Origin of the sequence: Mycobacterium sp. M26, assembly GCF_001494595.1 — a bacterium.
Taxonomy (GTDB): Bacteria; Actinomycetota; Actinomycetes; order Mycobacteriales; family Mycobacteriaceae; genus Mycobacterium.
Genome location: NZ_LN929908.1, coordinates 1,437,849 through 1,495,519 on the forward strand (window position 1 = coordinate 1,437,849; position 57,671 = coordinate 1,495,519).

General features: G+C 67.6%; 47 protein-coding genes and 1 pseudogene (2 of these 48 cut by a window edge). 34 read left to right on the forward strand and 14 right to left on the reverse strand.

What is annotated here, in order from left to right; genetic code table 11:
- From BN3385_RS16115 to BN3385_RS16130, 4 genes and pseudogenes are all read left to right on the forward strand, one after another.
- Nucleotides 1-845: the 3' portion of a 2-oxoacid:ferredoxin oxidoreductase subunit beta gene (locus tag BN3385_RS16115; protein ID WP_059018046.1), read on the forward strand. 229 nt of this gene lie to the left of the window's left edge; 845 of the gene's 1,074 nt are visible here — the last part of the coding sequence; its start codon lies beyond the left edge, outside the window; it ends in the stop codon at nt 843-845.
- Nucleotides 846-856: 11 nt separating this feature from the next.
- Nucleotides 857-1,429 carry a molybdenum cofactor guanylyltransferase gene (gene mobA, locus BN3385_RS16120; RefSeq protein ID WP_082690505.1) on the forward strand — a complete coding sequence of 191 codons (573 nt, stop codon included), beginning with the start codon at nt 857-859 and terminating at the stop codon, nt 1,427-1,429.
- A gap of 1,101 nt (nt 1,430-2,530) precedes the next feature.
- Nucleotides 2,531-2,758 (forward strand): annotated as a pseudogene (locus BN3385_RS16125) (transglycosylase family protein); the annotation flags it as partial.
- A gap of 185 nt (nt 2,759-2,943) precedes the next feature.
- Nucleotides 2,944-3,435, forward strand: a complete 492-nt coding sequence (locus BN3385_RS16130; RefSeq protein ID WP_059018053.1) for a transglycosylase family protein — start codon at nt 2,944-2,946, stop codon at nt 3,433-3,435.
- A 27-nt stretch (nt 3,436-3,462) separates the two neighbouring features.
- Here BN3385_RS16130 and BN3385_RS16135 read toward each other — a convergent pair whose 3' ends face one another.
- Nucleotides 3,463-4,629, reverse strand: a complete 1,167-nt coding sequence (locus tag BN3385_RS16135) for an FAD-dependent oxidoreductase (RefSeq protein ID WP_059018055.1) — start codon at nt 4,627-4,629, stop codon at nt 3,463-3,465.
- 38 nt (nt 4,630-4,667) lie between these two features.
- Between BN3385_RS16135 and BN3385_RS16140 the strand changes: the two genes are divergently transcribed.
- The 12 genes from BN3385_RS16140 to proB all read left to right on the forward strand — a co-directional run bounded on the left by BN3385_RS16140 (nt 4,668) and on the right by proB (nt 20,116).
- Entirely contained in the window at nt 4,668-6,695 is a 2,028-nt protein-coding gene (locus BN3385_RS16140) for a S9 family peptidase (RefSeq protein WP_059018056.1), read from the forward strand.
- Nucleotides 6,696-6,719: 24 nt separating this feature from the next.
- Complete coding sequence (locus BN3385_RS16145) at nt 6,720-7,976, forward strand: saccharopine dehydrogenase family protein (protein ID WP_059018058.1); 1,257 nt, start codon at nt 6,720-6,722, stop codon at nt 7,974-7,976.
- A 95-nt stretch (nt 7,977-8,071) separates the two neighbouring features.
- Entirely contained in the window at nt 8,072-8,683 is a 612-nt protein-coding gene (locus BN3385_RS16150) for a DUF937 domain-containing protein (protein WP_059018060.1), read from the forward strand.
- A gap of 49 nt (nt 8,684-8,732) precedes the next feature.
- Nucleotides 8,733-11,399 (forward strand): valine--tRNA ligase, encoded by a 2,667-nt coding sequence (locus tag BN3385_RS16155; RefSeq protein ID WP_059018062.1) that lies wholly within the window; start codon nt 8,733-8,735, stop codon nt 11,397-11,399.
- Entirely contained in the window at nt 11,399-12,802 is a 1,404-nt protein-coding gene (gene folC, locus BN3385_RS16160; RefSeq protein ID WP_059018064.1) for a bifunctional tetrahydrofolate synthase/dihydrofolate synthase, read from the forward strand. The genes BN3385_RS16155 and folC overlap by 1 nt, the downstream gene beginning before the upstream one ends.
- Nucleotides 12,799-13,194: a DUF4233 domain-containing protein gene (locus tag BN3385_RS16165; protein WP_059018066.1), complete on the forward strand. Its 396-nt coding sequence runs from the start codon at nt 12,799-12,801 to the stop codon at nt 13,192-13,194. The genes folC and BN3385_RS16165 overlap by 4 nt, the downstream gene beginning before the upstream one ends.
- 17 nt (nt 13,195-13,211) lie before the next feature.
- Nucleotides 13,212-13,622: a nucleoside-diphosphate kinase gene (gene ndk, locus BN3385_RS16170; protein WP_059018068.1), complete on the forward strand. Its 411-nt coding sequence runs from the start codon at nt 13,212-13,214 to the stop codon at nt 13,620-13,622.
- A 297-nt stretch (nt 13,623-13,919) separates the two neighbouring features.
- Nucleotides 13,920-16,730 carry a ribonuclease E gene (rne, locus tag BN3385_RS16175; protein WP_197415223.1) on the forward strand — a complete coding sequence of 937 codons (2,811 nt, stop codon included), beginning with the start codon at nt 13,920-13,922 and terminating at the stop codon, nt 16,728-16,730.
- Nucleotides 16,731-16,887: 157 nt separating this feature from the next.
- Nucleotides 16,888-17,199 (forward strand): 50S ribosomal protein L21, encoded by a 312-nt coding sequence (gene rplU / locus BN3385_RS16180; RefSeq protein ID WP_059018069.1) that lies wholly within the window; start codon nt 16,888-16,890, stop codon nt 17,197-17,199.
- A 19-nt stretch (nt 17,200-17,218) separates the two neighbouring features.
- Nucleotides 17,219-17,482: a 50S ribosomal protein L27 gene (rpmA, locus tag BN3385_RS16185; protein WP_059018071.1), complete on the forward strand. Its 264-nt coding sequence runs from the start codon at nt 17,219-17,221 to the stop codon at nt 17,480-17,482.
- Nucleotides 17,483-17,570: 88 nt separating this feature from the next.
- Nucleotides 17,571-19,019: a GTPase ObgE gene (gene obgE, locus BN3385_RS16190; protein ID WP_059018074.1), complete on the forward strand. Its 1,449-nt coding sequence runs from the start codon at nt 17,571-17,573 to the stop codon at nt 19,017-19,019.
- Nucleotides 19,013-20,116, forward strand: coding sequence for a glutamate 5-kinase (gene proB, locus BN3385_RS16195; protein ID WP_059018076.1), 1,104 nt, complete (start codon nt 19,013-19,015; stop codon nt 20,114-20,116). Before obgE ends, proB begins: the two co-directional genes overlap by 7 nt.
- Here proB and BN3385_RS16200 read toward each other — a convergent pair.
- The 5 genes from BN3385_RS16200 to BN3385_RS16220 form a co-directional block, all read right to left on the reverse strand.
- A complete protein-coding gene (locus BN3385_RS16200) occupies nt 20,113-20,829 on the reverse strand; it encodes a hypothetical protein (RefSeq protein ID WP_059018078.1) in 717 nt (238 codons plus the stop codon). The genes proB and BN3385_RS16200 overlap by 4 nt on opposite strands.
- Nucleotides 20,826-21,659, reverse strand: a complete 834-nt coding sequence (locus BN3385_RS16205; protein ID WP_059018080.1) for an NAD-dependent protein deacetylase — start codon at nt 21,657-21,659, stop codon at nt 20,826-20,828. Before BN3385_RS16205 ends, BN3385_RS16200 begins: the two co-directional genes overlap by 4 nt.
- A gap of 17 nt (nt 21,660-21,676) precedes the next feature.
- Complete coding sequence (locus tag BN3385_RS16210; protein ID WP_082690506.1) at nt 21,677-22,294, reverse strand: YdcF family protein; 618 nt, start codon at nt 22,292-22,294, stop codon at nt 21,677-21,679.
- Nucleotides 22,295-22,322: 28 nt separating this feature from the next.
- The gene (locus BN3385_RS16215; protein WP_059018084.1) at nt 22,323-22,604 is read right to left on the reverse strand and encodes a hypothetical protein; all 282 of its coding nucleotides are present in this window, start codon (nt 22,602-22,604) and stop codon (nt 22,323-22,325) included.
- 182 nt (nt 22,605-22,786) lie between these two features.
- A complete protein-coding gene (locus tag BN3385_RS16220) occupies nt 22,787-23,326 on the reverse strand; it encodes a cysteine hydrolase family protein (RefSeq protein ID WP_059022028.1) in 540 nt (179 codons plus the stop codon).
- A gap of 53 nt (nt 23,327-23,379) precedes the next feature.
- Between BN3385_RS16220 and BN3385_RS16225 the strand changes: the two genes are divergently transcribed.
- Nucleotides 23,380-25,428 carry an NAD(+) synthase gene (locus BN3385_RS16225; RefSeq protein WP_059018086.1) on the forward strand — a complete coding sequence of 683 codons (2,049 nt, stop codon included), beginning with the start codon at nt 23,380-23,382 and terminating at the stop codon, nt 25,426-25,428.
- Here the strand turns inward: BN3385_RS16225 and BN3385_RS16230 are convergent.
- Together BN3385_RS16230 and BN3385_RS16235 are read right to left on the reverse strand one after the other, a co-directional pair.
- Nucleotides 25,425-27,602 (reverse strand): Ig-like domain-containing protein, encoded by a 2,178-nt coding sequence (locus BN3385_RS16230; RefSeq protein WP_059018088.1) that lies wholly within the window; start codon nt 27,600-27,602, stop codon nt 25,425-25,427. The genes BN3385_RS16225 and BN3385_RS16230 overlap by 4 nt on opposite strands.
- A gap of 214 nt (nt 27,603-27,816) precedes the next feature.
- On the reverse strand, nt 27,817-28,731 hold the full coding sequence (locus BN3385_RS16235) for a helix-turn-helix domain-containing protein (RefSeq protein WP_059018089.1): 915 nt from the start codon (nt 28,729-28,731) through the stop codon (nt 27,817-27,819).
- A 53-nt stretch (nt 28,732-28,784) separates the two neighbouring features.
- Between BN3385_RS16235 and BN3385_RS16240 the strand changes: the two genes are divergently transcribed.
- The 3 genes from BN3385_RS16240 to BN3385_RS16250 are packed head-to-tail and all read left to right on the forward strand — an operon-like array spanning nt 28,785 to nt 32,196.
- Complete coding sequence (locus tag BN3385_RS16240; RefSeq protein ID WP_059018091.1) at nt 28,785-30,497, forward strand: thiamine pyrophosphate-binding protein; 1,713 nt, start codon at nt 28,785-28,787, stop codon at nt 30,495-30,497.
- A complete protein-coding gene (locus BN3385_RS16245; protein WP_059018093.1) occupies nt 30,494-31,285 on the forward strand; it encodes an SDR family NAD(P)-dependent oxidoreductase in 792 nt (263 codons plus the stop codon). Before BN3385_RS16240 ends, BN3385_RS16245 begins: the two co-directional genes overlap by 4 nt.
- Nucleotides 31,286-31,305: 20 nt before the next feature.
- On the forward strand, nt 31,306-32,196 hold the full coding sequence (locus BN3385_RS16250; protein WP_059018095.1) for an alpha/beta fold hydrolase: 891 nt from the start codon (nt 31,306-31,308) through the stop codon (nt 32,194-32,196).
- A 3-nt stretch (nt 32,197-32,199) separates the two neighbouring features.
- Here the strand turns inward: BN3385_RS16250 and BN3385_RS16255 are convergent, their stop codons facing one another.
- The 3 genes from BN3385_RS16255 to BN3385_RS28250 form a co-directional block, all read right to left on the reverse strand.
- A complete protein-coding gene (locus tag BN3385_RS16255; protein WP_059018097.1) occupies nt 32,200-33,021 on the reverse strand; it encodes an enoyl-CoA hydratase/isomerase family protein in 822 nt (273 codons plus the stop codon).
- A 34-nt stretch (nt 33,022-33,055) separates the two neighbouring features.
- Nucleotides 33,056-33,907, reverse strand: coding sequence for a ribokinase (locus tag BN3385_RS16260; protein WP_059018099.1), 852 nt, complete (start codon nt 33,905-33,907; stop codon nt 33,056-33,058).
- Nucleotides 33,908-34,100: 193 nt separating this feature from the next.
- Nucleotides 34,101-34,463 carry a hypothetical protein gene (locus BN3385_RS28250; protein ID WP_059018101.1) on the reverse strand — a complete coding sequence of 121 codons (363 nt, stop codon included), beginning with the start codon at nt 34,461-34,463 and terminating at the stop codon, nt 34,101-34,103.
- Nucleotides 34,464-34,476: 13 nt separating this feature from the next.
- Between BN3385_RS28250 and BN3385_RS16270 the strand changes: the two genes are divergently transcribed.
- Genes BN3385_RS16270 through BN3385_RS16290 form a run of 5 tightly spaced genes read left to right on the forward strand, consistent with a single transcriptional unit; the run spans nt 34,477 to nt 47,581 of the window.
- Nucleotides 34,477-43,041, forward strand: coding sequence for a beta strand repeat-containing protein (locus tag BN3385_RS16270; RefSeq protein ID WP_156432776.1), 8,565 nt, complete (start codon nt 34,477-34,479; stop codon nt 43,039-43,041).
- A gap of 18 nt (nt 43,042-43,059) precedes the next feature.
- Complete coding sequence (locus BN3385_RS16275) at nt 43,060-43,935, forward strand: TIGR04255 family protein (protein ID WP_059018104.1); 876 nt, start codon at nt 43,060-43,062, stop codon at nt 43,933-43,935.
- Between the two features lie 47 nt (nt 43,936-43,982).
- A complete protein-coding gene (locus BN3385_RS16280) occupies nt 43,983-45,230 on the forward strand; it encodes a glutamate-5-semialdehyde dehydrogenase (RefSeq protein WP_059018106.1) in 1,248 nt (415 codons plus the stop codon).
- Nucleotides 45,231-45,246: 16 nt separating this feature from the next.
- Nucleotides 45,247-46,125, forward strand: a complete 879-nt coding sequence (locus tag BN3385_RS16285; protein WP_059018108.1) for an AAA family ATPase — start codon at nt 45,247-45,249, stop codon at nt 46,123-46,125.
- 10 nt (nt 46,126-46,135) lie between these two features.
- A complete protein-coding gene (locus tag BN3385_RS16290) occupies nt 46,136-47,581 on the forward strand; it encodes a vWA domain-containing protein (protein WP_059018110.1) in 1,446 nt (481 codons plus the stop codon).
- On the opposite strand, the gene BN3385_RS16295 is transcribed toward BN3385_RS16290, so the two are convergent.
- Nucleotides 47,578-48,636 carry a PE-PPE domain-containing protein gene (locus tag BN3385_RS16295; protein ID WP_059018112.1) on the reverse strand — a complete coding sequence of 353 codons (1,059 nt, stop codon included), beginning with the start codon at nt 48,634-48,636 and terminating at the stop codon, nt 47,578-47,580. The two genes, BN3385_RS16290 and BN3385_RS16295, sit on opposite strands and share 4 nt — an antisense overlap.
- A gap of 121 nt (nt 48,637-48,757) precedes the next feature.
- Between BN3385_RS16295 and nadD the strand changes: the two genes are divergently transcribed.
- From nadD to BN3385_RS16320, 5 genes are read left to right on the forward strand one after another with little or no spacing between them, the layout of a single operon-like run.
- Nucleotides 48,758-49,420 (forward strand): nicotinate-nucleotide adenylyltransferase, encoded by a 663-nt coding sequence (nadD, locus tag BN3385_RS16300; RefSeq protein ID WP_286141804.1) that lies wholly within the window; start codon nt 48,758-48,760, stop codon nt 49,418-49,420.
- Nucleotides 49,421-49,807: a ribosome silencing factor gene (gene rsfS, locus BN3385_RS16305; RefSeq protein ID WP_059018115.1), complete on the forward strand. Its 387-nt coding sequence runs from the start codon at nt 49,421-49,423 to the stop codon at nt 49,805-49,807.
- A complete protein-coding gene (gene gpgP, locus BN3385_RS16310) occupies nt 49,804-50,472 on the forward strand; it encodes a glucosyl-3-phosphoglycerate phosphatase (protein WP_059018118.1) in 669 nt (222 codons plus the stop codon). Before rsfS ends, gpgP begins: the two co-directional genes overlap by 4 nt.
- The gene (octT, locus tag BN3385_RS16315; RefSeq protein ID WP_059018120.1) at nt 50,462-51,211 is read left to right on the forward strand and encodes a diglucosylglycerate octanoyltransferase; all 750 of its coding nucleotides are present in this window, start codon (nt 50,462-50,464) and stop codon (nt 51,209-51,211) included. Before gpgP ends, octT begins: the two co-directional genes overlap by 11 nt.
- A gap of 3 nt (nt 51,212-51,214) precedes the next feature.
- The gene (locus BN3385_RS16320) at nt 51,215-52,060 is read left to right on the forward strand and encodes a DegV family protein (RefSeq protein ID WP_059018123.1); all 846 of its coding nucleotides are present in this window, start codon (nt 51,215-51,217) and stop codon (nt 52,058-52,060) included.
- Here BN3385_RS16320 and BN3385_RS16325 read toward each other — a convergent pair whose 3' ends face one another.
- Complete coding sequence (locus BN3385_RS16325) at nt 52,061-53,119, reverse strand: NAD(P)H-dependent amine dehydrogenase family protein (protein WP_059018125.1); 1,059 nt, start codon at nt 53,117-53,119, stop codon at nt 52,061-52,063.
- 154 nt (nt 53,120-53,273) lie between these two features.
- Here BN3385_RS16325 and BN3385_RS16330 point away from each other — a divergent pair, with 154 nt between their 5' ends.
- From BN3385_RS16330 to holA, 3 genes are read left to right on the forward strand one after another with little or no spacing between them, the layout of a single operon-like run.
- The gene (locus tag BN3385_RS16330) at nt 53,274-54,077 is read left to right on the forward strand and encodes a ComEA family DNA-binding protein (protein WP_059018127.1); all 804 of its coding nucleotides are present in this window, start codon (nt 53,274-53,276) and stop codon (nt 54,075-54,077) included.
- A gap of 3 nt (nt 54,078-54,080) precedes the next feature.
- On the forward strand, nt 54,081-55,526 hold the full coding sequence (locus BN3385_RS16335; RefSeq protein ID WP_059018129.1) for a ComEC/Rec2 family competence protein: 1,446 nt from the start codon (nt 54,081-54,083) through the stop codon (nt 55,524-55,526).
- A 57-nt stretch (nt 55,527-55,583) separates the two neighbouring features.
- Nucleotides 55,584-56,537 (forward strand): DNA polymerase III subunit delta, encoded by a 954-nt coding sequence (holA, locus tag BN3385_RS16340; protein WP_197415307.1) that lies wholly within the window; start codon nt 55,584-55,586, stop codon nt 56,535-56,537.
- Nucleotides 56,538-56,558: 21 nt separating this feature from the next.
- On the opposite strand, the gene rpsT is transcribed toward holA, so the two are convergent.
- Nucleotides 56,559-56,819: a 30S ribosomal protein S20 gene (gene rpsT, locus BN3385_RS16345; RefSeq protein WP_059018133.1), complete on the reverse strand. Its 261-nt coding sequence runs from the start codon at nt 56,817-56,819 to the stop codon at nt 56,559-56,561.
- A 270-nt stretch (nt 56,820-57,089) separates the two neighbouring features.
- Between rpsT and BN3385_RS16350 the strand changes: the two genes are divergently transcribed.
- On the forward strand, nt 57,090-57,671 hold the beginning of the coding sequence (locus BN3385_RS16350; RefSeq protein WP_231748861.1) for a circularly permuted type 2 ATP-grasp protein. The gene runs 984 nt beyond the window's last position; 582 of the gene's 1,566 nt are visible here — the first part of the coding sequence; its start codon is at nt 57,090-57,092; the stop codon falls past the right edge of the window.

Here is a 57,671-nt window from a genome sequence, read left to right on the forward strand (position 1 = left end):
GGTTCCCGTACTACCTGGAGAGCTACGGCTTCCACTCGATCCACGGCCGCGCCCCGACCATCGCGACCGGCTTGGCGCTGGCCCGCCCCGACCTGTCGGTCTGGGTCGTCACCGGTGATGGCGACGCCCTGTCGATCGGTGGCAACCACCTGATCCATGCGCTGCGCCGCAACGTCAACATCACGGTCCTGCTGTTCAACAACCGGATCTACGGCTTGACCAAGGGTCAGTACTCGCCGACCTCCGAGGTCGGCAAGGTCACCAAGTCCACCCCGATGGGCTCGCTGGACTACCCGTTCAACCCGGTGTCGCTGGCGCTGGGCGCCGAGGCCACCTTCGTGGGCCGGGCACTGGACTCCGACCGTGCCGGCCTGTCCGAGGTGCTGCGCGCTGCCGCCGCACACCGCGGTGCCGCACTGGTCGAGATCCTGCAGGACTGCCCGATCTTCAACGACGGCTCCTTCGACGTGCTGCGCAAGGAAGGCGCCGAGGAGCGGGTCATCAACGTCAAGCAGGGCGAGCCGGTGGTCTTCGGTGCCAGCGGTGAGTACTGCGTGGTCAGGTCCGGGTTCGGCCTGGATGTCGCGAAGACCGCCGACGTCTCGGCCGCCGACATCGTGGTGCACGACGCCCAACTCGACGACCCGGCGTACTCGTTCGCGCTGTCCCGGCTGTCCGACCAGAACCTCGAGCACACGGTGATGGGCATCTTCCGGCAGGTCAACCGGCCCGCCTACGACGATGCCGCCCGCGACCAGGTCCGCCTGGCCCGCGAGGCGACACCGCATGACCTCCACGCGCTGCAGTCGCTGCTGCGTGGCCGCGACACCTGGACCGTGGACTAACGGGTCACGCCGTGGGTGCCTCCGCTCCGCTGGCCGCTGTTGTCCTGGCCGGCGGTGCGTCGCGCCGCATGGGCCGTGACAAGGCCACCCTGCCGCATCCGAGCGGTTCGACCACCATGGTTGAGCACACGGTCGAGGTCCTCAGCCCCCGGTGCGCCCCGATCTTCGTGATCGCCGCACCTGGGCAGGCGTTGCCGACCCTGACCGCTGAGGTGCTGCGCGACGAGGTTCGTGGCGTCGGGCCACTGTTGGCCACTGGGCGTGGCCTGCGCGCCGCTGCCGCCGCGGGTCTGGAACGCGCCTTCGTCACCGCCGTGGACATGCCGAATCTGTCGGTCGAGGTCATCGACGCCCTGGTGGATTACGACGGCGTCGACATCGTGCTGCCGTGGGACGGCCGCGACCACTACCTCGCCGGGATCTACCGCACAGGACTGGCCGACCACATCGATTCACTCGTGGCTGCCGGCGAACGCAGTATGCGGGCGCTGGCCGAGACGGTGGTGACCCAGCGCGTGGTGGTGCGGTTCGAGCATGAGCTGGCAAACATCAATTCGCCGGTGGATCTGGCTCAGCAACAATAACGAACTTCCGATATTTCGCCGCTGGGACCGCTCCAATAACAAATCGGTATCGACCAGGTGTCCGAGAGGTGTCGGACGGTTGTCGCCCGCTGACGGAAACCCTTGCGCCCGTGGTCTTTTGGAGCGCTCGTCGAAGTGATGGGGCGGTCCGGTGCGGCGGCGCGGGATCGTCGCCGAGTCGGGGATCGTCGTGCGGCCGCCGCTCGGCCCGCAGGGCGGTCGACGGCGTCGCCCTACTGGCCGACGGCCGGCGGCAGCATCCGCAGTCGCCGCGAGGTGCGCTGCGGCATCGGCGAAACCCTATGGTCAAACGCCTCTTGAGGTGGTAGAGCGCCCGGGGAACGGGCCGGGTGCGTGGGTCCAGCCGACGTCGAGGGTTCGGTCAATTCAATGAAAGATTCTGCAGCGCAACAGTTTACGATGCGCAAACAGAAGAGCGATCGGCGATCCCGGACAGCTAACACTCTGCGCGTCTGATACCGCGGGTACTGGGCGTCGGGGCGGTTGATCTGCCGAAACGGCCCTTTTCATCGGCGTCGAGGCGTCCTGCGTTATCAAAACTACTGTGACGCAGGCCGCAAAAATGGCGTGATTTAGGTCACTAAATTGTCGGGCGCGTCACTTTCGGGGATCGCCGGAAATCGCCCAGCTGACCTGCACGGACTTCTCGCAGAAACGCATCGTGATCGTCTTGTTATCAAAACGAGATTGGCGTGTCGTGATGTGACTTCGCCCAAATGCCTCCGTACGGTCCTACCCGTTCCCAAAAGGAGCAAACAACTACACAGAAATAAACCCTGCGTGTGAGTGGGGCTGGGGAGGTCGAGGGGCCTCCTACGGACTGCCGGTGACCAAACCCGGCGCGACCGGCCGGCCACCACTGTCGTGCCCGACCGAGACGGTGCGACCCGAGGACACCGGTCCTGGATTTCAGGTTCCCCGCCACCCGGCGGGCGACTCCCCGGCGGACGCGCGGCGAAAGGATAGATGTTGAACCACCTCCGCAAGACGCTCGCACGGTCCTTCGGTATGGCCGCCATCGGCGGCGCCATGGTCGTCGCTCCGATGGCCCTGGGTACCGGCACCGCTTCCGCCGACAGCGGCGTGAACTGGGATGCGGTGGCCCGTTGCGAGTCCGGCGGTAACTGGGCGATCAACACCGGGAACGGCTACTACGGCGGCCTGCAGTTCACCATGGGCACCTGGCGTGCCAATGGCGGCTCCGGCTCGCCGCACATGGCCTCGCGTGAGGAGCAGATCCGCGTGGCCGAGAACGTGCTGCGCACGCAGGGCATCGGCGCGTGGCCGGTGTGCGGTCGCCGCGGCTGATCTGACGTTCGTCACGAGGGTGGCCCCGGACCATACGGTCCGGGGCCACCGTCGTCTCATTAAGAACTCCTCTATCAGAAATCTCAGAAATTTCAATTGACACGCCAGTAACACCCGCCGCTTGAGGTGCGATTCACCTCACAACAGCGCAGAAGTTGCGCCCCTTGGTCGGGAAGGGCACACAGATGAGCACCATTCGCAGGATCGTCACTCTGGCAGTCATCTCCGGAGCGCTGGCTCTGGCCGGATTCGTTCTGAGCATCGGGAACGCCTCCGCCGATAGCGGCGTCAACTGGGACGCCGTGGCGCAGTGCGAGTCGGGTGGCAACTGGGCGGCCAACACCGGGAACGGCTTCTACGGCGGCCTGCAGTTCAAGCAGGCCACCTGGGCCGCCAACGGCGGCGTCGGCACCCCGCACACCGCATCCCGCGAAGAGCAGATCCGCGTCGCCGAGAACGTCGTGCGCAAGCAGGGCATCGGCGCCTGGCCGACCTGCGGGGCAAAGGCCGGCGCTCCGACCTTCGCCGTCCCGGTCTCCACCGGCTCCGGTGCCCCGGCACAGGACCCGTGCGCCAACGTGCTGAGCGGGCCGTTCAAGTCGATCGACTTCAACAAGATGTGCCAGGCCATCAACAACCCGGGCAAGGCCATCGCCAACGCACTCGGACTGCGCTGACACCCCCGCCAACGACGCCCAGCCGGTTCACGCCGACTGGGCGTCGTTGCGTGTGGGCAGTTGAAAGGCCGACCGGGCCGCGATCGTGGCCAGGTGCCGCGTCACGAGTGCTTCGGGCATCAGGACCGTGGCCCGGCTCAGCACCCCGCTGAGGACAGCAGGCCGCAGGTTCACCATCCGGCCGATCATCCGCGATTCCCGCACCAACGCAGCTACCCGCCGGCGCCGGAAGGCGGCGTAGGAGGCGAACGCCGCCGGCAGGTCGTCGCACAGCGCCACGAACGCCCCCAGGACTGCGGCGTCCTCGAGTGCCTGGCAGCCACCCTGGCCCAGATGCGGACGCATCGGGTGCGCCGCATCGCCCACCAGGACCACGGGCCCCGACGCCCACGTCTTCGCGGTCGCCCGGTCATAGAGGTCGTTGCGCAACACCACGGCCGGGTCGGTGGCCGCCAGCATCGCCGGAATCGGTGCGGCCCAGGACGCCAGCTTCGCCCGCAGATACGCCAGCTCACCGTCCGGGGCGGTCCGGCCCTCGGCCACCCGTTCGGTGGCGAACCAGTAGGTGCGACCCGGGCCCATCGGGACGTGGCCCACTTCGGTGCCCGGCCCCATCGTCTCGCCGGCCAGCGCGGCATCCACCGCCATCGAGGCCACCCCGCGCCATGCGGTGTAGCCGGCGTAGCGGTGGGGCAGCGGACCGTTGAGGTGGCGGGCGATCACCGAACCGGTGCCGTCAGCGCCGACGACGGCGTCCACGACACGGTGCGACGCATCGTCGAGGTTGAGCCTGACCCCGCCCGGGGTGACCGCGATATCGTGCACCGCCACCCCGGACACCACCGTGTCCGGAGCCAGGGCGCCGCCGAGCACGTCGCGCAGGGTGGCCCGCTGCAGCACGACCAGCGGCTCGCCGAGCGCCGTCACGATGCGCTCACCGGACGGCTGACGCAACCAGCGACCGTCACGCCAGCGGATCGCGCCCGCGGTCACCCGGCCACCGGCGGCCCGGACCTGATCGCCGAGTCCGAGGACGTCGAGCGCCGCGAGGGCATTGGGCCAGATGCTGATGCCGGCTCCCGAACTGGTGTCGGTGCGTTCTTCGATCACCGTGACGGAATGTCCCCGCTGCTGCAGCGCGACGGCGGTGGCCAGTCCGGCGATACCCGCACCGACGACGGCGATGTCGGCCATGCCCTCGACCCTAGTGCCGGCTGTGCTACGAACGGGGAATGACCTCAGGTCCTTTCGATGACTTCAGCGATCTCGATGCCTACTTGGCCCTGCCCCGAGTGTCCGGGCTGGCGGTGTCACCCGACGGATCCCGCGTCGTGACCACTATCGCCGAACTCAGTGCCAAGAAGACCGAGTACGTCAGCGCGGTGTGGGAACTCGACCCGGCCGGAGCGCAGCCGGCGCGACGGCTGACCCGCGGCGCCAAGGGGGAGTCTGCACCGGCGTTCACTGCCAACGGAGACCTGCTGTTCACCGCGGTCCGGCCCACCGACGAGGACGACAAGCCGCCCGCCGCGCTGTGGCGTCTTGCCACGGCGGGCGGGGAGGCCGCCCGTCTCGCCGAACTGCCCGGCGGGATCAGCGCCGTGCTGGCGGCGGCCGAGGCGCCGGTGGTCGTGGCGACCGGGCCGCTGTTGCCCGCTGCGTCGTCCGTCGACGATGACCGGAGGCTGCGCTCGCTGCGCAAGGACAACAAGGTCACCGCGATCCTGCACAGCGGATATCCGGTGCGGCACTGGGACTCTGACCTCGGCCCCGATCAGACGCATCTGTTCACGGTGGCGCAGGACGGGACGCTGACCGACGTGACCGTGCAGCCCGGGGCTGCACTCGGCAGCGAGCCGCAGGTGGCCCTGAGCGCCGACGGCAGTTTCGCCATCGCGACGTGGCGGGTGCCGGCACCGCGCGCAGCCCTGCGATCGGTGCTGGTGCGCATCGACTTGAGTACCGGCGAACGCACCGTGATCGCCGATGACCCCGAGGCTGATCTGGAGAACCCGGCGATCTCGCCGGATGGCACGGCGCTGGCGTTCACCCGCGAGGCTCTGTCCACCCCGCACGAGGCCCCGCGGATTACGTTGTGTCACACGGTGTTGGGGTTGTCCGGCTGGTCTCAGCTCGCCCCGGACTGGGACCGTTGGCCGGCGTCGGTGACGTGGACGCGTGACGGCTCTTCACTACTGGTGACCGCCGATGACAACGGCCGGTGCCCGATCTTCGCCGTCGGCCTCGACGGTGCGGTGCGCCGCCTCACCGACGACGATTTCAGCTATTCCAACGTGATCGCCGCCCCCGGCGGGGTGATCTACGCGCTGCGCACCTCCTATGCCGCGCCGCCGCACCCGGTCCGCCTCGACGCGGCGGGCGTGACGGTGCTTCCGTGTGTGGAGTTGCCGCAGCTACCGGGGGAGCTCACCGAGGTGACGGCGAGCGCCGCCGATGGAACCCCGGTGCGGTCCTGGCTGGTGCTGCCGGCACCGGCGGGCAGGAGCGAAGCGACTCGGGGAGATGGTGAGCCCCATCCTGCGCCGCTGCTGCTCTGGATCCACGGCGGACCGCTGAACAGCTGGAACGTCTGGTCCTGGCGGTGGAACCCCTGGCTGATGGCCGCCCGCGGCTACGCGGTGCTGCTGCCCGACCCGGCGCTGTCCACTGGCTACGGGCAGGACTTCATCCAGCGCGGCTGGGGAGCCTGGGGAGGGGCGCCGTATGAGGACCTGATGGCCGCCGTCGACGCCGCCTGCGCCGATCCGCGGATCGACGCCGAGCGCACCGCGGCGATGGGTGGATCCTTCGGTGGCTACATGGCCAACTGGGTGGCCGGGCACACCGACCGGTTCCGGGCCATCGTCACCCACGCCAGCCTGTGGGCCCTCGACCAGTTCGGGCCCACCACCGACGGCGCCTACTACTGGGCACGTGAGATGACACCGGCCATGGCGCAAGCGAATTCACCGCACCGCTTCGTCGGCCGGATCAACACCCCGATGCTGGTGATCCACGGGGACAAGGACTACCGCGTGCCCATCGGTGAAGCGCTTCGGCTGTGGTACGAACTGCTCACCGAATCACGGCTGCCCGCCGCCGACGACGGCACCTCGCCGCACCGGTTCCTCTACTTCCCGAGCGAGAACCACTGGGTGCTCGCACCCCAGCACGCCAAGCTCTGGTACCAGGTCGTCACGGCCTTCCTGGCCGAGCACGTGCTGGGCCAGAGCGTCGCGTTCCCCGACACCGTGGGGTAACCGCGTCCCGGTAAGTTGGCGGACATGACCGCAGAGCAGCGTGAATTCGACATCGTTCTGTACGGGGCCACCGGCTTCGTCGGCAAGCTCACCGCCGAGTACCTGGCGCAGGCCGGCGGGGGTGCCCGTATCGCGCTGGCCGGCCGTTCGCCCGAACGGCTGCTGGCCATCCGCGAGACGCTCGGCGAGGCGGCGCAGTCCTGGCCGATCCTGACCGCCGACGCCTCATCGCCGTCATCGCTGAACGACATGGCTGCGCGGACCCGCGTCGTGGTGACCACCGTCGGCCCCTACAGCCGCTACGGCCTGCCGCTGGTGGCTGCCTGCGCGGCCGCCGGTACCGACTACGCCGACCTCACCGGTGAGGCCATGTTCGTGCGGCAGAGCATCGACGACTACCACAAGGAGGCCATCGACACCGGCGCGCGCATCGTGCACGCCTGCGGATTCGATTCCATCCCTTCGGATATGAGCGTGTTCGCGCTCTACCGGCGCGCCCAGCAGGACGGTACGGGTGAACTCGGCGACACCAACTTTGTGCTGCGCGGCTTCTCCGGCGGAGTGTCCGGCGGCACCGTCGCCTCAATGATCGAGGTGTTCCGGGCCTCGTCCAACGACCCCAACACCCGTCGCCTCTTCGAGGACCCGTACACGCTGAGTCAGGACCGGGCCGCCGAGCCCGAACTGGGTCCGCAGCCCGACCTGCCGTGGCGGCGTGGCCGCGACATCGCACCCGAACTGGCCGGCACCTGGACCACCGGGTTCGCCATGGCGCTCTACAACACCCGAATCGTGCGGCGCAGCAACGCATTACTGGATTACGCCTATGGCACCAGGTTCCGCTACGCCGAGAACATGAGCGTCGGCTCGTCGGTGCTGGCGCCGGTGATCTCGGCGGTCGCCACGGCGGCCAACAACGGGGTGGTGGCCTTGGGCAGCCGGTTCTTCCGGCTGCTGCCGCGCCGGCTCGTCGAGCGGGTGGCGCCCAAGCCCGGCACCGGTCCCAGCGACGAGGCCCGTGAGAAGGGCTACTACCGCGCCGAGACGTACACCACCACGACGGGTGGGGCGCGTTACGTGGCCACCATCGCCCAGCAGGGCGACCCGGGCTACAAGGCCACCTCGGTGATGCTCGGCGAATGCGGTCTGGCGCTGGCGCTCGACCGTGACAAGCTCTCGGATCTGCGTGGCGTGCTCACGCCGGCGTCGGCGATGGGCGATGCGCTGATGGCGCGTTTCCCGGCCGCGGGGATCACGCTGGAGACCGCGCGGCTGAACTGATTTTTCTGTGAGCGGAACTGGTGACCGCGAAGGTCGGCTCGACTAGTGTCGGCTCCGATCACCGCAAACATTCGTCTCGAAGGTGGAACCTCATCATGGCCGGTCTCGAAGACCTCTACAACCAGATCCCCGTGGCGGACATCGCCAGCAAGCTCGGCGCGGACCAGGGTGAGGTGAGCCAGGCGATCCAGACTCTGGTGCCCACACTGCTCGGCAGCATCCAGCACAACGTCGTCTCCGACGACATCGACTCCAGCACGCTGGAGTCCACCATCACCGAGACGGCCACCAGTGGCCTGCTCGACGGCGGCGTGAATGTCGACCAGGTCGACACCGGCCAGGGCGAGGCGATCGTCTCGCGCATCTTCGGCGGTAATGACACCAACCAGGTGGCCTCGGCGCTGGCCGGTGGCGGTGCCGGCGGCAACGACCTGATCAAGAAGCTGCTGCCCATCCTGGCCCCGATCGTGATCGCCTACATCGGCAAGCAGTTCTCCGGTGGCCAGGCCGCTGGTGGCGCGTCCACTCAGGCGGCCTCCTCGGGCGGCGGTCTCGGTGATCTGCTCGGCGGCATCCTCGGTGGTGCGACCGGCGGCGGTGGCGGTGGCAACAACGCGCTGGGCAGCATCCTGGGCAGCGTTCTCGGCGGCAAGCAGGGTGGCGCGATCGGCGACATCCTGGGTGGCCTGCTGGGCGGGAAGCGGTAGACCCCGCACCGCCCGACAAGCTGCTGGCGCCCGTTCCTAGAATTGACGGGTGACTACCACTCCTGACTCTCGTGCCGAGGCCCTGCCCAAGTCGTGGGAGCCGGGAGCGGTAGAGCAGCAGATCTATCAGCGCTGGGTGGACGCCGGCTACTTCACCGCCGACGCCACCAGCGAGAAGCCTCCTTACTCGATCGTGCTGCCGCCGCCGAACGTGACCGGCAGCCTGCACATGGGTCACGCGCTCGACCACACGTTGATGGACGCGTTGACCCGCCGTAAGCGGATGCAGGGCTTCGAGGTGCTGTGGTTGCCGGGCATGGACCACGCCGGCATCGCGACCCAGACCGTGGTGGAAAAGCAGATCGCGGTCGACGGCAAGACCAAAGAGGACTTCGGCCGCGAGCTGTTCGTGCAGAAGGTCTGGGACTGGAAGCACGAGTCGGGCGGCACCATCGGCGGGCAGATGCGCCGTCTGGGCGACGGGGTGGACTGGAGCCGCGACCGCTTCACCATGGACGAGGGCCTGTCCCGGGCGGTGCGCACGATCTTCAAGCGGCTCTACGACGCCGGGCTGATCTACCAGGCCGAGCGACTGGTCAACTGGTCGCCGGTGCTCGAGACGGCCATCTCCGACCTCGAGGTCAAGTACGAGGACGTCGAGGGCGAGCTGGTGTCCTTCCGGTACGGCTCGATGAACGATGCCGAGCCCCATATCGTCGTGGCCACCACCCGGATCGAGACGATGCTCGGTGATACCGCGATCGCGGTGCACCCCGATGACGAGCGCTACCGCCACCTGGTCGGCTCCACACTGCCGCACCCGTTCCTCGATCGCGAGATCGTGATCGTCGCCGACGGGCATGTCGATCCTGAATTCGGCACCGGCGCAGTGAAAGTCACCCCCGCCCACGACCCGAACGACTTCGAGATCGGCCTGCGGCACAACCTGCCGATGCCCTCGATCATGGACACCAAGGGCCGGATCGCTGACACCGGAACGCAGTTCGACGGGATGGACCGGTTCGAGGCGCGGGTCAAGGTGCGTGAGGCACTGGCCGCCGAAGGCCGCATCATCGCCGAGAAGCGGCCGTATCTGCACAGCGTCGGACACTCCGAGCGCAGCGGTGAGCCCATCGAGCCGCGGCTGAGCCTGCAGTGGTGGGTCAAGGTGGAGTCGATGGCCAAGGCCGCCGGCGACGCCGTGCGAAACGGCGATATCGTCATCCACCCCAAGAGCCTGGAACCGCGCTGGTTCGCCTGGGTCGACGATATGCACGACTGGTGCATCTCGCGTCAACTGTGGTGGGGCCACCGCATCCCGATCTGGCACGGGCCGGATGGTGAGACGGTGTGCGTCGGCCCCGACGAGACCCCGCCGGAGGGCTGGGAACAGGATCCCGACGTCCTGGACACGTGGTTCTCCTCGGCGCTGTGGCCGTTCTCCACGATGGGCTGGCCGGACCGCACCCCGGAGCTGGAAAAGTTCTATCCGACAAGCGTTCTGGTCACCGGTTACGACATCCTGTTCTTCTGGGTGGCCCGGATGGTGATGTTCGGGACGTTCGTCTCCGGTGACGACACGATCACCAACGGCGGCGCCCGCGGCCCGCAGGTGCCGTTCGAGAACGTCTTCCTGCACGGCCTGATCCGCGACGAGCACGGCCGCAAGATGAGCAAGTCGCGCGGCAACGGCATCGACCCGCTGGACTGGGTCGAACTCTTCGGTGCCGATGCGCTGCGGTTCACGCTGGCCCGCGGCGCCAGCCCCGGCGGCGACCTGTCGATCGGCGAAGACCACGCGCGGGCGTCGCGCAACTTCGCGACCAAACTGTTCAACGCCACCCGGTTCGCGTTGATGAACGGGGCCGCCCCGGCGCCGCTGCCCGCCGCCGGTGAGCTGACCGACGCCGACCGCTGGATTCTGGGTCGGCTGGAAGAGGTTCGCGCCGAGGTCGATTCGGCCTTCGACGGCTACGAGTTCAGCCGGGCGTGCGAATCGCTATACCACTTCGCCTGGGACGAGTTCTGTGACTGGTACCTCGAGTTGGCGAAAGTCCAGATCGCCAGCCAAGAAGGTGGGGCGCCGGTTTCGCGTACCACCGCGGTGCTGGCGGCGGTGCTCGACGCGCTGCTCAAGCTGCTGCACCCGGTGATGCCGTTCGTCACCGAGACGCTGTGGAAGGCGCTGACGGGTGAGGAATCTCTGGTGATCGCCGACTGGCCGGCGCCGTCAGGCGTCACGCTGGATCCCGCTGCCGCGCAGCGTATTGCCGATGTGCAGAAGCTGGTCACCGAGGTGCGCCGGTTCCGCAGCGACCAGGGCCTGGCCGACCGGCAGAAGGTGCCCGCGCGGCTGTCCGGTATCGAGGGAGTAGGTCTGGACGCCCATGTGCCGGCTGTGACCGCTCTGGCCTGGCTGACCAGCCCGGCCGCCGAGTTCAGCCCGACCGCTCATGTCGAGGTGCGGCTGTCCGGTGGCACCGTGAACGTCGAACTGGACACCTCCGGGACCGTCGACGTGGCCGCCGAGCGTCGGCGCCTGGAGAAAGACTTGGCTGCCGCGCAGAAGGAATTGGCAGGCACCACAGCCAAACTCGACAACGAGGCGTTCCTGGCCAAGGCACCCGACGACGTCGTCGCCAAGATCCGCGGCCGTCAGCAGCTAGCCCGCGAGGAAGTCGACCGGATCACCGCGCGCCTGGCCGCGCTGGCGTGATGAGCGAGCCCACTCCCGACGAGATCGCCGCGCTGCTGCAGGTCGAGCATCTGCTCGACCAGCGCTGGCCGGAAACCAAACTCGAACCGTCAACGGCCCGGATCTCGGCGCTGATGGAGTTGCTCGGCTCACCACAGCGCAGCTATCCGTGCATCCACGTCGCGGGCACCAACGGCAAGACCTCGGTGGTCCGCATGATCGACGCACTGCTGACGGCGTTCCATCAGCGCACCGGCCGCACCACCAGCCCGCATCTGCAGTCGGCGGTCGAGCGCATCGCCATCGACAACGAACCGATCAGCCCGGCCCGCTACGTCGAGGTCTACCGGGAGATCGAGCCGTTCGTGCAGATGATCGACGCCCAGTCCGAAGCGGCCGGCGGCCCGGCGATGAGCAAGTTCGAGGTGCTCACCGCGATGGCCTTCGCCGCGTTCGCCGACGCACCGGTCGACATCGCCGTCGTCGAGGTCGGGATGGGCGGCCGCTGGGACGCCACCAACATCGTCGACGCCCCGGTCGCGGTGATCACCCCGATCGGTCTGGATCACACCGAGTATCTGGGGGAGACCCTCGCCGAGATCGCCGCGGAGAAGGCCGGCATCATCAGCGCCCCGCGTGGCGAGCTGGTGCAGACCGACACCGTTGCGGTGATCGGCCGCCAGGACCCGGCCGCCATGGAGGTGCTGCTGGCCGAGGCGGTTCGCGCGGATGCCGCTGTGGCGCGCGAGGATTCGGAGTTCGCGGTCCGCAGCCGTCAGGTCGCCATCGGCGGTCAGGTCCTCGAATTGCAGGGCCTCGGCGGGGTGTACTCCGATATCTTCCTGCCGCTGCATGGCGAGCATCAGGCCCACAACGCCGCCGTCGCCCTGGCCGCGGTGGAGGCGTTCTTCGGCGCCGGTGCGCAACGCCAACTCGATATCGACATCGTGCGGGCGGGGTTCGCCGCAGCCACCAGCCCGGGCCGGCTGGAGCGGATGCGCAGCGCCCCGACGGTGTTCATCGACGCCGCCCACAACCCCGCGGGCGCGGCCGTCCTGGCGAGCGCGCTGAGCACCGACTTCGATTTCCGGTTCCTCGTCGGCGTGCTCAGCGTGCTGGGGGACAAGGACGTCACGGGCATCCTGTCGGCGCTGGAGCCGGTGCTCGATCAGGTGGTCGTCACCCACAACGGTTCGTCGCGGGCACTGGAGGTCGAGGCGCTGGCCCTGCGGGCCGAGGAGATCTTCGGCCCCGAGCGGGTGGCGCGCGCCGAGACGTTGCCCGACGCCATCGAGACGGCCACCGCGCTGGTCGAAGAGTCCGCCGCCGACGGCGACGGATTCTCCGGTGCCGGCATCGTCATCACCGGCTCGGTGGTGACCGCCGGGGCGGCGCGCACCCTGTTCGGGAAGGACCCGCGATGACCGACGACACGCCAGTGGCTCCGCCGGATCCCTGGAAGAGCTTCCGCGGCGTCATGGCCGGCACCCTCATCCTGGAGGCCATCGTCGTGCTGCTCGCCCTGCCCGTGGTGGGCGCGGTGGGCGGCGGCCTGACCGCCTGGTCGACTGCCTATCTGGTCGGTTTCGCACTGTTCCTGATCCTGCTGGCCGGGGTGCAGGGCAGGCCGTGGGCGATCTGGATGAACCTCGGCGTGCAACTGATCCTGGTCGCCGGGTTCTTCGTCTACCCGGCGGTGGGCTTCATCGGCCTGCTGTTCGTGGTGGTCTGGGGCGTGATCGCCTACCTGCGTGCCGAGGTGCTGCGCAGGCAGCGCCGGGGCCTGCTGCCCGGACAGCAGCAACCCTCCGACTGACGGGTACGCTGTCGGCCGTGAGCGAGCGGACACTTGTGCTGATCAAGCCCGACGGTGTGGAACGACGGGTGGTCGGCGAGATCATCAGCCGTATTGAGCGCAAAGGCCTGACCATCGCAGCCCTGGAGCTCAAGCAGGTCAGCGACGACTTGGCCCGTGCGCACTACGCCGAACACGAGGGCAAGCCGTTCTTCGGCTCGTTGCTCGAGTTCATCACCTCTGGCCCGGTCGTGGCCGCGATCCTGGAGGGCCCGCGCGCGGTCGCGGCGTTCCGCCAGCTCGCCGGTGGCACCGACCCCGTGGAGAAGGCCACCCCGGGCACCATCCGGGGCGATTTCGGCCTGGAGACCCAGTTCAATCTGGTGCACGGATCGGACTCCCCGGAGTCCGCAGAGCGCGAGATCGCGCTCTGGTTCCCCGCCGTCTGACGACGCGGCGGCGGCCAATGCCGCGCCACTACGTCAGAACTGCCCCCGCGGTGTGGGATACTGATGACGGATGTGCCCACAAACACATCCGAATGAAGACTTAGACGAGCGCGACCATCGCAGTTTGCGGTGCGGCGCCGACCGTCCACAGCCGTCATTCAGCCAGGCACCGAGCGCGTTCGCTACGAGCCGTTCGGAGCGAGACCATGACAAGCCCGGGGGAAGTAACCCGGGTACATAGCGGAAGCCCTCGCGTGGCCGCGTCGCTGGACGCGCCCGGGGGCTCTAGGAGACTACGTGGCCGACGATGACATCTATCAGGACCAGCCCGAAACCCCGAGTGAGCAGCAGTGGGAGCCACCCACGGTCGCCGCGGGTGAGGAACTGCCGGACCGCCTGAGGGTGCACTCCCTCGCGCGGGTGCTCGGCACCACCAGCCGGCGCGTACTCGACGCGTTGAGCGAACTCGACGGCCGCACCCGCAGTGCGCACTCGACCGTCGACCGCACCGACGCGGTGCGGGTGCGTGACGTGCTGGCTCAGGAGCCCGCGCCCCTCGGGGAGGCTCCCGCCGAACCCACCCCGATCGCCGAGGTCGACGAGACCGCCGACGTGGTGGCTGACGCCGAGCCGGAGTCGCGGCTGATCCTGGAGACCACCACCGTCGAGCAGTCGGTGTACATGCCGCTGTTCGTCGCCCCGCAGCCGGTGGCGGCGATCGCCGCCGACCCCGATGACGAGGCCGACGACGACGAGGACGAGGACGACGAGTCCGGCGCCGACACCGACGACGACCAGGCCGAGCGTCCGGCCAGCCGGCGCAGGCGCCGCGGCCGCCGGGGCCGCGGCCGGGGCCGCGGTGAACAGGGCGAGGGCACCGGCGAGGACGCCGAGTCGACCGCTGACGAAGACAGCACCGAGGACGACGAGACCGACGACGCTGCCGGTGACGAGGAGTCGGGCACCGGTGAAGCGGCCACCCGCCGCCGTCGTCGCCGCAGGCGCCGCAAGACCGGCAACGGGGGAGACGACGGGGAGGCCGGGTCGGAGGACGATCCGCCCAACACCGTGGTCCACGAGCGTGCCCCGCGCGCCAAGGCCGAGCGTGACCCTGACGCCATCCAGGGCATCAGCGGCTCCACCCGGCTGGAGGCCAAGCGCCAGCGCCGCCGCGATGGCCGCGACGCCGGCCGGCGCCGTCCGCCCATCCTGACCGAGGCCGAGTTCCTGGCCCGCCGCGAAGCCGTCGACCGGGTGATGGTCGTGCGCGACAAGATCCGCACCGAGCCGCCGCACGAAGGCGCGCGCTACACCCAGATCGCGGTGCTCGAAGACGGCGTGGTCGTCGAGCACTTTGTGACGTCGGCGGCTTCTGCTTCTCTGGTCGGCAACATCTACCTCGGCATCGTGCAGAACGTGCTGCCCTCGATGGAGGCGGCGTTCGTCGACATCGGCCGCGGCCGCAACGGTGTGCTCTACGCCGGCGAGGTCAACTGGGAAGCCGCCGGCCTCGGTGGCGCGCAGCGCAAGATCGAGCAGGCCCTCAAGCCCGGCGACTACGTCGTCGTGCAGGTCAGCAAGGATCCGGTCGGCCACAAGGGCGCCCGGCTCACCACCCAGGTCTCGCTGGCCGGCCGCTACCTGGTCTACGTGCCGGGTGCGTCGTCCACCGGGATCAGCCGCAAGCTGCCCGACACCGAACGCCAGCGGCTCAAGGAGATCCTGCGCGAGGTCGTACCCGCCGACGCCGGGGTGATCATCCGCACCGCCTCCGAAGGGGTGAAGGAAGAGGACATCCGCGGCGACGTCGAGCGGCTGCAGGAACGCTGGAACGCGATCGCCGCCGAGGCCGACCGGGTCAAGGGCAACAAGGCCGGGGCCGCCGTCGCGCTCTACGAGGAGCCCGACGTTCTGGTCAAGGTGATCCGTGACCTGTTCAACGAAGACTTCTCCGGGCTGATCGTCTCCGGCGACAGCGCCTGGGACACCATCAATGAGTACGTCAATTCCGTTGCGCCCGAACTTGTTCCGAAGCTGACGAAGTACGATCCGCCCGGCGGCGAGAACGGTCCGGACGTGTTCGCGGTGCATCGCATCGACGAGCAGCTGGCCAAGGCGATGGACCGCAAGGTGTGGCTGCCCTCGGGTGGCACGCTGGTGATCGACCGCACTGAGGCGATGACGGTGGTCGACGTCAACACCGGCAAGTTCACCGGCGCCGGGGGCAACCTCGAGCAGACGGTGACCAAGAACAACCTCGAGGCCGCCGAGGAGATCGTCCGCCAGCTGCGGCTGCGCGATATCGGCGGCATCGTGGTGATCGACTTCATCGACATGGTGCTGGAGTCCAACCGGGATCTGGTGCTGCGGCGCCTGACCGAGGCGCTGGCCCGGGACCGCACCCGGCATCAGGTCTCCGAAGTCACCTCGCTGGGCCTGGTGCAGCTGACCCGCAAGAAGTTGGGCACCGGCCTGGTCGAGGCGTTCTCCACCACCTGCACCCACTGCAGCGGCCGCGGCATCATGCTGCACGCCGACCCGGTCGACACCACGCAGGCCGTTGCCCGCAAGGCAGAGTCGGGTAACCGCCGCAGCAAGCGAGGCAAGAAGGGTCGCGCCGAGGAGCCGGTGGCAGCGGCGGTGGCCCGGGTTCCGGTGCACGGGCCCGGCGAGCATCCGATGTTCAAGGCGATGGCCGCGGCCAACGGCAAGCACGAGGACGACGAGTCCGAGGAGGAGCTGGCCGACGAACTCGACCGCGAGGCGATCGCCGAGGCCGAGGCTGACGTCGAGGAGCAGGTCGCCGACGAGGTGGTCGAGGAAGACCTGGACGACGAGGACTTCGACGACGAGTCCGAGGACTCCGATGACGAGGACGACGAGGACGAGATCGACGTCGACCTGGATGAGGACGACGAGGACCTCGACGAGGACACCCTCGACGTCGATGAGGACGCCGAGGACGACTCCGAGGACGACGAGGATCTGGCGGACAGCGACGACTACGACGATGACGTCGACGAACCCGTCGTGGCCCCGCCGGTGGTGGCGGCGGGCCGGCCCCGTCGCCGTGCCGCGGCCCGGCCCGCCGGGCCACCCGCCTCCTAGCGAGGCGGTTTGACCCTCCCGGTGCTGGTCACGTAACCTTGAGCAGTTGTCGCCAGGCGTCCGACGCCGGTGGCAGCGGGCTTAAAGATCCCGCACCCCCAGACCCGCGCACGCAGCTTCGGTTAGCGCGCGCCCACAGAGCAAGGCAGAGGAACGAATGGCGACGTACGCAATCGTCAAGACCGGCGGCAAGCAGTACAAGGTCGCGGTCGGAGACATCGTCAAGGTCGAGAAGCTCGAGGTCGAGGCCGGTAGTTCTGTTTCGCTGCCCGTCGCGCTCGTCGTCGACGGCGCCACGGTGACCACCGACGCCAAGGCCCTGGAGAAGGTCGCGGTCACCGGTGAGGTGCTCGAGCACACCAAGGGCCCCAAGATCCGCATCCACAAGTTCAAGAACAAGACCGGCTACCACAAGCGGCAGGGTCACCGTCAGCCGCTGACCGTGCTCAAGGTCACCGGGATCAAGTAGCGACAGGGAGCGAACAGACATGGCACACAAGAAGGGCGCCTCCAGCTCGCGCAACGGTCGCGAGTCCGCCGCACAGCGGCTCGGCGTCAAGCGGTTCGGCGGTCAGGTCGTCAAGGCCGGCGAGATCCTCGTCCGCCAGCGCGGCACGCACTTCCACCCCGGCGTGAACGTCGGCCGTGGCGGTGACGACACCCTGTTCGCCACCGCGCCCGGCGCGGTGGAGTTCGGTGTCGAGCGCGGCCGCAAGGTCGTCAACATCGTCCGCGTCGCCCGACCGGAGTAGGTCTTAATTTCGCGAGTGTGCGTCCTTTGCGAGATTGAGACCGATATCTCGCAGTAGGTACACACTCGACGAATGAAAGGACTCTCCGATGCCTCGCTTCGTCGACCGCGTCGTCATCAAGACCCGCGCGGGCAACGGCGGTAACGGCTGCGCCTCGGTGCACCGCGAGAAGTTCAAACCTCTCGGCGGTCCCGACGGCGGCAACGGCGGCCACGGCGGCAGCGTCATCCTGGTCGTCGATCCGCAGGTGCATACCCTGCTGGACTTCCATTTCCACCCCAATGTGGTCGCCCCATCGGGCAAGCAGGGGATGGGCAGCAACCGGGACGGCGCCAACGGGGCCGACCTGGAGTTCAAGGTTCCCGACGGCACGGTGGTGCTCGACGAACAGGGCAGGCTCCTGGCCGACCTGGTCGGAACCGGCACCAGCTTCGTCGCCGCTGAGGGCGGCCGCGGTGGGCTGGGCAACGCCGCGCTGGCGTCCCGGGCCCGGAAAGCTCCCGGTTTCGCGCTGCTCGGCGAGAAGGGTCAGGAGCGCGAACTCACTCTCGAACTCAAGACTGTGGCCGACGTCGGCCTCATCGGCTTCCCGTCGGCGGGCAAGTCCTCGCTGGTGTCGACCATCTCGGCGGCCAAGCCCAAGATCGCCGACTACCCGTTCACCACGCTGGTCCCCAACCTCGGCGTCGTCTCGGCAGGGGATCACACCTTCACCGTCGCCGACGTGCCGGGCCTGATCCCAGGTGCCTCCGAAGGCCGGGGTCTCGGGCTGGACTTCCTGCGGCACATCGAACGCTGCGCGGTGCTGGTGCATGTGGTGGACTGCGCCACCCTGGAGCCGGGCCGCGACCCGGTCTCCGATATCGACGCGCTGGAAGCGGAGCTGGCCGCCTATCAGCCCACGCTGCAAGGGGATTCCACTCTGGGTGACCTGGCCAGCCGGCCGCGTGCGGTGGTGCTCAACAAGATCGACGTCCCAGAGGCCCGCGAACTCGCCGACTTCGTGCGCGCGGAGATCGCCGACCGCGGCTGGCCGGTATTCGAGGTGTCGACGGTGAGCCGGGAAGGCTTGCGCGAGTTGACCTTTGCGCTGTGGGACATGGTGGCCGCCTATCAGGCCGCGCAGCCCGAGGTGGTACCGCGCCGTCCCGTCATCCGGCCGATTCCGGTGGACCAGAGCGGTTTCACCGTCGAGGAGGACCCGCACCATCCCGGCGGTTTCATCGTGCGCGGTGTGCGGCCAGAACGGTGGATCGCCCAGACCAATTTCGACAACGACGAGGCCGTTGGCTATCTCGGGGACCGGCTGGCTCGGCTCGGTGTCGAGGATGCGCTCCTGCGCCGCGGGGCCAAGCCCGGCTGCGCGGTGACGATCGGCGACATGACCTTCGACTGGGAGCCGCAGACGCCGGCCGGTGTCGACGTGATGCCGACGGGCCGGGGCACCGATGTGCGGCTGGAACACAACGACCGGGTCGGGGCCGCTGAGCGCAAGGAAGCGCGCCGGATGCGCCGGGAGCACGAGGACGAATCGTGAGCGAGTATCGCGAGGCGATCCGCACGGCACGCAGCGTGGTCGTCAAGATCGGCACCACGGCGCTCACCACCAAAGCCGGGTTGTTCGACGCAGGCCGGCTGGCGAAACTGGCCGACGCCATCGAGGCCCGGATGCAGGCCGGTTCCGACGTCGTCATCGTGTCCTCGGGCGCGATCGCCGCGGGTATCGAGCCGCTCGGGCTGAGCCGTCGGCCCACCGACCTGGCCACCAAACAGGCGGCAGCCAGCGTCGGGCAGGTTGCGCTGGTCAACTCGTGGAGCGCGGCCTTCGCCCGCTACGACCGGACCGTCGGCCAGATCCTGCTCACCGCCCACGACATTGCGATGCGGGTGCAGCACACCAACGCCCAGCGCACCCTGGACCGGCTGCGGGCGCTGCACGCGGTGGCGATCGTCAACGAGAACGACACCGTGGCCACCAACGAGATCCGGTTCGGCGACAACGACCGGCTCTCGGCGCTGGTGGCTCACCTGGTGGGTGCTGACGCGCTCATCCTGCTGTCCGACATTGACGGCCTCTATGACTCCGATCCCCGCAAGGGCGACGCGCGGTTCATTCCGGAGGTCGCCGGCCCGGACGACCTCGACGGTGTGGTCGCCGGGCAGGGCAGCCGCCTGGGCACCGGCGGGATGCGCTCGAAATTGTCCTCGGCACTGCTGGCCGCCGACGCCGGGGTTCCGGTGCTACTGGCGGCGGCCGCCGACGCCGCCGCCGCGCTGTCGGACGCCTCGGTGGGCACGGTGTTCGCCCCACGGCCCGACCGGATGTCGGCGCGGCGGTTCTGGGTGCGCTACGCCGCCGAGGTGTCCGGTGCCCTGACGCTGGATGCCGGCGCGGTGCGTGCGGTCGTCAAACAACGCCGCTCGCTGCTACCGGCCGGGATCACCGCGGTGTCCGGCCGGTTCTTCGGCGGCGACGTGGTGGAGTTGCGCGGACCCGACGAGGCCATGGTGGCACGCGGCGTGGTGGCCTATGACGCCACCGAGCTGGCCACCATGATCGGACGCTCCACCACCGACCTGCCCGCCGAGATGCGCAGGCCGGCCGTGCACGCCGATGATCTGGTGGCTATCTAGCCGCGTCCGCGGTGCAGCAGACCCCGGATACTTTTCTCCAGCTCGGCCAGTTTGGCCTTGAGCACCTCGGCGCGGTCGCCCGCCGCGTCCATCGGGTCGTCGTCGCGTTTGCGCACGGTGACCCCGTTGGCTTTGGCGGTGGCGATCACCGACTCGCTGACCTTCGGGTCGGCCAGGATCAGCGTGGAGATCACCCCGGGGGTCAGCACCTTGTCGCGCCGGAACCAGCCGCGGTGGTGCACCTCGGCGGGGATGCGGACATCGGCATGGTTTTCGATCTGCTGGCGGGCGGTGGCCATCAGCAGCGTCAGCACGCCCGCCGACGCCAGGCCGAGCAGCCGGCCCCGGCCGGGAAACCACGGCACCGGCAGCCGGTCCACCTGCTTTTCCACCGCCCCCGACAGCAGGTATTCGACCAGGTTGCGGGTGTCGATCTCGGTGATCTTCGACCACTTGGCGTCGTCACCGTCGAACTCCAGGGTTTCCGGCGTGATGGCCAGCCCACCGAACCGGTTGAGGAACAGCACCGCTCCGCGGATCCGCTGAGGTAGGCGGGCGGTGTCGGCGACGATATCGCCGATGCCCAGCGCCCACCGCTGCGTGATCGGACCCGGGGGCGGGCGCATCCGCTTGAGCAGGGCGGCGACCCGGCCGGCTTCCTCGTCGATGTCCTCTTCGGTGTGCGTACCGGCCCTGCCCCGGGAACGTTTCATGCAGACATGCTCTCAGTGAGCTCGTCGGCCAGCAGCACCAGGATCTCCGAGCACCCGTTGTCGATCTTCACCGTGGCGAGGTCGTCACCGCGGGTGGGCCCGCGGTTGATGATCGCGACCGGGATTCCCCGGGCCGCGGCGTGCCGGACGAACCGGTACCCCGAGAACACCGTCAGCGACGACCCGGCGACCAGCAGGGCATCGGCGGAGTCGACCATCGAATATGCCTGAGCGACAACCTCTTTGCGCACACTCTCGCCGAAGTAGACGATGTCGGGCTTGAGCATGCCGCCGCAGACCGGGCAGTCGATGAAGTGGAACGAGTCGGTGTCGTCCACCACCGCGTCGGCGTCCGGTGCGACGGCGATCCCGCCCACCTGCTCGGCGCGCTCGGTGAAGCCGGGGTTGGCGGCTTCCAGTTGCTCGGCCAGCGCCGCCCGCGACATGGTGTGACCGCAGTTCAGGCACACCACCTGGGCGTAGGTGCCGTGCAGGTTGATGACGTTGCGGCTGCCCGCTTTGGTGTGCAGCAGGTCGACGTTCTGGGTGATCACGCCGGTGACGACGCCGGCGCGTTCCAGCGCGGCCAGTGCCCGGTGCCCGGCGTTGGGCATGGTCTGGGCCATGTGCCGCCAGCCCAGATGGTTACGCGCCCAGTACCGCTGCCGGAACTCCCGGCTGGAGGTGAATTGCCGGATCGTCATCGGGTTGGCCGGCGGCGAGTCCGGTCCGCGGTAGTCGGGGATGCCCGAGTCGGTGGAGATGCCCGCCCCGGTCAGGACCGCCAGACGGCGTCCCGAGAGCACCGTGACGAGCTCGGGAGCCTCCATGCTTCCAGGATAGGCGGCTAGCCGATGTTGATGAACGGGCTGATCGCGTCGCGGGCGAACTGCGCCACGTTCACGGTGGGATCGCCGTCCGGGAAGCTCACCGTGGACAGCAGGTGGCCCCCGGCGTCGACGAAATCGCCGTCGGCGCGGCCCTGATGGGTCGACGACGTCACCAGGATGATGCCGGAGGTTCCGGCCTTCTCGGCCAGCGGCACCGAGAACTGAGCGTTCTGAACGGTGCTGTTCGCCCTGTCCTCCACGATGATTCGGTTGTCCGGGAATCCGAACATCATCAGCATTCGCCGCATCTGGGCGGCTTCGGTCTGCCCGTTGCGGGGGTTGCCGCCGGTGACGATGATCGGCGACTGCGGGAAGATCTGTGCCACGGCCAGCCCGGTGAGTACCCGGCTGCGCAGTACCGGCCGCATGCTGCCGTCCGGATTGAGCCCGTAGCCCAGGATCACGATCGCGGGCTTCGAGAAATCCTTGGCCGACGCCGGCGGCGCGGCCTGCGCCACCGCCGGTACGAACCCGCCCAGAACTGCAGTGACGGCGACGGCGAGAGCAGCGGCAGCGGCCTTGAGTCGACGCACGTGGTCCTCCGCAGAACTGGTGGGAATTGTCGTATGCGTCATCGCGCCCGAGGGCGCAGGCGTTACCGCCTCACAGCCGTTCCATCGCCCGCTTCATGGCCGCGGTCTCCAGGAAGTCGTGGTGCCGGGGCACGTAGCGGGAGTGGGCGGGCCGTTCGTCGACGGTGTGGACGGTGAACGCGGCGCGGGCGGCCGACGTCCAGCGCGACCACAGCCGGGGGCGTGCCGGTGCCGTCACACCGATCGCGGCAGCGGTCAGCAGCTTCACCTCGTTCTCGGTGATCAACACCGTCGGCTTCATGGCGGCGGGGGTGGTGGTCTGCGTTTCGGCCCGGTAGGCAACAACGGTCATGGCGGTCTCCCTGGTCTTGGTGGCCGGCTCGTCCGGCCCGTAGGAGAAAGCTATGGCCGCCGCGGCGGCGAGTAACGAGTAGCGACGTACTCGAATCTCGTGAAAGGGATTGGTGTGCAGCGAGTATGGGTCACCGGCTTGTGGTCCCGATCACACTGATCGGTGCGGTGCGCAGAACTCGTTCAGTGCCAACACTTTCCGGCCGCGACGAGCTCGGCGCTCATGTTGCGTTCCATCATCGCCAGGGCGGCCCGGCCCAGTTCGGCGTCGATGTGGGCGACCGCGTCCGGCGGCACCATCACCGAGTAGTGCCGCACGTAGGCGTCCAGTGCGCTGTAGAGGATGCACTGTTCGGTGACCTGGCCGGTGAGCACGACGCGTTCGACCCCCAGCCGGCTGAGCAGGTAGTCCAGCGGGGTGGCGTAGAAGACGCTGTGGCGCACCTTGGTCATGATCCGGTTGCCTGGGTGCGGGGTGATCGGATCGACCAGTTCGGGGTGGGCGCCGTCGAGTGCGGCGCGGACGAGGTCACTGGGTTCGTCGGTAAAGTCACCGTAGTTGTCGTTGACATAGATCAGGTCGACGTCGTCGCGCTCGCGTGCCCGCGAGATCAGATCGGCCAGCGGCTCGACGATCCCGGCGACGTTGTCGGCCAGGGCGTCGGCGTCGGGATGGCGGTAGCCGTTGAGCATGTCCACCACCAGCAGCGCGGTTTCAGCCATGGTTTTTCGCATACCCGTTTCCGGGCGGGCCCCTACACAGGCGACAATGAGGCATGGACTTCTCCTCCGCCTACCGGCACGGGTTCGCGCGGGTAGCGGCCTGCACGCACCACACGGTGCTGGCCGATCCGGCTGCCAACGCTGCGTCGGTGGTGCGGATCGCGCAGGCCTGCCACGACGACGGCGTGGCGGTGGCGGTGTTCCCGGAGCTCACCCTGTCGGGGTATTCGATCGAGGACATCCTGCTGCAGGACAGCCTGCTCGACGCCGTGGAGGAGGCTCTGGCCGAGGTGGTCGCCGCCTCCGCCGATCTGCTGCCGGTACTCGTCGTCGGGGCGCCGCTGCGCTACCTGCACCGGATCTACAACACCGCGGTGGTGATCCATCGCGGTGTGGTGCTCGGAGTGGCGCCGAAGTCGTATCTGCCCACCTATCGGGAGTTCTACGAGAGCCGGCAGGTGGCGGCGGGGGACGACCTGCACGGCACCATCCGCATCGGTGACGCCGAGGTTCCGTTCGGCCCGGATCTGCTGTTCGCCGCCGAGGACGTAGCCGGGCTGGTGCTGCACGTCGAGATCTGCGAAGACATGTTCGTCCCGGTGCCGCCCAGTGCGCATGCCGCGCTGGCCGGCGCGACGGTGCTGGCCAACCTCTCGGGAAGCCCGATCACGATCGGCCGTGCCGAGGATCGCAAGCTGCTGGCGCGCTCGGCGTCGGCGCGCTGCCTGGCGGCCTACGTGTACGCCGCCGCGGGGGAGGGCGAGTCGAGCACCGATCTGGCCTGGGACGGCCAGACCATGATCTACGAGAACGGCCGCCTGCTGGCCGAGTCCGAGCGTTTCCCGAAGGGCGAGCGCCGCTCGGTCGCCGACGTGGACCTCGACCTGCTGCGCGCCGAACGATTGCGGATGGGCACCTTCGACGACAATCGACGCCACCACCAGGATGCGCTGAACTCATTCCGGCGCATCGGTTTCGTGCTCGAGCCGCCCAACGGGGACATCGGCCTGCGGCGCGCGGTGGAACGGTTCCCGTTCGTGCCCAGCGATCCACTTCGCCTCGAACAGGACTGCTACGAGGGCTACAGCATCCAGGTGTCGGGTCTCGAGCAGCGGCTGCGTGCACTGAACTATCCCAAGGTCGTGATCGGGGTGTCCGGCGGGCTCGATTCCACCCATGCGCTGATCGTCGCGGCGCGGGCGATGGACCGGGAAGGCCGGCCCCGCAGCGACATTCTGGCGTTCACCCTGCCCGGCTTCGCCACCGGTGAGCGCACCAAGAACAACGCCATCAGGCTGTCCCGGGCACTCGGGGTCACCTTCGAGGAGATCGACATCCGGTCGACGGCGTCGCTGATGCTCACTGAGATCGGCCACCCCTTCTCCCAGGGCGAGCCGGTCTACGACATCACCTTCGAAAACGTCCAGGCCGGGCTGCGTACCGACTACCTGTTCCGGATCGCCAACCAGCGTGGCGGCATCGTGCTGGGTACCGGCGATCTGTCCGAACTGGCGCTGGGCTGGTCGACCTACGGCGTCGGCGACCAGATGAGCCACTACAACGTCAACGCCGGTGTGCCGAAAACCCTGATCCAGCACCTGATTCGGTGGGTCATCTCCTCGGGGCAGTTCAACGACGAGGTCGACGAGATCCTGCAGTCGGTGCTCGACACCGAGATCACGCCCGAACTGGTTCCCACCGGTGAGGATGAGGAGATCCAGAGCAGCGAGGCCAAGGTGGGCCCGTACTCGCTGCAGGACTTCTCGTTGTTCCAGGTGCTGCGCTACGGCTTCCGGCCGTCGAAGATCGCGTTCCTGGCCTGGCATGCCTGGAGCGACCCGGACCGCGGCAACTGGCCGCCGGGCTTCCCCGAGGGCAAGCGACCGGCCTACTCGCTCAAGGAGATTCGGCACTGGCTGGCGATCTTTGCCCAGCGGTACTACTCGTTCAGCCAGTTCAAGCGCTCGGCATTGCCCAACGGGCCCAAGGTATCCCACGGTGGTTCGCTCTCGCCGCGCGGTGACTGGCGGGCGCCGTCGGACATGTCGGCGCGGATCTGGCTCGCCGAGATCGAGCGGGACATCCCCGAGGAGTGGACCTAGGTCACCATCGGCCCGGTGAAGGAGAAGGTGATGACCTCCTCGGTGCTCGCATCGATGATGTAGACCGTTTGACCGTCGGGGCTGACCGCGATGTCACGCGCGTAGTAGTCCGTGCTCGCGTTTCCGGCGGTGGTGATGACGGTCTTGGTCGCGGTGTCGATCATCGTGATCGCGTCGCCGGTCAGCGAGGTGACGTAGGCGACGCTGCCGTCGGGACTCAACGCCACGCTGTATGCCTCTCCGGCGATCGGGAGGACCGTCACGTCCTCGGTGGTGAGGTCGACGATCTCAACGGCACTGCCCGATCCGCTGAAATCCCAGCTGTGAGTGAAGTACAGCGTGTTCCCGTCGCTGCTCACCGCAATGCCGGTGGGGGAGTTCGCCGGCGTGACGGCGATGGTCTTGGTGACGGAATCGGTCGCGAGGTCGTAGACGGTCACTGCGGTTTTCGTCACTGTGTAGAGCGTGCTGCCGTCACTGCTGAGAGTGAGTTGGACGCCCTCGATCGACAGGGTGCCGGTGACCGACGGTGTCGCGGTGTCGATGACGGCGACTGTGCTCGAACTAGGTCCGGTCAGCATGGCCACGTACACGGTGCTCTTGTCGGGGGAGACCGCGACGGAGGTGGCTGAGCCGGTGAGGGTGACGGTGGTGACGTCTGCGGTGGCGGTGTCGATCAGCGACGCTTTACCGCCGCCGACCACGTAGAGCGTGCTGCCATCGGCGGAGACCGCAATGTCGCTGGGGTTCATCGGAATCGAGACGCTAGAGCTGACGGCGGAGCTGGCGGTGTCGATGACGGTCACCGTCTGGGTGAAGTAGTTCACCACATAGACCGTGCTGCCGTCGGTGCTCAGCGCCATCCGGATGGGGAAGCTGTCGACGGCGATCGGGTCGTTGTGCTCGATCAGGGAAGTCTGGATAACAGGGGCGCCCGACACCGTGGTGGAGGCGCTACCGCCCTGGCCGTCGGATGCGGTCAGAGTGAAGCTGTCGGTGCCGTCAACCCCGGCGACACCGGCCGCCAGTTGCGCAGCCTGCGTGGGAGTGTAGGTCCAGGTGCCGTTCCCGTTGTTGGTCACGCTGCCGTAGGTGGGCGTGCTGGCGGTGACGGTGACGGTGTCACCGTCCGGGTCGGAGGTGTCCACTGTGTAGATGGTCGATCCGTTGCTCGTGGTGACCGAGCCGACGATGCTGATGACCGGGTTCTGGTTCGGCACAGCGATGGTGTACGCGGCGGTGGTGGTGTTACCTGCGCCGAAGAGTGCATGGGTTCCGTCGCTGACGGCCACGGTGAACGTGACCGTGCCGGGACCGGCCGCGGTGAGTGCGAAGGCCCCGGTTTCCTGGTTGATCGTCACTGCACCGACGACATTCGTTGCGGCAGTGACCGTGTAGCTCAGCGTGTCGTAGTCGGCATCGCTGGCATTGAGATTGCCGGTGATCACGGTGTCCCCGGTGACCTGGCTGATGGTCACGTCGGGCTCGGCGACGTCCGGTGCGTGGTTGGTGAAGACCGACTCGATACGCCGGTACAGACCCCAGACGGCTTCCAAGATCGGTGTACCGGAGGGGGCGTTGGGATCGAAGCCGAACACACCGAGCACGCCGAGAGTGATAGCGCGGATCGGGGCGAAAACCGGTGCAAGCACTCCCGGGCTCGGCTTGGTCACCGCGACGGTGACAGACGGGGTGGAGGTCACCGTAGATGTGGCAGCCAGGGCGGTGACCGCGGCGGCCTCTGGCACGGTCGAGGAGTCAGCCTGGGACTCGGTGACATCGATATCGGCTCGCGTCGGCAGGGTGGCTGACTCGGAAACTGTTGGCGTGGTGTCGATCTCACTGTCGATACTGATGTTGTGACCGTTGGTGGTGTCCGTGTTGTCGCGGACCGAAGCGCTGGACCGCGGCCGGGTGGAAGCGCGGGCTGCCGACGACTCAACGCTTGCAGCACTGGCCGCGGGCCCGCGCGACGTGGTGGACGATTTCGCGCTGCTGCGCCCCGAGGACCCGACGCTGGAAGAGGTGGTATCGGTCGACCCGTCGGAGTCGGCCCACGCCAGCCCGGCCGGTGCTCCGAACGCCGATCCTATTCCCAGAGCAACGGCCAGTGCTCCGACCCGTCCGACATAGACAGTGGACAGGCTGCGGCGATTCGCAACATGATTGGCCATGGTTGCCTCCCTAGGCGAGGTAAGTACCAGGCAGAGCAGCAATCTCTGTCGTTGCGTGCGCAAATTACCAGTCGTCCTAGTTTCGGGTCAGGATTCGGCAACTTCAGTTGTGACAAATATTCCGACCGTTGGTATCTTTTGCGTTCCCGTCGGCTGGACGGGCCACGGTCGAAGTGGATATTGCGCTGTGGCGCACGATCTTTCGGAAGATCCGCTAATCCAGCTTCGGTGCCCGGCCGCCGAGCCGGCGGGTGACCCGGGCCGCCGAATCGCGCACCCGTTCACCGATTTCAGCCGTCCTGGCTCCCGGCATCGGGTCGCTGGCGTCCACCAGACACAGAGCGATCGCCGGTTGGGCGTCGGCATCGAAGGCGACGGCGTTGATGGAGATGGGCCGGTAGGTCACCGAGGGTTCGACCGTGCCGACCAGAACGTCGAGGCTCAGCTGACGCTGGGCTTGCCGGGCGGCCAGCACCGTCAGCGGGTGTTCGGTGTCCCGTCCGCGCAGTTCGTCGACGAGGCTGCTCAGCGGATGCTCGCTCTGATCGGCGCACTCCACCGAGTACCCGCGTTCCCTGATCACCTCGAGGATTGGCTGATACGCCGACCGAAGCTCGTCGGCCGTCGTGCCGAAACGTGCTGCGCCGCGCTGAAACCACTCGTCGAGATGGTCCGGGGTGAACCATGCCGCCAAGCTCGCGCCCAGTGGCGGAGTGAGTTCCAGGGTGTCACCCGTGCGCAGACCCAGCGTCCCGCGCCTGCCGACATCGGGTTGAACCACCTCACCGACCACCAGGTCGTCGCCGGAGCGCAGGAACGCCACACACGCCAGCCCTGAGGCGTCGGCCAGGCTGTGCATCTCGGCGCGGGCGGCATCGATGGTGGCCGATGACGCGGCCGCGGCGGCTCCGATCGGGATCACCGCCGGCCCCAGCCGATAGGTCTTGTGAGAGGGGTGGCGTAGCAGCCAGCCCGCCTCGGTCAGGGCGATCACCATCGGATAGCAGGTGGCCTTGGCCACCCCGAGGTGGCGTGCGATCTCGGCCAGGCTGCGGCCGGTGTCGGGGTGATCGGCCAGCAATTGCATGAGCATGACGATCCGCTCAGTCTGCGGGGACGGCCTAGGCATGTTTGCATAGTGCCACTCTTGGCACGCTTTATGCCAACAGTTACATTCCAGACATGCTGGTTAACGGAGGCCAACTCTTGGCTCGAGCCCTGTCCGAGGCGGGCGTCACCGAGGTCTTTACCCTGCATGGCGGGCATCTGGACGCCTTCCTGATCGCGGCAGCAGCCCACGGTCTGAGACTCACCGACACCCGCCATGAGGCCACCGCGGGGCACGCCGCGGACGCCTACGCCAGGGTCACCGGCGACCTCGGCGTGTGTGTGGTGACCTCGGGGCCCGGCTTCACCAACGTGTACACGGCGATCGCGAATGCCTACCTGGACCGGACGCCCACACTGTTCGTCGTCGGTGCGCCCCCGCTGCGCGAGGTCGAAACCAATCCGCTGCAGGGAGGTTTCGACCAGATCGCCGCCGCCCAGCCGGTGACGAAGTGGGCACACCGCATCACCGACGCGGCCCGCGTTCCGGAGTTCGTCGCCCAGGCCGTGCGGACCGCCACGACCGGGACGCCCGGCCCCGTCCTGCTGGAAGTCCCGATCGACGTGATGTTCGGCGAGGCCGACGACCAGGCGGTCCGATTCCCGCGTAACTACCGCATCGAATCCCGGCCCTGCCCGGACCCCGCTGCTGTCGTCGCCGCCCTCGACCTGCTCCAGACCGCCGAGCATCCGGTGATCGTCATCGGCGGTGGAGTGCCGTTATCCGGTGCTGGGCCGGCCTTGCTGCAGTTCGCCGAAACCGTCGGCGTCCCGGTTTTCTACCCGGGCAAGGGGGACGGGGCCATCCCCGCCGATCACCGGCTGGCTGGTGGGGGACTGCTGGCGCTGGGCTCGCTTCCCGCGCTCGGTGCGCCCAGCCCGGACGTCGTCATCATCGCCGGGGCGCGATCCGGGATGTTCACCGGCGGCCGTGCGAGCATGTTCCCGGGGGCCAAGCTGGTTCACATCGATATCGACGCCGCCGAGATCGGCCGCATCTACGACATCGACGTCCCCATCCTCGCCGACTGCCGGCAGACCTTGACGGCGCTGGCCGCTGCCGCCGGTGAGCGATCCTGGCCGGACTGGAACGAGTGGGCGGCCACGGCCACCTCGGCCAAACATGCCCACCGCCTTGCCTTTTCGGAGAGCGCCACCGCATCGGGCAAGACTCACCCGTACTTCGCCGCCCAGGCCATCGTCGAGGCATGCCCGCCGGACACGCTGTTCGTCCTCGACGGTGCCGAAGCTCCGGCCTGGGCGGAGTTCTTCGCCACAGCCGACCGGCCGGCCGGCGTGCTGCGATTGGGCTATCTCGGATGTCTGGGTATCGGGCCGGGTTTCGCGATCGGCGCCGCCCGCGCACTGCCGGGGACAACCGTCGTGGTGATCACCGGCGACGGCGCGGCAGGTTTCCATCCCCAGGAGTTCGACACCATGGCGCGTCACGGCCTGCCCATCGTCACGGTGGTGTTCAACAACGCGGTCTGGGGGATGTCGATCCACGGCCAGCAGGCCGTGTTCGGATCCAGCGGTGTGGTGGTCTCGGAGTTGGCCGACAGTGCCTACGAGAAGGTCGCCGAGGCCTTCGGTGGATACGGGGAGCGGGCCAACGGCAGCACCCAGATCGCCGAGGCCATGAAAAGGGCTCTGGGAGCCGGTGTTCCGGCCTGCATCAACGCCGAAGTCGACCCGGACGTTGTGCATCCGCTGACCTTGATGATGCTCGGCGATGTGAGCAGCACCGACGAGATCGTGGTGCCCTACTACGAGAACATCCCCCGATGACCTCCGGGAGGGTGGCCGGCAAGACCGCGGTGATCATCGGCGGGGCCTCCGGCATCGGCTGGGCCGCAGCCCAACACCTGCACGCCGACGGCGCCGCGGTGGTCATCGCCGATGTCAATGAGCAGCAGGCCGCCACTCGGTCGCACACGCTCTCCGGCAGTCGCAGCCATCGGGTCGACGTCACCGACGAGACATCGGTGTCCGCCCTGTTCAGCACCGTCCGAGACGAGTTCGGCGGCCACGACATCGTGGTGAACTGCGCCGGCACCAACAAGCCGGGCCGGATCGTCGATCTCGACGCCGCCGACTGGCGCGCAACGGTCGACCTCTGCCTCACCGGGGCGTTCTACGTCATCAAACACGCTGCGCGGGCGATGAATCACGGCGGCTCCATCATCAGCATCGCTTCGCTCAACGCGCGCCAGCCCGCCGACGGTTTCGCCGGCTACTGTGCGGCCAAGGCCGGCCTGGTGATGCTCACCGAGGTTGCGGCACTCGAACTCGCAGCGCACGGCATCCGGGTCAACGCCATCTCACCCGGGCTGGTCGAAACCCCGCTCGTCGACGCGTTGACCTCGGTGCCGGTGATCCAGAACGACTTCACGGACAACACGCCACTGGCCCGCAACGGCCGACCCGCAGACATCGCCGACGCGGTGCTCTACCTCGCCTCCGACGAGTCCTCCTGGGTCACCGGGGAGGTCCTCAACATCAACGGTGGCGCGCACCTGCGCCGGTACCCCGATGTCATGAAGCACCTCGCGGCCTCGACCCACGAAACCGGTTAACCACCTAGGAGTCGCCAAACATGGCCTACCAGAACAGGTTCGACCAGAAGCGCGTCGAACTGAGCAGCGTGACATTGAGCGTGATCGACGAAGGCTCCGGCCCGCCGGTGCTGCTGCTGCACGGCTTTCCCGACCGCGCCGCCATGTGGTCCGACCAGATCGAGCACCTGCTCGCAGCCGGGTACCGGGTGATCGCCCCGGACATGCGCGGATTCGGCGACAGCGACCGGCCCGCCGGGGTGGCCAACTATGCCGGTGAACTCGCCGTCGCCGATGCCGTCGAACTCCTGGCACACCTTGGGGTCGACCGGGCGCACCTCGTCGCCCACGACTGGGGCGCCATGATCGCCTGGTCGATCGCCGCGATGGTGCCCGATGTCGTCGCGACACTGACGGTCATGTCGGTGGGACATCCGCGCGCCTTCTTCGTCACCGGTGACCGGCAGCGCCAATTGTCCTGGTATGTATTGTTTTTCAACCAGGTCGGGGTTGCCGAGGACATGCTGCCCCGCAATGACTGGCAGTGGTACCGATCCTGGGCGTTCGACGGTGCGGCGCGCGGCACCAACCCACAACTCGACCAACAACTGGCCGACCTGGAGCGCCCCGGCGCGCTCGAAGCGGGGCTCAACTGGTACCGCGCGAACTTCGCCCCCGAGATGTTCCTGGCCGACGACTCGTTCGCCGCGCTACCCAACGTCACGTGCCCCGTGCTGGCGATGTGGTCGGACAAAGAGATGGCTTTGACCGAGGAACAGATGACCGGCTCGGCGGACTATGTGGACGGCAGCTGGGAATACCACCGCATCCCCGGCGCCGGACACTGGCTACCCCGTCAGGCGCCTGCGGAGGTCAATGACCACCTCGGCCGGTTCCTGTCCGCACATTCCGGTATCGCCGCGCCGGCGTAGCGCTCAGAGCCGGCCGTCGATCTGCAGGTCGGGGTGCACCCAGTTGGGGGAGCGGCGTTCCTTGAAGGCCATGAACCCTTCGATCGACTCCGGCGAACCGAGACTGCGCTGCATGCCAATTCGGTCATAGAGCCCGATGTAGTTGTCGATACTGGACTTCACCACCGACCGCGCCCCTGGCGCGGTACGGCAGCACTGGGCCAACACCTCACGAGCGCTGTCCATCAGCTCGTCGTGAGGCACCACACGCGCGACCATGCCCCAGTCCAGCGCCTCCGCGGCGGTCAGAGTGCGGCCGGTCAACATCAGATCCCGGGTGCGCACCGGCCCGATCAGCCGGGTCAGCATCTGGCTGTAGTAGGTGTCGGCGATGCCACGGTAGAGCTCGGGCACCCGGAAGGTGGCCCGCTCGCTCACCACCGCCATGTCGGCGCACAGCGCGATCTGCAGGCCGCCGCCCTGGCACAACCCGTTGACCGCCGCGACCACCGGCTTTGCCGACTGGCGCAGGGTGTCGAACGGCATCGCGTCCATGCCCAGTGCAGCACCGAAGGTCAGCCAGTTGTCCGCACCGCCGCCGCCCATGTCACCACCCGGGGCGAACACGTCGCCGGTCCCGGTGATCAGGAGTCCGGCCAGGTCTGAATCGCCGCCCACATGGTTCACCGCGTACTTGATGCCGAAGTACATCGCCGGTGTCATGGCGTTGCGGGCCTCGGGGCGGTCCAGGGTGCACACCCCGAAAGCGCCTTCGCGGGTGAACTTCAGAAACGGCGTGCCCAGCCAGTCCCCATCGGGCGGCCGGGGTGAATCGGTGTGTGTCATCGTCGACGAGACTATCGCCCCTACCGTAGGTGATTCAGTACCGGGTCAGCGCATCGTCGATCGCCTCGGCTCGCGGTGCGCAGTCGCCGGCGCCCGGGACGAGAGTGGCCAGCGCCCCTGCTGCGCACGCCCGCCGGAGAGCCCGTTCGATTCCCGCCGTCCAGTCGGCAGCGAGCACACCGGCGAACACATCACCGGCCCCCGTCGTGTCGATGGCCTCGACCTCGGGGGTGGGGATCTCGGCCGATCCGCCCGGGCCCCGATAGCTGGCGCCGCGCGCCCCGCGAGTCACCACCACATGCGGCGTCGGCCAGGTCCAGTGCTGTTCCTCGGTGTCGTTGACCACCACGACATCGGTGAACGCGGCAAGGTCGGCCAGCGCTGGGTCCCCGCTCACCGGCGAGGCGTTGACGACGACCGTCGCACCGATCGAACGGGCCTCCCGCGCGGCAGCCAACGCCGTGGCGACCGGGATCTCCAGTTGAACCAGCAGCACGTCGCAGTCGGCGATGGCCGCCCGCGCGGCCGAACTCAGCGTCAGGTGTCCATTGGCGCCCGGCGCGACGACGATCAGGTTGTCGCCCTGCTCGCCGACGAGGATCACCGCGCTGCCACTGGGTGCGGACAGTTCTTCCAGCCCGTCGAGACCCACCCCGTTCGCGCCGAGATGGGCCCGTAGTTGGGCGCCGGCCGGGTCGGTGCCCACCGCCCCGACGAACGTAACGGTGGCGCCGGCGCGCGCCGCCGCCACAGCCTGATTGCCGCCCTTACCCCCGGGCTCGGTGCGCACCCCGGCGGCCAGGACCGTTTCCCCGGGCCGGGGCAGAGACGACACCGAAAAGAATTGATCGACATTCACACTGCCGACGACGCAAACCCGTGCCATACTCCCACGCTAGTTTGCTCACGCTGCACTATCGCGGCGGAAAAAGAAAATCTGTGGCCTGTTTGAATTTGCCACAACATGGTTCCGACGCCCGTGTTAATTTGATCGCCGTGACCGGCCGTCATCACACCACAAAGGTAGCGAAGGCCAAAGCCGGTCGGCATCGTAAGAAGCGGCAGCGCCGCATCGAGCCCTACGCCTGGCTCGGCGCGGGTGTCGCCACCGTCGCCGTCGGCGCCGCATTTGCTGCCGGTCCGGCCGTCGCCCACGCCGACACCACCGATTCGGCCGGATCGTCGGCGGGAACCTCAGCTCCGGCCCATGGTGGCACCGCCCGCCGCAGCACCGAGCGGTCCACCACTCCGGACTCCACTGCCACGACCACCGCACCGACCCGCAGCGTCGGCAAGTCCGGCCGGGCCAGCCGAACGCCAGACACCACGTCGACCCCCACCTCCAGCGCGGGATCGGGCTCGACGGCGACCGGCTCCGCTGCGAGCACCACCCCGGCACCGGCCGCAGCCAGAGTGCCCGCCGCCGCAGCCGCTGTGGTCACCGTGGACACCGAGGTGCCCGACACTGCGACCCCGGCTCAGCCCGCTGCCGACACCGCCGCGGAGATCGTCGCCGCGACCGTGGTCGAGGCGCCCGAAGCAGCCGCTGCGGCCGTGGCCGATGCGCCGGTGGCCCTCGCCGCGTCCACTACCGTCAGCAGCGCAGCGCTGGTCGGGGCCGATGACGTCTCGGCTGCACTGTCGGCCTGGGCGGCGGCCCTGTCCGCGCAGCTGTCTGCCGGCACCCTCCAGGACCGGCTTCGCACCTTCCTCGGCGTCCCGCTGTTCACCTCGCTGCTGACGTCGCTGGGTACCAATCTCGGACTGGGCAACGTCGGAGCGACCAATCTGGGCTCGGGCAACGTCGGCGACCTCAACCTGGGCTCCGGGAACCAGGGCAGCTCCAATGTCGGGGACGGCAATGTCGGTGACAAGAACATCGGCTCGGGTAACTCCGGCAGCAACAACATCGGCTCCGGCAACGCTGGAAGCTCGAATCTGGGCTCCGGTAACCTCGGCAACCTCAATATCGGCTGGGGAAACCTGGGCGACAACAACTTTGGGTTCGGGAATAGCGGCACCGGCAACATCGGGTTCGGGAACACCGGCACCGGCAATATCGGCATCGGGCTGACCGGAAACAACCAGATCGGTATCGGGGCGCTCAACGTCGGCACCGGCAACATCGGCTTGTTCAACTCCGGAAACAACAACATCGGGTTCTTCAACTCCGGTGACGGCAATGTCGGATTCTTCAACTCGGGCAACAACAACTGGGGCATCGGCAACGCCGGTGACTTCAACACCGGTCTGTTCAATGTCGGCAAGGCCAACACCGGGTGGGGCAACGTCGGCAATGCCAACACCGGCAACCACAACAGCGGCAGCTACAACAGCGGTGGCGCCAATATCGGCAATTCCAATACCGGTTCGGTCAACGTCGGCAGCACCAATACCGGCTGGGGCAACACCGGCAATTCCAATACCGGACTTGCCAATTCGGGCAACGTCAACACCGGGGCGTTCAACTCCGGCAACTTCAACAACGGCTTCTTCATTGCCGGCGACAATCAGGGACAGTTCGGCATCGACCTGTCGATCACCATCCCTGCGATCCCGTTCAACTTCACGTTCAGCATCCCGATCAACCAGGAAATCGACATCCCGACGCAGGCGGTCAACGTCCCGGGTGTGACCGTTCCAGCGTTCACCTACTCCACCACCGGGTTCTCGGCCTTCTTCGGGCCGATCATCATTCCGCAGTCGGTGCTGGACACCCCGGGCGTCAAGATCTTCATCGGGTCCTCGACCACCACCCTCGACATCACGATCACCGGCCAGGCCGACCCGTACACCATCACCTTCCTGAAGATCGACCCCGCACCGGGCTTCTTCAACTCGACCACCAATCCCACGTCAGGCTTCTTCAACTCGGGCACCGGCGGCGGCTCCGGCTTCTTCAACAACGGAGCTTTGGCCTCCGGGTGGGCCAACCTGGTCTCCACCGGCGGCTCCGGCCTGTCCGGTTGGCAGAACTACGGCTCGCTGGCCTCCGGCTGGGCGAACCTGGGCAATACCGTCTCCGGCTGGTTCAACACCTCGACGCTGAATCTTGCTGACCCGGCGTTTGTTTCGGGTCTGGCCAACATCGGTTCTCAGGTGGCCGGGTTCTTCCAGGGGGTGACCCCCAACCTCGGACTGGGAAACATCGGGTCCTGGAACATCGGCTTCGGCAACGTCGGTGACGGGAACCTGGGTGCGGGCAACCAGGGGACTCTCAACCTCGGTAACGGCAACGACGGGGACGGCAACCTGGGATCGGGCAACTCCGGCGACGGCAATATCGGCTCGGGCAACAACGGCAGCACCAATGTCGGGTTCGGCAACCTGGGGAATTTCAACTTCGGCCTGGGTAACTTCGGCGACAACAACTTTGGGTTCGGCAACACTGGCACCGGCAACATCGGGTTCGGCAACACCGGTACCGGCAATATCGGCATCGGGCTGACCGGGAACAACCAGATCGGCTTCGGTGGCTGGAATTCGGGCACCGGCAATATCGGGTTGTTCAACTCGGGCAACAACAACGTCGGGTTCTTCAACTCCGGTGACGGCAACATCGGGTTCTTCAACTCCGGGGACAACAACTTCGGGATCGGGAACCCGGGCAACCTGAACACCGGGTTGTTCAATGTGGGTAACACCAACACCGGTATCTCCAACGTCGGCAACACCAACACCGGCTACGGCAACAAGGGCAGCCACAACAGCGGATCGGTCAACGTCGGCAATACCAACTCCGGATCGGCCAACGCGGGCAACACCAACACCGGGTGGGCCAACTCGGGCAATTCCAATACCGGACTGGCGAATTCGGGTGACGTCAACACCGGCGCGTTCATCTCGGGGAACTACAGCAACGGCTTCTTCTGGCGCGGCGACAACCAGGGCCAGATCGGTGCCGCATTCGGCATCTACCTGCCCGTCTACTCCATCCACGCCACGGCCACCATCCCGATCGACATCCCGATCACCACCAATCTCGGCGACGTCTTCTACAACCTGCCCACCATCCCGAGCATCCCGTACGGCATCACGCTGCTGAGCATCTTCAGCATCACCGGCCAGATCAACTCCGTCACGGTCCCGACCGTCGAGGGCGTCACCTCCACCGTGGCGCCGCAGATCCTCATCGGCGGCCCCGGCACCGTGATCACCGGCACCGCAACGGCCGGCATCGGCGGCGTCTACATCCCGATCATCGACATCCCCACCGGGCCGGGCTTCTTCAACTCGACGACCACTCCGACGTCGGGGTTCTTCAACTCCGGTGCCGGTGGTGGGTCCGGCTTCTACAACTTCGGCGCCGGCAGTTCGGGCCTGTTCAACATGGTGCCCTTGGAGATCGTCGGCGGCTCGGGCCTGTCCGGCGTATTGAACTACGGTTCACTGGCATCCGGTTTCGCCAACCTGGGCTCGGCGATCTCGGGCTGGTTCAATACCTCGACCCTGAATGTGGGCACCGCCGCCGATCTTTCAGGTCTGGCCAACGTCGGCACCCAACTCGCGGGACTGTTCCGCGACGCCACCGGCACCACGTTCAATCTCGGCCTGGGCAACCTCGGGTTCCTCAACGTCGGCTTCGGCAACGTCGGAAATTGGAACCTCGGCTCGGGTAACGACGGTAGTTCCAATGTTGGTAATGGCAATGTTGGTGATGGGAATCTGGGGTCGGGGAACTCTGGGGATGACAATCTTGGTTCGGGTAATGCGGGGTCGGGCAATGTTGGGTTCGGCAATTTGGGGAACTCGAACATTGGGTGGGGTAATAAGGGGGACAACAACTTTGGGTTCGGGAACACCGGTACGGGCAATATCGGGTTTGGTAACTCGGGGACGGGGAACATCGGGTTTGGTCTGACGGGGAACAATCAGATCGGGATCGGTGCGCTGAACCTGGGGACGGGCAATATCGGGTTGTTCAACTCGGGGAGTAACAACATCGGGTTCTTCAACTCCGGTGATGGGAACATCGGGTTCTTCAACTCGGGGAACAACAACTTCGGGATCGGCAACTCCGGCAACCTGAACACGGGGTTGTTCAATGTGGGGAACACCAACACTGGTGTGTCGAATGTGGGTAGTACGAACACCGGGTATGGCAATGCGGGGTCGTTCAACTCCGGTGGGATGAATGTTGGGGATACCAACTCGGGGTTGTTCAACGCGGGTAACACCAACACCGGGCTGGGCAACGCGGGCAACTCCAACACTGGTGTGGCCAATACCGGCAACGTCAACACCGGGGCCTTCATCTCGGGGAACTTCAGTAACGGCCTGCTGTGGCGCGGGAATAACCAGGGCCAGTTCAGTGCGAAGCTCGGCATCACCATCCCCGAGTTGCCGATCAACCTCGACGTCAACGTCCCCATCGCGATCCCGATCACCGCGACCCTCGGTGCCGGCCCCGGGCCCGGCACCGTCACGATCCTCGCGTTCAGCATCCCGCAGATCCAGGCCACGATCGAAGGCAGCAATGCCATCACCATCGGGCCCATCAACATCCCGAACATCGTTGTCTCCGCCGACAACCCATTCCTGACCGCCGAGATCGGGGGAGCGGGAACCGCGATCCACATCACCGGCACCGGCGGTATCGGGCCGATCGTGATCTCGTTGTTGGATATTCCGGCGGGGCCTGGGTTCTTTAATTCGACGACGAGTCCGACGTCGGGGTTCTTCAATTCGGGTGCTGGTGGTGGTTCGGGGTTCTTCAACTTCGGGGCGGGTAGTTCGGGGTTGTTGAATGTGGTGCCGTTGACGTTGGTGGGTGCGTCGGGGCTGTCGGGGTTCTTGAACTATGGGTCGTTGTCGTCGGGTGTGGCGAATCTGGGGTCGGGGATCTCGGGGATTTACAACACCTCGAGTCTGAATCTTGGTGATCTGGCCAATATTTCGGGCTGGGACAATGTGGGTTCTCAGGTGGCGGGTCTGCTGCGTGGTGCGCAGGTGAACCTGGGTCTGGGGAATCTGGGCTTCGGCAATATCGGCCATGGCAATGTGGGGGATTGGAACCTGGGCCAGGGCAATGAGGGTAGTTCCAATGTTGGTAACGGCAATGTTGGTGATGGGAATCTGGGGTCGGGGAACTCTGGGGATGACAATCTTGGTTCGGGTAATGCGGGGTCGGGCAATGTTGGGTTCGGCAATTTGGGGAACTCGAACATTGGGTGGGGTAATAAGGGGGACAACAACTTTGGGTTCGGGAACACCGGTACGGGCAATATCGGGTTTGGTAACTCGGGGACGGGGAACATCGGGTTTGGTCTGACGGGGAACAATCAGATCGGGATCGGTGCGCTGAACCTGGGGACGGGCAATATCGGGTTGTTCAACTCGGGGAGTAACAACATCGGGTTCTTCAACTCCGGTGATGGGAACATCGGGTTCTTCAACTCGGGGAACAACAACTTCGGGATCGGCAACTCCGGCAACCTGAACACGGGGTTGTTCAATGTGGGGAACACCAACACTGGTGTGTCGAATGTGGGTAGTACGAACACCGGGTATGGCAATGCGGGGTCGTTCAACTCCGGTGGGATGAATGTTGGGGATACCAACTCGGGGTTGTTCAACGCGGGTAACACCAACACCGGGCTGGGCAACGCGGGCAACTCCAACACTGGTGTGGCCAATACCGGCAACGTCAACACCGGGGCCTTCATCTCGGGGAACTTCAGTAACGGCCTGCTGTGGCGCGGGAATAACCAGGGCCAGTTCAGTGCGAAGCTCGGCATCACCATCCCCGAGTTGCCGATCAACCTCGACGTCAACGTCCCCATCGCGATCCCGATCACCGCGACCCTCGGTGCCGGCCCCGGGCCCGGCACCGTCACGATCCTCGCGTTCAGCATCCCGCAGATCCAGGCCACGATCGAAGGCAGCAATGCCATCACCATCGGGCCCATCAACATCCCGAACATCGTTGTCTCCGCCGACAACCCATTCCTGACCGCCGAGATCGGGGGAGCGGGAACCGCGATCCACATCACCGGCACCGGCGGTATCGGGCCGATCGTGATCTCGTTGTTGGATATTCCGGCGGGGCCTGGGTTCTTTAATTCGACGACGAGTCCGACGTCGGGGTTCTTCAATTCGGGTGCTGGTGGTGGTTCGGGGTTCTTCAACTTCGGGGCGGGTAGTTCGGGGTTGTTGAATGTGGTGCCGTTGACGTTGGTGGGTGCGTCGGGGCTGTCGGGGTTCTTGAACTATGGGTCGTTGTCGTCGGGTGTGGCGAATCTGGGGTCGGGGATCTCGGGGATTTACAACACCTCGAGTCTGAATCTTGGTGATCTGGCCAATATTTCGGGCTGGGACAATGTGGGTTCTCAGGTGGCGGGTCTGCTGCGTGGTGCGCAGGTGAACCTGGGTCTGGGGAATCTGGGCTTCGGCAATATCGGCCATGGCAATGTGGGGGATTGGAACCTGGGCCAGGGCAATGAGGGTAGTTCCAATGTTGGTAACGGCAATGTTGGTGATGGGAATCTGGGGTCGGGGAACTCTGGGGATGACAATCTTGGTTCGGGTAATGCGGGGTCGGGCAATGTTGGGTTCGGCAATTTGGGGAACTCGAACATTGGGTGGGGTAATAAGGGGGACAACAACTTTGGGTTCGGGAACACCGGTACGGGCAATATCGGGTTTGGTAACTCGGGGACGGGGAACATCGGGTTTGGTCTGACGGGGAACAATCAGATCGGGATCGGTGCGCTGAACCTGGGGACGGGCAATATCGGGTTGTTCAACTCGGGGAGTAACAACATCGGGTTCTTCAACTCCGGTGATGGGAACATCGGGTTCTTCAACTCGGGGAACAACAACTTCGGGATCGGCAACTCCGGCAACCTGAACACAGGGTTGTTCAATGTGGGGAACACCAACACCGGTATCTCGAATGTGGGTAGTACGAACACCGGGTATGGCAATGCGGGGTCGTTCAACTCCGGTGGGATGAATGTTGGGGATACCAACTCGGGGTTGTTCAACGCGGGTAACACCAACACCGGGCTGGGCAACTCGGGCAACTCCAACACTGGTGTGGGCAACACCGGCAACGTCAACACCGGGGCCTTCATCTCGGGAGACTTCAGCAACGGCTTCTTCTGGCGCGGCCAGAACCAAGGCCAATTCGGCGCCGGCCTCAGCGTCAAGATCTCCGAGATCACCGGCTTCCTCAACGTCGACATCCCCGTCGACATCCCGATCACCGTCACTGCCACCCCGGTAAAGATCGACACCATCACGATCCCGACCGTCACCGTCGGACCCGGTGCCGTTACCGGCATCGCGCTTGGCATCTGTTCGATCCTCTGCACCGTCAACCAGGTCGGCGTCAGCGCCAACTTCGGCCCGATCACCATCGGGCCCATCCAGCTCGGGTTCGCCGACAACAAGGCCGCCACCGTCACTATCGGCGGCCCGGACACCGTCATCAAGATCGGTGCCACCGGCGGCATCGGGCCGATCGAGATCAAGCTGCTCGACATCCCCGCCGCCCCAGGCTTCTTCAACTCCACCACCAACCCGACATCGGGCTTCTTCAACACCGGCACCGGCGGCGGGTCCGGACTGTTCAACTTCGGTGCGGGATCCTCCGGCTGGGCCAACGCCGGAAACGGCCTCTCAGGTCTGCAGAACTACGGTTCGCTGATGTCGGGCTGGGCCAACCTGGGCAACACCATCTCCGGCTGGTTCAACACCTCGACGCTGAATCTCGCGACACCGGCCAACCTTTCGGGCCTGGCCAACCTCGGCACCAACCTGGCCGGCCTTTTCCGCGATGCCACCGGTACGACCTTCAACCTCGGCCTGGGCAATGTCGGGTTCCTCAACACCGGTTTCGGCAATGTCGGGAACTGGAACCTCGGCTCAGGCAACCAGGGCAGCAACAACTTCGGCAACGGGAACGACGGAGATGGCAACCTCGGCTCCGGCAACTCCGGAGACGGCAACGTCGGTTCGGGCAACAACGGCGACGTCAACATCGGCTTCGGCAACCTCGGCAATTTCAACTTCGGTCTGGGGAACTCCGGCAACAACAACATCGGCTTCGGCAACACCGGCAACAACAACATCGGCTTCGGGCTGACCGGGAACAACCAGATCGGCTTCGGGGCGTTCAACACCGGCACCGGCAATATCGGGTTGTTCAACACCGGCAATAACAACATCGGGTTCTTCAACTCCGGTGACGGCAACATCGGATTCTTCAACTCGGGCAACAACAACTGGGGTATCGGCAACGTCGGGGACCTTAACACCGGCCTGTTCAACGTCGGCGGCACCAACGTCGGTTACGGCAATGCCGGTAGCAACAACACCGGATTCGTCAACGTCGGCAACACCAACACCGGTTCGGCCAACGCGGGCAACACCAACACCGGATCAGGGAACTCGGGCAACTTCAATACCGGATTCGTCAACTCGGGCAACACCAACACCGGGCTGTTCAACTCCGGTAACAACAGCAACGGCCTGTTCTGGCGGGGCAACAACCAAGGGCTGATCAGCTTCAACTACGCGATCAGCATCGGCGAAATCCCGTACCACTATGAAGTGACCATCCCGATCGACATCCCCATCAGCGGCACCGTCAACCAGATCACGCTGGACGCGTTCAACATCAACATTCCGTTCTCGGTCACCACCTGGGATCGGCAGGGCGGCTGTGCGGCCTTCGCCGGGTGCGGGTTCACCTCGTGGTTCGCCCCCATCACCGTCGTCACAGGCAACATCCCGATCCCGATCGACAAGAAGACATTCGGCCCGTTCCAGCTGCCGCCCATCGCCTTCACCGACACCATCGACCTCGCCGGCAACGGAACCCTGGGCCCCTTCGTCTTCGACGTCATCAACTTCCAGCAGACTCCCGGCTTCTTCAACTCCACCACCACTGCGTCCTCCGGCTTCTTCAACAGCGGGGCCGGCGCTGACTCGGGCTTCTTCAACTCGGGAACCGGAAACACCTCGGGTCTGGCCAACTCGGGCGGCGACCTGTCGGGTCTGTTCCGGCGCGGCTGATCTCGGCCCGTAGGTTGGATGACCATGTACCCCAAGCGTGAAGCCTTCCGCACTCCGCCGGTGGTGGTCGTCGCCGCCGAAGCCCGGTTCACCGACTCACCCCGGCTGCGGCAGAAGGAGACACTCGACGCCATCGCGATCGCGCTGGAGGGCCGGTTCCCGTTCAGCGAACCGCTGACCGGAGTCGACGTGCAGGCCGTCGCACCCGGTATGCCCGCGCAACTCGCACCCCGCCAGGGCATCCTGCTGCGCAATGCTGAGCGCACCCAGGCCCTGACGCTGACGGCCACCGCGCTCACCTACGAGACCACCGACTACACCGAGTTCGAGGTGCTGCACGCCGCGATGGGCGCAGCCAGCCAAGCCCTCGTCGATGCCCAGGTGGCGCCGGAACTCAAGCGGGTCGGCCTGCGCTACATCGACGAGATCCGGGTGGACCAGCCGGTGACTGACGCCCGCGCGTGGCGGACCTGGATCGACGCCAGCCTGCTGGGGCCGATGGACATCACCCCCGACCATGTCCCGTCGGCAGGCATCCAGGGTGCCGTCGGCTTCGACCTGGGCGGGCGCGGTGGACTGAAGGTCCAGTACGCCAGCTTCACCGAGGGAGCCACCACCGTCCCGCTGCACCTGCGGCGCCGCGCGTTCGACCCCGGTCCGTTCTTCGCCCTCGACCTCGACGGGTTCGTCGAGTTCGGCCCCGACGAGTCGGTGCGGCTGGACGCCGGTGTCGTCACCGACCTGCTGGCCAAGGTGCACGCACCGCTGGGTGCGGCCTTCCAGGGCTCCATCACCGACGCCGCGAGGGCCTTGTTCCGCGGCGGCGCGGCCGGGGCGATCAACGGTTCGGCCAGCCCCCGGCATCGCAGCGGCAGCGAGCCGCAGATCGGCTGAACCAGCCCCCACCTGCCGGTTGGTCGGGAGCCCGATACGCTGGACCAATGAGTGTGCACGCACCATCGGTTCCCGATGTTCGCGAACAGGTGCATGAGGCGGCCCGACGCGCCCGCGTCGCGGCGCGCACGCTGGGATCCCTGACCACCACGGTCAAAGACCGCGCCCTGCATGCCGCGGCTGACGCCGTGCTCGCCCACACCCACCAGATCATCGCCGCCAACGCCGAGGATCTCGACGCCGCCCGCGCCGCAGGCACCCCTGAGGCCATGCTGGACCGGCTGGCACTCAACCCGCAGCGCATCGACGGCATCGCCGCCGGTCTGAGGCAGGTCGCCGGTCTGCCCGACCCGGTCGGGGAGGTGCTGCGCGGTCGCACGCTGCCCAATGGCCTGCAGCTGCGTCAGCAGCGCGTTCCGCTCGGTGTGATCGGGATCGTCTACGAGGGCCGGCCCAACGTCACCGTGGACGCCTTCGGACTGACGCTGAAATCCGGCAACGCCGTGCTGCTGCGCGGCAGTTCCTCGGCGGCCAACTCCAACGCCGAACTCGTCACCGTCCTGCGCGGCGCACTGGCCGGCGAGGGCCTACCCGAAGACGCGGTACAGCTGCTGCCCAGCGCCGACCGCACCAGCGTCACCCACCTGATCCAGGCCCGTGGTCTGGTCGACGTGGTCATCCCGCGCGGCGGCGCCGGCCTGATCGACGCCGTGGTGCGCGACGCCACCGTGCCCACCATCGAGACCGGTGTCGGCAACTGCCACGTCTACGTCCACTCGGCCGCCGACCTCGACGTCGCCGAGCAGATCATCCTCAACGCCAAGACCCGCCGGCCCAGCGTCTGCAACGCCGCCGAGACCCTGCTGATCGACGCCGGCATCGCCGAGGTCGCCGCGCCGCGGCTGCTCGGAGCGCTGCAGCGGGCCGGGGTCACCGTGCACGACAACCCGACCGAGGACGAGCTGCGCGCGGAGTTCCTGTCGATGGACATCGCGGTGGCCGTCGTCGAGGACCTCGACGCCGCCATCGAGCACATCAACACCTATGGCACCGGCCACACCGAGGCCATCGTCACCACCAATCTCGCAGCGGCACAACGGTTCACCGAACAGGTGGATGCGGCCGCGGTGATGGTCAACGCGTCGACCGCCTTCACCGACGGTGAGCAGTTCGGTTTCGGCGCCGAGATCGGCATCTCCACCCAGAAGCTGCACGCCCGCGGTCCCATGGGTCTGCCAGAACTGACATCGACCAAGTGGATCGTCTGGGGAGACGGCCACACCCGACCTGCCTGATCCGACAGGAGCATCCGTGACTGAATCCCCGGCCCGCCCGGCACCGCTGTTCGCCGATATCGACGACGTCTCCAAGCGGTTGGCCGAGACCGGCTATCTGCCCGACACCGCGACCGCCACCGCGGTGTTCCTGGCCGACCGGCTGGGCAAGCCGCTGCTGGTCGAAGGCCCGGCGGGCGTGGGCAAGACCGAGCTGGCCCGCGCCGTGGCGCAGTGCACCGGCTCGGGTCTGGTACGGCTGCAGTGCTACGAGGGCGTCGATGAGGCCCGCGCACTCTACGAGTGGAACCACGCCAAGCAGATCCTGCGGATGCAGTCCGGGGCGAACGACTGGGACCAGGCCAAGACGGACATCTTCAGCGAGGAGTTCCTGCTGTCGCGTCCGCTGCTGACGGCGATCCGGCGCACCGAGCCCACCGTCCTGCTGATCGACGAGACCGACAAGGCCGACATCGAGATCGAAGGCCTGCTGCTCGAGGTGCTCTCCGACTTCGCGGTCACCGTCCCCGAACTGGGCACCATCACCGCGTCGCGCACCCCGTTCGTCGTGCTCACCTCCAACGCCACCCGCGAGCTGTCCGAGGCCCTCAAGCGGCGCTGCCTGTTCCTGCACATCGACTTCCCCGACCCTGACCTGGAGCGGCGCATCCTGCTGTCCCGGGTGCCCGAACTGCCGGAATCGCTTGCCGCCGAACTGGTCCGCATCATCGGTGTGCTGCGCGGTATGCAGCTCAAGAAGCTGCCGTCGGTCGCCGAGACCATCGACTGGGGCCGCACGATCCTGGCTCTGGGTCTGGACACCATCGACGACGCCACCATCGCCGCCACACTCGGCGTGGTCCTCAAACACCAGTCCGACCAGCAGCGCGCGGCCGGCGAGCTTCGGCTGAACTAGGAGTCTGCAGATGGCCGTCCGCAGGGTGCGTCCCCCACAGCCGCTGGCCCCGCATGGCCTGCCCGGTCACCTGGTCGGCTTCGTCGAAGCGCTTCGGGCCCAAGGTATTTCAGTCGGACCGTCGGAAACCGTGGATGCCGGCCGGGTGATGACCGTACTCGGGCTCGGCGACCGTGAGGCGTTACGTGAGGGGCTGGCGTGCGCGGTGCTGCGCCGCGCCGACCACCGGCAGACCTACGACGCGCTGTTCGACCTGTGGTGGCCGGCCGCGCTCGGCGGGCGCACCGTGCTGGTCGACGAGGACAGTGACGATCCCACCCCGGAGGGGCTGCCCCCCGAGGACGTCGAGGCCATGCGTGGCATGCTGCTCGACCTGCTGGCCGACAATCCCGAGATCGGCGACATGGACGAGCGGTTGGTCGCGATGATCGCCCAGATCGTCGAGGCCTACGGGCGCTACACCTCCAGCCGCGGCCCCTCGTACTCGTCCTATCAGGCGCTCAAGGCGATGGGGCTGGACGAACTGGAGGGCCGGCTGCTGGCCGGGCTGCTGGCCCCGCACGGCGACGATCCCAGCCCCACCCAGGAGCAGATCGCCAAAGCGCTTGCCGCCCAGAAGATTCAGCAGCTACGACGGCTGGTGGAGAACGAGACCAAGCGGCGCACCGCCGAGCAGCTCGGCCGCGACCACGTCCAGATGTACGGCATCCCGCAGCTGGCCGAGAACGTGGAGTTCCTGCGTGCCTCCGGAGACCAGCTGCGCCAGATGCGCAAGACGGTCCAACCGCTGGCGCGGATGCTGGCCACCCGGTTGGCCGCCAAGCGCCGCCGGCACCGGGCCGGGGCGATCGATCTGCGCAAGACGCTGCGCAAGTCGATGTCCACCGGCGGTGTCCCGATCGACGTGGTGCTGCGCAAGCCCCGCCCGGCCCGTCCCGAACTCGTGGTGCTGTGCGACGTCTCCGGTTCGGTCGCCGGGTTCAGCCACTTCACTCTGCTGCTGGTGCATGCCCTGCGCCAGCAGTTTTCCCGCGTTCGGGTTTTCGCGTTCATCGACACTACCGACGAGGTCACCCACCTGTTCGGTCCCGACGCCGACCTGGCGGTTGCCATCCAGCGGATCACCCGCGAGGCCGGGGTGTACACCCGCGACGGGCATTCCGACTACGGCAACGCCTTCGTCTCGTTCACCGAGAACTTCCACAACGTGCTGTCCCCGCGCAGCTCGCTGCTGGTTCTCGGGGACGGCCGCACCAACTACCGCAGCCCGGCCACCGACGTGCTGGCCCGCATGGTCAACGCCAGCAGACACGCGCACTGGCTCAACCCCGAACCGCGTCATCTGTGGGGCAGCGGCGATTCGGCGGTGCCGCGCTACGAAGACGTCATCACCATGCACGAATGCCGGTCGGCCAAACAGCTGGCCGCCGTGATCGACCAGCTGCTACCGGTCTAGCGTCCGCGCGCCGCCCTGGCGCTACCGGCCGTGGACCGGGCCGGCCCGTCGGAGCGGGCGGCACTGCGTGGCTTCGGAGAACCGGTTTTCGGCGCACCGACCGCTGCCGCGCTGGGCCGCCGCAGCACGTTGCGCAGCGCCTGCGCCGGCGGCAGCAGCCGGGCCCGGGCCGGGCTGCTGTAGTCGGTCCGGTCGTAGCCGGCCTCCACCATCGGCCGCAGCGTCGAATCCAGCTGGTTGAGTACCGGTTCGGGCACGATGCCGCTCAGCGGCATCAGCAGCGGTAACCGCGGTGTGTGCACCAGGTAGTAGGTGGTGTTGTCGCGCTCCTGGTAGTACATGGTGTCGTTGCCGGCAGCCTTGGCGGCCTCGAGATCGGCGGCGGTCAGCTCGGTCTGGGTGCGGCCGTGGATGTAGACCATGCCCATGACGGCATTGGCCGTCGCCAGCAGATTCAACGGATAGGTGGGGAAGTCGGCCCAGCCGTCGTACTGCCGTGCCACATCGACGGTCAGATCGCCGTTGTCGGGGGTGGGACCCGTGAAGCTGACGTCGAGGACCGGGATGTAGAGCCCGTCGAACCTGGACAGCACGCCGCCGTTGGGCCGACTGGGGTTCTCCACGAGGACGAAGGTGTTGCCGGTCCCGCCGGGATTCTCGGCCTTGTAGCGCGACGCGACGACAGCCCCCTGCGACAGTCCGAAGATCACGTCGCCGTCGGGGTTGCGCGCACCGAGGTTCTGTACGCCCTGGGCCACGGACCGATTCCAGGTGAGGTCGAAGATCAGGCCGTGAGACACCGGCCAGAAGCCGGCGTTGTACTCGACGTTGCCGCTCGACACAGGCGGGTCGGAGGGCGTGTCGGTGCCGTCGAGCACCTGCTCGATGAAAGCGCGGTACTGGGCATCGGTGGGCGTCCAGCCGATGTTGGTTCCACGCAGATACGTCACGGAAGCCGCCAGCAGTTCGGGGACGGTCTGCACCGTCGGGGTCAGGGTGATGACCGCCGCGGTCATCGCGGCGGTCAGGCCGGTCAGCGCGCCGCCGAGTGTCATCACGTTGCCACCGCGGTCGAACAGTGCATCGTTGCACTCCTTCGTCGAGGCGCAGCGTAACCCGGGCTGGGTCGCCGCACGGGTGATTCGTCCGGGGTGTGCTCCCGTAAGCTGGTCAATCGTGGTTTCCTCGGCTCGGCGCAGGCTCGGTGTGATGGGTGGGACGTTCGATCCCGTCCACCACGGCCACCTGGTTGCCGCCAGTGAGGTCGCGGACCTGTTCGAACTCGACGAGGTCGTGTTCGTTCCCACCGGGCAGCCGTGGCAGAAGTCCCGCGACGTCACCCCGGCCGAGGACCGCTATCTGATGACCGTCATCGCCACTGCGTCGAACCCGCGGTTCTCGGTGAGCCGGGTCGACATCGATCGCGGCGGCCCGACCTACACCAACGACACCCTGCGCGACCTGCGTGACCTGAACCCCGACGCCGACCTGTACTTCATCACCGGCGCCGACGCGCTGGCCTCGATCCTGTCCTGGCAGAACTGGGAGGAACTGTTCGCCCTGGCGACGTTCATCGGGGTCAGCAGGCCGGGCTACGAACTCAACGGCCAGCACATCGTCGCCGCCTTCGACCAGCTGCCCGAGGAGGCGCTGAACCTGGTCGAGGTACCGGCCCTGGCGATTTCGTCCACCGACTGCCGGGCGCGGGCCGCCAAGGGCAGGCCGATCTGGTACCTGGTGCCCGACGGTGTGGTGCAGTACGTCGCCAAGCGCGGCCTGTACCGCGACCGCGGTGCGGTGGGGACGATGGCCGCCGCGACACTCCAGAAGGGACAGTAAGTGACTGCGTCTGCCGAGGCCATCGCGATGGCCACCATCGCCGCCCGCGCCGCAGCGGCAAAACTGGCGCAGGACGTCGTCGTCATCGACGTCTCGGGCCAGCTCGTCATCACCGACTGCTTCGTGATCGCCTCGGCGTCCAACGACCGCCAGGTCGGCGCCATCGTCGATGAGGTCGAGGAGAAGATGCGGCTGGCCGGCCACAAGCCGGCCCGTCGCGAAGGCACCCGGGAAGGCCGGTGGGTGCTGCTCGACTACGTCGACATCGTGGTGCACATCCAGCACCAGGACGAGCGCAATTTCTATGCGCTCGACCGGCTGTGGCGGGACTGCCCGCTGATCCAGGTCGACCTCGACGATGCCGGAGCCGCCGGGGAGACCTCGTGAGGGTGCGCCGGCTGGTGATGCTGCGCCACGGCCAGACCGAGTACAACGCCGGCAGCCGGATGCAGGGTCAACTCGACACGGATCTGACCGATCTGGGCCGTGCTCAGGCGGTGGCAGCGGCCGAGGTGCTGGCCAAACGTCAGCCGTTGCTGATCGTCTCCTCGGATCTGCGCCGTGCCTACGACACCGCCATGGCGCTGCATGAGCGCACCGCCTTGCCGGTGCAGGTCGACACCCGGCTGCGCGAAACCCATCTCGGTGACTGGCAGGGCCTGACCCACCACGAGGTCGACGCCCAGGCCCCGGGTGCCCGGATCGCCTGGCGCGACGATGCGACCTGGGCCCCGCACGGCGGTGAGAGCCGCATCGACGTCGCCGACCGCAGCGTGCCCCTGGTCGCTGAATTGGTTGCCGGCGAGCCGGAATGGGGCAGTGAGGAGCCCGACCGGCCGGTGGTGCTGGTGGCCCACGGCGGTTTGATCGCCGCACTGTGTGCCGCACTGCTGGACCTGCCGGTGGACAGCTGGCCCATCCTGGGCGGGATGGGCAATGCGAGCTGGGCGCAGCTGTCCGGGCACAGCCCCGAGGGGGCGGCGTTCACCGACATCCGCTGGCGGCTCGACGTGTGGAACGCCTCGGCCCAGGTGGCCAACGATGTCCTCTGAATCGTCCTCTGAATCCCGCCGGACCCTCCTCGTGTTCTGCGACTCGCTGTCCTATTACGGGCCGCAGGGCGGGCTTCCCGCCGATGATCCCCGGATCTGGCCCAATATCGTTGCCAGACATCTGGATTGGGATCTGGAACTGATCGGCCGCATCGGCTGGACCTCCCGCGACGTATGGTGGGCGGCCACCCAGGATCCGCGGGCGTGGGCCGCTCTGCCGCGCGCCGGTGCGGTGATCTTCGCGACCAGTGGCATGGATTCGCTGCCGTCCCCGCTGCCGACCGCATTGCGGGAACTCATCCGCTACGTGCGACCGGCGACGCTGCGCCGCTGGGTGCGCGATGGCTACGGCTGGGCGCAGCCCCGGCTCTCGCCGATCGCGCGGCCGGCCCTTCCGCCGCACCTGAGTGTGGAGTATCTCGAAATGACCAGGGCGGCAATCGACTTCAACCGGCCCGGGATTCCGGTGGTGGCCTCGCTGCCGTCAGTGCACACCGCCGAGACCTACGGCCACGCCCACCACGGCCGCCGCGGTACCGTTTCGGCCATCACCGAATGGGCCGACGAGCACCGGATTCCGCTGGTGGACCTCAAAGAGGCGGTGGCTGACGAGGTGCTGGCCGGCCGCGGCAACCCCGACGGCATCCACTGGAACTTCGAGGCGCACCAGGCTGTCGCCGAACTGATGCTCAAGGCGCTCGCGCTCGCGGGTGTGCCACCCGAGAATCCGCTCGACTGACCCATGGCCGTCGTCGTGGTGACCGACTCCTCGGCCCGGCTCCCGGCAGAGGACGTCGAAGGGTGGGGGATTCACGTTGTCCCGCTGCATGTTCTGGTCGACGGCCAGGATCTGCGCGACGGTGTCGACGAGATGCCCACCGACCTCTACCAGCGTGGCCAGGTCTCCACGGCCGGTGCCACCCCGGCGGAACTGACTGCGGCCTACCGCCGCGCACTCCAGGACAGCGGCGGCGACGGTGTGGTGGCCGTACACATCTCCGGGGCACTGTCGAGCACGCTGGGCGCCGCCGAGTACGCCGCCGGTGAGTTCGGCGGCGCGGTACGGGTGATCGACTCCAAGTCGACCGCCATGGGCACCGGCTTCGTCGCGCTGGCTGCCGCCGGTGCGGCGCGCGCCGGCTCTGATCTGGATGCCGTTGCCGCCCAAGCAGAATCGACGGCCGGCCGAGTACACGGATTCATCGTCGTGCATCGCCTGGAGAACCTGCGCCGCAGCGGCCGGATCGGCACGGCGGCCTCCTGGCTGGGAACGGCCCTCTCGCTCAAGCCGCTACTACGCATCGACGAGAGCGGCCAGCTGGTGCTGGTCGCGCGGGTGCGCACCGCATCCAAGGCGATCGCGGCGATGGTCGAGCAGGTTCTTGCGGCGGTGGGGGAGCGCCGGGCGCGACTGGCCGTGCACCACATCGACAACCCCGCCGCCGCAGCCGATGTGGCTGCCACCCTGGCGGCTGCGCTGCCGGGGTGCGGGCCTGCGGTCATCACCGATCTCGGCCCGGTGCTCGGCGTGCACGTGGGCACCGGCGCAGTGGGAGTCGTTGCGGCCCTTGAAGAGCCGCACGCGTAGTCAGCTGGCGGCGAAGCGGCCCGTCACCGGCGGCAGGTCGGCCAGCGTGACGATCCCCGGCGCGGCGGCCACCACCGCCGGCACGGCATTGGTCACCGGCATCGCGGTGTAGATCATGCCCAGACCCATAAAGCCGTCCTCGGGCCAGCCCTTGGGCGGCAGGCAGTGCAGCACCGTGCGCATATTGGGCACGCCGAAGACCTGGATGACGTGACCGTGCTCGAGTGGCTTGGGCGGTGTGACGTGGTAGCCCATGATCCAGTTGAACCCGACGCTGACCGCATTGCGGTCACCGACCCAGCCGCGGTGGTAGCCGTGCACTCCGCCGACGGTGCCCTCCGGGATCGTCATGAAACCCAGGTCGGAGTCGCCGGTGGCCGGGGTGAAGGTGACGTCGAAGGTCATCCGGTCCAGGTCGGCGCCGATGGCGTCGGCCATCATGGCTGCCGACTCGGCGAACACCTCGCTCTCGCGACGCACGCTCTCGGCCAGTCCCGGGGTGTCGGGGTCGCAGCCGAAGCCCATCGCGGTCTGGGTGCCCGCGGACTCGTAGGTCGAGCAATCCACCGACTCGGTGATCCGGATCTCGTCGACCCGCTCACAGGCGCCGGAGAGCACCATGCCCACCATGTTCGTCATCCCGGGATGCGCGCCACTGCCGAAGATCGTGGAATTGCCCTTCTCGCAGGCTTTTCGGATCCGGTCGAGGTCCCCCGGCGTCTGCTTACCGCCGGTGATCCAGGCCGCCGACGCGCAGACGTTGACGCCGGCCTCCAGCAGGCGGACCAGTTCGTCCACGCTCGGCCACAGCGGGTTGTAACAGCAGGCGTCCGGCTTGGTGGCCAGCAACGCGTCGATGTCGTTGGTCGCCGTGATGCCGGTCGGTTCCGGCCAGCCGGACAGCTCGGCGGCATCCACCCCGACCTTGTCGGCGCCGTGCGCGTACACCCCGACCAGTTCCATGTCCGGCCGGCCGATGATGGCGTGCAGCGACCGCCTGCCGATGTTGCCGGTAGTCCACTGGATGACCCGAATCGGCTGGTCGGTACGTGCGGTCATCGGGGCAACCTCCTGGGACGTCAGTAGACACTCTTTTCGCTTTGTACACGATGCGTGGCCGGCGTTGTGCACACTCCGGGATTCATCCACAGCCCGGTCCGGGCAGGCCTGCTCGACGGACTTTCGGGTCGGGTGGCCGCCCTACGGTCGCGGCATGGGATCTGAACCGCCGGCGGCCAGCCTGCACCGCCGTCTGGGAGTGACCGAGCCGCCTGCCCAGGATGCGGCTGACGACGCCGACGAGGCCGCCGCGCTGCCGAGCTGGATTCCGGAGAGCCACCCGCACCGCGGCCGGCAGGTGCTCGCCGCCATCCGGGCCGATCCCGGGCGAGCCGGGGCCGTCGCGCTGGGCGTCGTCGCCGTGCTGGCCGTGCTCGTCACGACCGTCACTCTGATGAGTGACGACAGCCCTCCGGTGATGTCAGCCAAGCTGCCACCGGTGGAGATGGTGTCCTCGGCGGCCCCGCGCGCCAGCGCCGTAGCCGACGAGCCCGTGGTGGTCAGTGTGGTGGGTCTGGTCAACAAGCCCGGACTGGTGACGCTGGCCCCGGACGCCCGGATCGCCGACGCCGTCTCGGCGGCCGGTGGCGCACTCGACGGTGCGGATCTGCTCGGGCTCAACCTGGCCCGTCATCTGACCGACGGCGAGCAGGTGGTCGTCGGCATCAGGATGCCGGCCGGCCAGCACGACGCGCTGGGAAGTTCAGTCAGCGGTGGACCGGCCAGCGGGCCGGCCGCGTCGTCTGCGTCCGCCGCGCCGCCGTCGGCACCGGTCGACCTCAACTCCGCGACCGTCGACGAACTCGACGCACTGCCCGGCGTCGGTCCGGTGACTGCGGCGGCCATCGTGGCCTGGCGCGAGAGCAACGGAAAGTTCACCAGCGTCGACCAACTCGGCGAGGTGGACGGCATCGGGACCGCGCGGCTGGAGAAGCTGCGGAGCCTGGTGCGGGTCTGACTCGTGGGCCCCGCCACCCGGCTGGATCTGCGGTTGGTTCCCGCCGCGCTGACCGCCTGGGCGGTCACGGCCGCCGGCATCCTCTGGCCGGTGGGCGCGGTGCTCGCGGCGGGGTGCGCGGTGATCGCCGCCGCCGCGGCCCTGCTGGGCTGGCGCGGCGGTGGGCCGATTCGGACCGGGGCCGTCGTGGTGACCGGCGCCGCGGTGGTCGGAGCCGGGTTCGCGGTAGCGGTGGCGCTGCGCAGCGACGCCGTGCGTGCGCATCCGCTCACCCACCGAGTCGGTGCCACGGCCACGCTCACGGTCAGCCCGACCGAGAGCCCCCGATCGCTGGGCAACGGCCGGCTGATGTTCCCGGCCAACCTCGACCGGGTCGATGACGGCGAATCATCGGGCCGCGTCGTGGTTTTCGCACCGGTGCTCGGGTTCGCCGAACTCTCGGCCGGTCAGCCGGTGCGCTTTCGCGCCCGCATCGGCCGGCCCGGCCGCCGAGACCTGACGGTGGCCGTCCTCAACGTCAGCGGCGAACCCGTGCTCGGAAAGGCTTCAACGGTGCAACGCGGCGCGCAGAAGGTGCGCTCGCGGTTCGCTGCCACCGCGCTGCGGGTGCTGCCCGCCGACCAGGCCGCCATGCTGCCCGGGCTCGTGCTCGGTGACACGGCCGCGATCACGGCCACCACCACCGCCGAGTTCCGCACGGCGGGGCTGACCCATTTGATGGCGGTCTCGGGCGCCAACGTCACGATCGTGTGCGGCACGGTGCTGCTGGCCGCGCGGCTGATCGGCCCGCGCGCGGCGGTGGGCCTGGCGGCGCTGACGCTGGCGGGCTTCGTGGTGGTGGTCCAGCCCGGCGCCAGCGTGTTGCGCGCCGCGGTGATGGGGGCGCTCGCCCTGCTGGCCGTGCTGTGCGGGCGCCGCCGCCAGGCCATCCCGGTGCTGTCGGCGGCAGTGCTGGCTCTGCTGGTCGTCGCCCCGCACCTGGCCGTCGATATCGGGTTCGCGCTGTCGGTGTCGGCGACCGCCGCGCTGGTGGTGCTGGCCCCCGGGTGGTCGGCGCGGCTGGTCGCCCAGGGATGGCCGGTTCCGTTGGCCGACGCGGTGGCGATCGCACTGGCTGCCCAACTCGTCACCGCGCCGCTGGTGGCTGCTATCTCCGGTCGGTTCAGCCTGGTGGCGGTCATCGCGAATCTGGCTGTGGCCGTGGTCATTCCACCCATCACTGTGCTGGGCACCGCGGCGGCGGCGCTGTGTCCGCTGTGGGCGCCCGGGGCGGGACTGCTGATCCGGTTCACCGGGCCCGAACTGTGGTGGCTGCTGCGCGTCGCGCACTGGGCCGCTGCGATACCCGGCGCCTCGATCCCGGTGCCGTCCGGTCTGGCCGGGGTGGTGACCGTCGGCGGTGTCACCGTGGCGGGCGCCGGCCTGTGGTGGTGGGTACGGCGGCGGTGATTCGGCGCTGTCGGGCGGGCATGAAACGATCGGTTCGTGAGTGCGACAGTGGCCGGCCTGCATCTGATCCTGGGTGACGAGGAACTGCTGGTGGACCGTGCCATCGGCGAGGTGCTGCGCGCCGCCCGCGCCGCGGCGGGCACCGCTGACATCCCGGTCAACCGGATGCGGGCGGGTGAGGTGTCCACCAACGAACTCGCCGAACTGCTGAGCCCGTCGCTGTTCGCCGACGAGCGGGTGGTGGTCCTGGAGTCGGCCGCCGAGGCCGGCAAGGATGCCGTCGAACTGATCGCCTCGGCCGCCGCCGATCTGCCGCCGGGCACCGTGCTCGTCGTCGTGCACAGCGGCGGGGGCCGGGCCAAGGCACTGGCCGATCAACTCAAGAAGCTCGGTGCCGAGGTCCATCCCTGCGCCAAGATCACCAAGGCCGCCGAGCGGTCGGACTTCGTACGTGCCGAGTTCCGCGCGCTGAAGGTGAAGGTGGACGACGACACGCTGGCCGCCCTGCTCGACGCGGTCGGCTCCGACATCCGGGAACTGGCCTCGGCGTGCTCGCAGCTGGTCGCCGACACCGGGGGACAGGTCGACGCCGCTGCGGTGCGGCGCTATCACAGCGGCAAGGCGGAGGTCTCCGGCTTCGATATCGCCGACAAGGCGGTGGTCGGGGACGTTGCCGGGTCGGCCGAGGCACTGCGGTGGGCGATGATGCGGGGCATGCCGCACGTCGTGCTGGCCGACGCACTGGCCGAGGCCGTACACACCATCGCCAGGGTGGGGCCGCTCTCGGGTGACCCCTACCGGCTGGCCTCAGAACTGGGAATGCCGCCCTGGCGCATCCAGAAGGCGCAGAAACAATCGAGGCGCTGGTCGCGGGATCGGATCGCCACCGCGATCCGCCTGGTGGCGGCATTGAACGCCGACGTCAAAGGGGCAGCAGCCGACGCCGATTACGTGTTGGAAGAGGCGGTGCGCAAGGTGGCGCACCTGGCCGCCGGAGGCGGCCGGGACTGACCCGGGCGGGTCAGCAGCGAATCAGATCTTGTTGAAGGCCTGGGCCAGCGCCGACTTCTTGTTGGCGGCCTGGTTCTTGTGGATCACGCCCTTGCTGGCAGCCTTGTCCAGCTTGCGGCTGGTCGACAGCAGCAGCTCGCCGGCCTTGTCCTTGTCGCCCTCGGCGGCGGCCTCACGGAACGCGCGGACAGCCGTGTGGAGCGAGCTCTTCACCGACTTGTTGCGCACCCGGCGCCGCTCGTTGGTGCGGATCCGCTTCTCCTGCGACTTGATGTTAGCCACGCGTGAATATCCTCTTCGTTCTCAAGCTGGGGGTGTCAGTCTTGCCGGGGCCGTTAGGCCCTCGGGCAGCGACTGTTCAGGGTACCAGTGAGGGGCACAAACGCCCAAAAGCGACAGCCAAGGCACTGCAGTGGCCTGCCGAAACGGCCAACGTGGTGCAGCATGTGACGGGTGAGCCTTCGCACCCTGCCCTCCGAATCCAGCCGCTCGTCGCGCAATGGTTCGCGCGAGCCCCGCCACCACGACCACATCTTCGGTGGTTACAACAAAATGGGCACCTATGCGAAGGCGTTCGACGAGATGTTCGACGCCCAGGGCAACGTGCGCGGACCGTACAAAGGCATCTACGCCGAACTCGCCCCGTCGGATACCGAGGAGCTCGAAGCCCGGGTCGAGGCCCTCGGCCGCGCCTTCATCGACCAGGGCATCACGTTCTCGCTGTCCGGCCAGGAACGGCCCTTCCCGCTCGATCTGGTGCCCCGCGTCATCTCCGCCGCCGAGTGGTCCCGGCTCGAACGCGGCATCACGCAGCGGGTCAAAGCGCTCGAGATGTACCTCGACGACATCTACGGCGATCAGGAGATCCTCCGTGACGGGGTCATCCCGCGCCGCCTGATCACCTCGTGCGAGCACTTCCACCGGCAGGCGGCCGGGATCAACCCGCCCAACGGGGTGCGCATCCACGTCGCCGGTATCGACCTGGTCCGCGACGCCCAGGGCACCTTCCGGGTGCTCGAGGACAACCTGCGCTCGCCGTCGGGGGTGTCCTACGTCATGGAGAACCGCCGCACCATGGCCCGGGTGTTCCCGAACCTGTTCGCCACCCACCGGGTGCGGGCCGTTGGCGACTAC

Coding starts and splice junctions, on each gene's coding strand:
- BN3385_RS16130 (WP_059018053.1), top strand. CDS start 2,944: ATGAGCACCATTCGCAGGATCGTCACTCTGGCAGTCATCTCCGGAGCG.
- BN3385_RS16135 (WP_059018055.1), bottom strand. CDS start 4,629: ATGGCCGACATCGCCGTCGTCGGTGCGGGTATCGCCGGACTGGCCACC.
- BN3385_RS16140 (WP_059018056.1), top strand. CDS start 4,668: ATGACCTCAGGTCCTTTCGATGACTTCAGCGATCTCGATGCCTACTTG.
- BN3385_RS16145 (WP_059018058.1), top strand. CDS start 6,720: ATGACCGCAGAGCAGCGTGAATTCGACATCGTTCTGTACGGGGCCACC.
- BN3385_RS16150 (WP_059018060.1), top strand. CDS start 8,072: ATGGCCGGTCTCGAAGACCTCTACAACCAGATCCCCGTGGCGGACATC.
- folC (WP_059018064.1), top strand. CDS start 11,399: ATGAGCGAGCCCACTCCCGACGAGATCGCCGCGCTGCTGCAGGTCGAG.
- BN3385_RS16165 (WP_059018066.1), top strand. CDS start 12,799: ATGACCGACGACACGCCAGTGGCTCCGCCGGATCCCTGGAAGAGCTTC.
- rplU (WP_059018069.1), top strand. CDS start 16,888: ATGGCGACGTACGCAATCGTCAAGACCGGCGGCAAGCAGTACAAGGTC.
- rpmA (WP_059018071.1), top strand. CDS start 17,219: ATGGCACACAAGAAGGGCGCCTCCAGCTCGCGCAACGGTCGCGAGTCC.
- obgE (WP_059018074.1), top strand. CDS start 17,571: ATGCCTCGCTTCGTCGACCGCGTCGTCATCAAGACCCGCGCGGGCAAC.
- BN3385_RS16200 (WP_059018078.1), bottom strand. CDS start 20,829: ATGAAACGTTCCCGGGGCAGGGCCGGTACGCACACCGAAGAGGACATC.
- BN3385_RS16205 (WP_059018080.1), bottom strand. CDS start 21,659: ATGGAGGCTCCCGAGCTCGTCACGGTGCTCTCGGGACGCCGTCTGGCG.
- BN3385_RS16210 (WP_082690506.1), bottom strand. CDS start 22,294: ATGACGCATACGACAATTCCCACCAGTTCTGCGGAGGACCACGTGCGT.
- BN3385_RS16215 (WP_059018084.1), bottom strand. CDS start 22,604: ATGACCGTTGTTGCCTACCGGGCCGAAACGCAGACCACCACCCCCGCC.
- BN3385_RS16220 (WP_059022028.1), bottom strand. CDS start 23,326: ATGGCTGAAACCGCGCTGCTGGTGGTGGACATGCTCAACGGCTACCGC.
- BN3385_RS16225 (WP_059018086.1), top strand. CDS start 23,380: ATGGACTTCTCCTCCGCCTACCGGCACGGGTTCGCGCGGGTAGCGGCC.
- BN3385_RS16230 (WP_059018088.1), bottom strand. CDS start 27,602: ATGGCCAATCATGTTGCGAATCGCCGCAGCCTGTCCACTGTCTATGTC.
- BN3385_RS16235 (WP_059018089.1), bottom strand. CDS start 28,731: ATGCCTAGGCCGTCCCCGCAGACTGAGCGGATCGTCATGCTCATGCAA.
- BN3385_RS16240 (WP_059018091.1), top strand. CDS start 28,785: ATGCTGGTTAACGGAGGCCAACTCTTGGCTCGAGCCCTGTCCGAGGCG.
- BN3385_RS16245 (WP_059018093.1), top strand. CDS start 30,494: ATGACCTCCGGGAGGGTGGCCGGCAAGACCGCGGTGATCATCGGCGGG.
- BN3385_RS16250 (WP_059018095.1), top strand. CDS start 31,306: ATGGCCTACCAGAACAGGTTCGACCAGAAGCGCGTCGAACTGAGCAGC.
- BN3385_RS16255 (WP_059018097.1), bottom strand. CDS start 33,021: ATGACACACACCGATTCACCCCGGCCGCCCGATGGGGACTGGCTGGGC.
- BN3385_RS16260 (WP_059018099.1), bottom strand. CDS start 33,907: ATGGCACGGGTTTGCGTCGTCGGCAGTGTGAATGTCGATCAATTCTTT.
- BN3385_RS16275 (WP_059018104.1), top strand. CDS start 43,060: ATGACCATGTACCCCAAGCGTGAAGCCTTCCGCACTCCGCCGGTGGTG.
- BN3385_RS16280 (WP_059018106.1), top strand. CDS start 43,983: ATGAGTGTGCACGCACCATCGGTTCCCGATGTTCGCGAACAGGTGCAT.
- BN3385_RS16290 (WP_059018110.1), top strand. CDS start 46,136: ATGGCCGTCCGCAGGGTGCGTCCCCCACAGCCGCTGGCCCCGCATGGC.
- BN3385_RS16295 (WP_059018112.1), bottom strand. CDS start 48,636: ATGACACTCGGCGGCGCGCTGACCGGCCTGACCGCCGCGATGACCGCG.
- octT (WP_059018120.1), top strand. CDS start 50,462: ATGTCCTCTGAATCGTCCTCTGAATCCCGCCGGACCCTCCTCGTGTTC.
- BN3385_RS16320 (WP_059018123.1), top strand. CDS start 51,215: ATGGCCGTCGTCGTGGTGACCGACTCCTCGGCCCGGCTCCCGGCAGAG.
- BN3385_RS16325 (WP_059018125.1), bottom strand. CDS start 53,119: ATGACCGCACGTACCGACCAGCCGATTCGGGTCATCCAGTGGACTACC.
- BN3385_RS16330 (WP_059018127.1), top strand. CDS start 53,274: ATGGGATCTGAACCGCCGGCGGCCAGCCTGCACCGCCGTCTGGGAGTG.